Annotated in this window: 54 protein-coding genes (1 of these 54 running past the window's edge); 28 read left to right on the top strand and 26 right to left on the bottom strand. The window is 68.2% G+C overall.

The features are described from left to right. A protein-coding gene (locus tag B9Y64_RS12220) for an efflux RND transporter periplasmic adaptor subunit (protein WP_100440939.1) crosses the window boundary here: on the bottom strand, positions 1-925 show its 5' portion. Its footprint begins 245 nt before the window's first position; the window shows 925 of its 1170 coding nt (coding positions 1-925); the start codon lies at positions 923-925; its stop codon lies off the left edge, out of view. A gap of 262 nt (positions 926-1187) precedes the next feature. Here B9Y64_RS12220 and B9Y64_RS12215 point away from each other — a divergent pair, with 262 nt between their 5' ends. Continuing rightward, complete coding sequence (locus tag B9Y64_RS12215; RefSeq protein ID WP_100440938.1) at positions 1188-1490, top strand: hypothetical protein; 303 nt, start codon at positions 1188-1190, stop codon at positions 1488-1490. Between the two features lie 9 nt (positions 1491-1499). Here B9Y64_RS12215 and B9Y64_RS12210 read toward each other — a convergent pair whose 3' ends face one another. Next, positions 1500-2354 (bottom strand): alpha/beta hydrolase, encoded by an 855-nt coding sequence (locus B9Y64_RS12210; RefSeq protein ID WP_100440937.1) that lies wholly within the window; start codon positions 2352-2354, stop codon positions 1500-1502. A gap of 310 nt (positions 2355-2664) precedes the next feature. Between B9Y64_RS12210 and B9Y64_RS12205 the strand changes: the two genes are divergently transcribed. The 5 genes from B9Y64_RS12205 to B9Y64_RS12185 all read left to right on the top strand — a co-directional run bounded on the left by B9Y64_RS12205 (position 2665) and on the right by B9Y64_RS12185 (position 8448). Beyond that, complete coding sequence (locus tag B9Y64_RS12205; RefSeq protein WP_006447714.1) at positions 2665-2964, top strand: hypothetical protein; 300 nt, start codon at positions 2665-2667, stop codon at positions 2962-2964. Positions 2965-3027: 63 nt separating this feature from the next. Beyond that, the gene (gene mgtA, locus B9Y64_RS12200) at positions 3028-5787 is read left to right on the top strand and encodes a magnesium-translocating P-type ATPase (RefSeq protein WP_100440936.1); all 2760 of its coding nucleotides are present in this window, start codon (positions 3028-3030) and stop codon (positions 5785-5787) included. 31 nt (positions 5788-5818) lie between these two features. Next, entirely contained in the window at positions 5819-6556 is a 738-nt protein-coding gene (locus tag B9Y64_RS12195) for an MgtC/SapB family protein (protein WP_100440935.1), read from the top strand. Between the two features lie 202 nt (positions 6557-6758). Beyond that, positions 6759-7814 carry a sensor histidine kinase gene (locus B9Y64_RS12190; protein WP_100440934.1) on the top strand — a complete coding sequence of 352 codons (1056 nt, stop codon included), beginning with the start codon at positions 6759-6761 and terminating at the stop codon, positions 7812-7814. Next, the gene (locus B9Y64_RS12185; RefSeq protein WP_100440933.1) at positions 7807-8448 is read left to right on the top strand and encodes a response regulator transcription factor; all 642 of its coding nucleotides are present in this window, start codon (positions 7807-7809) and stop codon (positions 8446-8448) included. Before B9Y64_RS12190 ends, B9Y64_RS12185 begins: the two co-directional genes overlap by 8 nt. Before the next feature lie 63 nt (positions 8449-8511). Here the strand turns inward: B9Y64_RS12185 and B9Y64_RS12180 are convergent, their stop codons facing one another. Beyond that, the gene (locus B9Y64_RS12180) at positions 8512-8904 is read right to left on the bottom strand and encodes a DUF3224 domain-containing protein (protein WP_100440932.1); all 393 of its coding nucleotides are present in this window, start codon (positions 8902-8904) and stop codon (positions 8512-8514) included. A gap of 30 nt (positions 8905-8934) precedes the next feature. Further along, a complete protein-coding gene (locus tag B9Y64_RS12175) occupies positions 8935-9369 on the bottom strand; it encodes an EamA family transporter (protein ID WP_100440931.1) in 435 nt (144 codons plus the stop codon). 302 nt (positions 9370-9671) lie between these two features. On the opposite strand from B9Y64_RS12175, the gene B9Y64_RS12170 reads away from it, so the two are divergent. The 3 genes from B9Y64_RS12170 to B9Y64_RS12160 are packed head-to-tail and all read left to right on the top strand — an operon-like array spanning position 9672 to position 13822. After that, entirely contained in the window at positions 9672-10868 is a 1197-nt protein-coding gene (locus B9Y64_RS12170) for a cell surface protein (RefSeq protein WP_100440930.1), read from the top strand. A 1-nt stretch (position 10869) separates the two neighbouring features. Then, positions 10870-12369, top strand: a complete 1500-nt coding sequence (locus B9Y64_RS12165; protein WP_238379892.1) for a DUF6384 family protein — start codon at positions 10870-10872, stop codon at positions 12367-12369. A 16-nt stretch (positions 12370-12385) separates the two neighbouring features. Further along, positions 12386-13822 (top strand): hypothetical protein, encoded by a 1437-nt coding sequence (locus tag B9Y64_RS12160; RefSeq protein ID WP_100440928.1) that lies wholly within the window; start codon positions 12386-12388, stop codon positions 13820-13822. Here the strand turns inward: B9Y64_RS12160 and B9Y64_RS12155 are convergent. Further along, positions 13819-14985, bottom strand: a complete 1167-nt coding sequence (locus B9Y64_RS12155; protein WP_100440927.1) for a low temperature requirement protein A — start codon at positions 14983-14985, stop codon at positions 13819-13821. The genes B9Y64_RS12160 and B9Y64_RS12155 overlap by 4 nt on opposite strands. Before the next feature lie 205 nt (positions 14986-15190). Between B9Y64_RS12155 and B9Y64_RS12150 the strand changes: the two genes are divergently transcribed. From B9Y64_RS12150 to blaL1, 4 genes are all read left to right on the top strand, one after another. Continuing rightward, positions 15191-15715, top strand: coding sequence for an RNA polymerase sigma factor (locus B9Y64_RS12150; RefSeq protein WP_100440926.1), 525 nt, complete (start codon positions 15191-15193; stop codon positions 15713-15715). Continuing rightward, positions 15712-16557, top strand: coding sequence for a FecR family protein (locus B9Y64_RS12145; RefSeq protein ID WP_100440925.1), 846 nt, complete (start codon positions 15712-15714; stop codon positions 16555-16557). The genes B9Y64_RS12150 and B9Y64_RS12145 overlap by 4 nt, the downstream gene beginning before the upstream one ends. 71 nt (positions 16558-16628) lie before the next feature. Continuing rightward, positions 16629-19049 (top strand): TonB-dependent receptor domain-containing protein, encoded by a 2421-nt coding sequence (locus B9Y64_RS12140; protein WP_100440924.1) that lies wholly within the window; start codon positions 16629-16631, stop codon positions 19047-19049. A 95-nt stretch (positions 19050-19144) separates the two neighbouring features. Beyond that, positions 19145-20017: a L1 family subclass B3 metallo-beta-lactamase gene (gene blaL1, locus B9Y64_RS12135; protein WP_100440923.1), complete on the top strand. Its 873-nt coding sequence runs from the start codon at positions 19145-19147 to the stop codon at positions 20015-20017. Positions 20018-20669: 652 nt separating this feature from the next. On the opposite strand, the gene B9Y64_RS12130 is transcribed toward blaL1, so the two are convergent. The 3 genes from B9Y64_RS12130 to B9Y64_RS12120 all read right to left on the bottom strand — a co-directional run bounded on the left by B9Y64_RS12130 (position 20670) and on the right by B9Y64_RS12120 (position 23971). Beyond that, positions 20670-21203, bottom strand: a complete 534-nt coding sequence (locus B9Y64_RS12130; protein WP_100440922.1) for a DUF411 domain-containing protein — start codon at positions 21201-21203, stop codon at positions 20670-20672. 115 nt (positions 21204-21318) lie between these two features. Continuing rightward, the gene (locus B9Y64_RS12125; RefSeq protein ID WP_100440958.1) at positions 21319-21660 is read right to left on the bottom strand and encodes a hypothetical protein; all 342 of its coding nucleotides are present in this window, start codon (positions 21658-21660) and stop codon (positions 21319-21321) included. A 25-nt stretch (positions 21661-21685) separates the two neighbouring features. After that, on the bottom strand, positions 21686-23971 hold the full coding sequence (locus B9Y64_RS12120; RefSeq protein WP_100440921.1) for an FdhF/YdeP family oxidoreductase: 2286 nt from the start codon (positions 23969-23971) through the stop codon (positions 21686-21688). A gap of 244 nt (positions 23972-24215) precedes the next feature. On the opposite strand from B9Y64_RS12120, the gene fdhD reads away from it, so the two are divergent. Further along, positions 24216-25064: a formate dehydrogenase accessory sulfurtransferase FdhD gene (gene fdhD, locus B9Y64_RS12115; protein ID WP_100440920.1), complete on the top strand. Its 849-nt coding sequence runs from the start codon at positions 24216-24218 to the stop codon at positions 25062-25064. A gap of 38 nt (positions 25065-25102) precedes the next feature. Here the strand turns inward: fdhD and B9Y64_RS12110 are convergent, their stop codons facing one another. After that, positions 25103-25639, bottom strand: coding sequence for a carboxymuconolactone decarboxylase family protein (locus B9Y64_RS12110; protein ID WP_100440919.1), 537 nt, complete (start codon positions 25637-25639; stop codon positions 25103-25105). Positions 25640-25745: 106 nt separating this feature from the next. Here B9Y64_RS12110 and B9Y64_RS12105 point away from each other — a divergent pair, with 106 nt between their 5' ends. Beyond that, on the top strand, positions 25746-26618 hold the full coding sequence (locus tag B9Y64_RS12105) for an AraC family transcriptional regulator (RefSeq protein ID WP_100440918.1): 873 nt from the start codon (positions 25746-25748) through the stop codon (positions 26616-26618). A 98-nt stretch (positions 26619-26716) separates the two neighbouring features. Here the strand turns inward: B9Y64_RS12105 and B9Y64_RS12100 are convergent, their stop codons facing one another. The 8 genes from B9Y64_RS12100 to B9Y64_RS12065 form a co-directional block, all read right to left on the bottom strand. After that, the gene (locus tag B9Y64_RS12100; RefSeq protein WP_100440917.1) at positions 26717-27274 is read right to left on the bottom strand and encodes a TetR/AcrR family transcriptional regulator; all 558 of its coding nucleotides are present in this window, start codon (positions 27272-27274) and stop codon (positions 26717-26719) included. 4 nt (positions 27275-27278) lie between these two features. Further along, positions 27279-28811, bottom strand: coding sequence for an MFS transporter (locus tag B9Y64_RS12095; RefSeq protein WP_100440916.1), 1533 nt, complete (start codon positions 28809-28811; stop codon positions 27279-27281). Positions 28812-28955: 144 nt separating this feature from the next. Further along, complete coding sequence (locus tag B9Y64_RS12090; protein ID WP_100440915.1) at positions 28956-29702, bottom strand: hypothetical protein; 747 nt, start codon at positions 29700-29702, stop codon at positions 28956-28958. Beyond that, positions 29702-30319, bottom strand: coding sequence for a DUF3299 domain-containing protein (locus B9Y64_RS12085; protein WP_100440914.1), 618 nt, complete (start codon positions 30317-30319; stop codon positions 29702-29704). The genes B9Y64_RS12090 and B9Y64_RS12085 overlap by 1 nt, the downstream gene beginning before the upstream one ends. Further along, positions 30309-30863 carry a DUF3299 domain-containing protein gene (locus B9Y64_RS12080; protein WP_100440913.1) on the bottom strand — a complete coding sequence of 185 codons (555 nt, stop codon included), beginning with the start codon at positions 30861-30863 and terminating at the stop codon, positions 30309-30311. Before B9Y64_RS12080 ends, B9Y64_RS12085 begins: the two co-directional genes overlap by 11 nt. A gap of 2 nt (positions 30864-30865) precedes the next feature. After that, entirely contained in the window at positions 30866-32119 is a 1254-nt protein-coding gene (locus tag B9Y64_RS12075) for an ABC transporter permease (RefSeq protein ID WP_100440912.1), read from the bottom strand. Then, on the bottom strand, positions 32112-32807 hold the full coding sequence (locus B9Y64_RS12070; protein ID WP_100440911.1) for an ATP-binding cassette domain-containing protein: 696 nt from the start codon (positions 32805-32807) through the stop codon (positions 32112-32114). Before B9Y64_RS12070 ends, B9Y64_RS12075 begins: the two co-directional genes overlap by 8 nt. After that, positions 32804-33337: a ZrgA family zinc uptake protein gene (locus tag B9Y64_RS12065; protein WP_100440910.1), complete on the bottom strand. Its 534-nt coding sequence runs from the start codon at positions 33335-33337 to the stop codon at positions 32804-32806. The genes B9Y64_RS12070 and B9Y64_RS12065 overlap by 4 nt, the downstream gene beginning before the upstream one ends. A gap of 31 nt (positions 33338-33368) precedes the next feature. On the opposite strand from B9Y64_RS12065, the gene B9Y64_RS12060 reads away from it, so the two are divergent. Beyond that, positions 33369-33845, top strand: a complete 477-nt coding sequence (locus B9Y64_RS12060; RefSeq protein ID WP_100440909.1) for a MerC domain-containing protein — start codon at positions 33369-33371, stop codon at positions 33843-33845. A gap of 143 nt (positions 33846-33988) precedes the next feature. Here B9Y64_RS12060 and B9Y64_RS12055 read toward each other — a convergent pair whose 3' ends face one another. After that, positions 33989-34891, bottom strand: a complete 903-nt coding sequence (locus B9Y64_RS12055; RefSeq protein ID WP_100440908.1) for a LysR family transcriptional regulator — start codon at positions 34889-34891, stop codon at positions 33989-33991. 118 nt (positions 34892-35009) lie between these two features. Here B9Y64_RS12055 and dkgB point away from each other — a divergent pair, with 118 nt between their 5' ends. The 8 genes from dkgB to B9Y64_RS12015 all read left to right on the top strand — a co-directional run bounded on the left by dkgB (position 35010) and on the right by B9Y64_RS12015 (position 40798). Next, positions 35010-35813 carry a 2,5-didehydrogluconate reductase DkgB gene (dkgB, locus tag B9Y64_RS12050; RefSeq protein WP_100440907.1) on the top strand — a complete coding sequence of 268 codons (804 nt, stop codon included), beginning with the start codon at positions 35010-35012 and terminating at the stop codon, positions 35811-35813. A gap of 11 nt (positions 35814-35824) precedes the next feature. Next, a complete protein-coding gene (locus B9Y64_RS12045) occupies positions 35825-36799 on the top strand; it encodes a TIGR03571 family LLM class oxidoreductase (RefSeq protein ID WP_100440906.1) in 975 nt (324 codons plus the stop codon). 19 nt (positions 36800-36818) lie between these two features. Further along, positions 36819-36947 (top strand): hypothetical protein, encoded by a 129-nt coding sequence (locus tag B9Y64_RS22410; RefSeq protein WP_265350056.1) that lies wholly within the window; start codon positions 36819-36821, stop codon positions 36945-36947. Next, positions 36944-37267, top strand: coding sequence for a MoaF-related domain-containing protein (locus tag B9Y64_RS12035; RefSeq protein ID WP_100440905.1), 324 nt, complete (start codon positions 36944-36946; stop codon positions 37265-37267). The genes B9Y64_RS22410 and B9Y64_RS12035 overlap by 4 nt, the downstream gene beginning before the upstream one ends. A 126-nt stretch (positions 37268-37393) precedes the next feature. Next, positions 37394-37771, top strand: a complete 378-nt coding sequence (copC, locus tag B9Y64_RS12030) for a copper homeostasis periplasmic binding protein CopC (protein WP_100440904.1) — start codon at positions 37394-37396, stop codon at positions 37769-37771. A gap of 10 nt (positions 37772-37781) precedes the next feature. After that, on the top strand, positions 37782-38666 hold the full coding sequence (gene copD / locus B9Y64_RS12025) for a copper homeostasis membrane protein CopD (RefSeq protein WP_100440903.1): 885 nt from the start codon (positions 37782-37784) through the stop codon (positions 38664-38666). Between the two features lie 45 nt (positions 38667-38711). Then, positions 38712-39410 carry a heavy metal response regulator transcription factor gene (locus B9Y64_RS12020; protein WP_100440902.1) on the top strand — a complete coding sequence of 233 codons (699 nt, stop codon included), beginning with the start codon at positions 38712-38714 and terminating at the stop codon, positions 39408-39410. Further along, positions 39407-40798 (top strand): heavy metal sensor histidine kinase, encoded by a 1392-nt coding sequence (locus B9Y64_RS12015; RefSeq protein WP_100440901.1) that lies wholly within the window; start codon positions 39407-39409, stop codon positions 40796-40798. The genes B9Y64_RS12020 and B9Y64_RS12015 overlap by 4 nt, the downstream gene beginning before the upstream one ends. A gap of 149 nt (positions 40799-40947) precedes the next feature. On the opposite strand, the gene B9Y64_RS12010 is transcribed toward B9Y64_RS12015, so the two are convergent. Genes B9Y64_RS12010 through B9Y64_RS12000 form a run of 3 tightly spaced genes read right to left on the bottom strand, consistent with a single transcriptional unit; the run spans position 40948 to position 46438 of the window. Beyond that, complete coding sequence (locus B9Y64_RS12010) at positions 40948-44025, bottom strand: efflux RND transporter permease subunit (protein ID WP_100440900.1); 3078 nt, start codon at positions 44023-44025, stop codon at positions 40948-40950. Then, positions 44022-45194: an efflux RND transporter periplasmic adaptor subunit gene (locus tag B9Y64_RS12005; RefSeq protein WP_100440899.1), complete on the bottom strand. Its 1173-nt coding sequence runs from the start codon at positions 45192-45194 to the stop codon at positions 44022-44024. Before B9Y64_RS12005 ends, B9Y64_RS12010 begins: the two co-directional genes overlap by 4 nt. Then, positions 45191-46438, bottom strand: a complete 1248-nt coding sequence (locus tag B9Y64_RS12000; RefSeq protein WP_100440898.1) for a TolC family protein — start codon at positions 46436-46438, stop codon at positions 45191-45193. Before B9Y64_RS12000 ends, B9Y64_RS12005 begins: the two co-directional genes overlap by 4 nt. Before the next feature lie 62 nt (positions 46439-46500). On the opposite strand from B9Y64_RS12000, the gene B9Y64_RS11995 reads away from it, so the two are divergent. Both B9Y64_RS11995 and B9Y64_RS11990 read left to right on the top strand, forming a co-directional pair. After that, positions 46501-47175, top strand: a complete 675-nt coding sequence (locus B9Y64_RS11995) for a response regulator (RefSeq protein WP_100440897.1) — start codon at positions 46501-46503, stop codon at positions 47173-47175. Beyond that, complete coding sequence (locus B9Y64_RS11990) at positions 47168-48547, top strand: sensor histidine kinase (protein ID WP_100440896.1); 1380 nt, start codon at positions 47168-47170, stop codon at positions 48545-48547. The genes B9Y64_RS11995 and B9Y64_RS11990 overlap by 8 nt, the downstream gene beginning before the upstream one ends. Before the next feature lie 175 nt (positions 48548-48722). Here B9Y64_RS11990 and B9Y64_RS11985 read toward each other — a convergent pair whose 3' ends face one another. Next, positions 48723-51074 carry a GH92 family glycosyl hydrolase gene (locus tag B9Y64_RS11985; protein ID WP_100440895.1) on the bottom strand — a complete coding sequence of 784 codons (2352 nt, stop codon included), beginning with the start codon at positions 51072-51074 and terminating at the stop codon, positions 48723-48725. Between the two features lie 126 nt (positions 51075-51200). Then, entirely contained in the window at positions 51201-51617 is a 417-nt protein-coding gene (locus B9Y64_RS11980; RefSeq protein WP_014037377.1) for a host attachment family protein, read from the bottom strand. Positions 51618-51807: 190 nt separating this feature from the next. On the opposite strand from B9Y64_RS11980, the gene B9Y64_RS22405 reads away from it, so the two are divergent. Then, entirely contained in the window at positions 51808-51936 is a 129-nt protein-coding gene (locus tag B9Y64_RS22405; RefSeq protein ID WP_265350055.1) for a hypothetical protein, read from the top strand. Between the two features lie 262 nt (positions 51937-52198). Next, positions 52199-53686, top strand: coding sequence for a glycine betaine/L-proline transporter ProP (gene proP, locus B9Y64_RS11975; protein WP_100440894.1), 1488 nt, complete (start codon positions 52199-52201; stop codon positions 53684-53686). Positions 53687-53770: 84 nt separating this feature from the next. On the opposite strand, the gene B9Y64_RS11970 is transcribed toward proP, so the two are convergent. From B9Y64_RS11970 to B9Y64_RS11960, 3 genes are all read right to left on the bottom strand, one after another. Beyond that, positions 53771-54388: a hypothetical protein gene (locus B9Y64_RS11970; protein ID WP_100440893.1), complete on the bottom strand. Its 618-nt coding sequence runs from the start codon at positions 54386-54388 to the stop codon at positions 53771-53773. A gap of 109 nt (positions 54389-54497) precedes the next feature. Beyond that, positions 54498-55124, bottom strand: a complete 627-nt coding sequence (locus tag B9Y64_RS11965; RefSeq protein ID WP_100440892.1) for an AAA family ATPase — start codon at positions 55122-55124, stop codon at positions 54498-54500. 3 nt (positions 55125-55127) lie between these two features. Further along, entirely contained in the window at positions 55128-55469 is a 342-nt protein-coding gene (locus B9Y64_RS11960) for a type II toxin-antitoxin system prevent-host-death family antitoxin (protein WP_100440891.1), read from the bottom strand. Positions 55470-55518: the final 49 nt, after the last annotated feature.

Genomic DNA, 55518 nt, shown 5'->3' with positions numbered 1-55518 from the left:
GTGCACCCGTCGTCTGGCCGATACGTACGCGAACGCTGACCAGCTGCCCGGGCCACAGCCGGTCATCGGCATTGCCGAAGCGGGCACGCAACCGCACCGTGCCGGAGGTCTCGTCGATCTGGTTGTCGATGACCTGCAGGGTGCCTTCAGCCAGGGACTGGCCACCATCACGGTCCAGCGCCTGCACTGCCACGTCGCCGGCCGCCAGCGCCTGCCGTAGTTGCGGCAAGGCATCCTGCGGCAGCGCGAACACCACTGAAATCGGGTCGGTCTGCTGCACCGTCACCAGGCCCTGCGTATCCGTGGCACGCACCAGGTTGCCGGGGTCCACCTGGCGCAGGCCGATGCGACCGTCCATCGGCGCCAGGATACGGGTGTACGACAGCTGCACCTGTGCGGCGTCCACCGCCGACTGGTTTCCACGCCCGGTGGCCTGCAGCTGCTGCACCGTGGCCGCCTGCTGCTCCAGCATCTGCCGCGAGACCAGCTGGCCGGTGGACAGGTGCTGCAGACGCGCCAGGTCCGAGCGCGCGGCATCCAGCGTGGCGCGATCGCGGACCACTGCGGCCTGTGCGCCGCCCAGGTCGGCGCGGATCGCGCGGTCATCGATGCGGGCCAGCAACTGGCCCTTGCGCACCTTCTGGCCTTCCTCGAACAGCACCTCGGTGAGTACCCCATCGACCTGCGGCCGCAGTACGGTGCTCTGCAACGACTGCACCGTGCCCACGCCGCTGCGCCAATGCGCCACATCGCGCTGCTCGACGCGGCCGGTCACCACCGGCACCGGCGCCGGCGCGCTGGCCGGTTGCGCGTCGCCGCGTGACACGCCCTGGAACAGCATCACCAGCGACAACACCACCAGCAGCAGCACGCCCAGGGCCAGGTGGCGGCGACGCGGTCGTGCGGACAGGAAGGGGATTCGCATCTCGGGGGTCCATATCGGTGCCGGCGCGGGGGCTGCGCGGGCCTGACCCCATCCTGGTGGCTGGCCTCCAGCGCCTTGCTGTCGCCTGCCTGACAATTTCGTCAGGTGCCGCTGGCGCACGCATGGGGCGTGCGGGTGAACGGTGGCCCACCGCTGCGCCGCGGCCCGGCCGGTTCTTCGCGGCTCGCTTACAGACCCCGGCCGAAGATCCGGACGTGGCCATCCCCAACCCTGGCCCGCGCCCCCACTCCTGGAGCCTGTCATGACCGGTATTCGCTACCTTCCTGTTGTCCTCGCCATCTCCGCCGGCCTGCTGCTGGGCGCCTGTTCCAGGACCCAGGAGGCAAGCAAGGCCACCGCCGCCGAGGACGTCACCGAAGTGAAGCTGATTCCGCCATATGAGTCGCTGGACAAGGACAAGGACGGCATCGTCACCCTGGCCGAAGTCGATGCGGTCGCGCCGGACTGGGCCGAACGCCTGCATGCCTGCGACACCGACCGTGACAAGACATTGAGCCGTGGCGAATACGACGTGTGCAAGCAGACCACGTCCGCCGCCCATTGATCCGTGGGATCAGCGCGGCGCGGCCGGCGCCTCGCCTGCGTTGGCCGGCAACCAGCCGGCCGCCTGCAGCCAGCTCTCGATCCGCTGCCAGGCATCGGCGGCGGACCGGGCATCGACATCAAAGACCGACTCCTGGCTGGTCAGGTTGCGGCTGAGCAGATGCCCCAGTTGCGGATAGCGCAGCAGCCGGCATTCGGCGTGCGCCACGTCACGTGCAGCACAGAAGCGCTCGGCCACGCGCAGCGGGGTGACGGTGTCCTGCTCTCCCTGGACGATCAGCATCGGCGGCCCGGCGGCACCCGCGTTGGCCACCGGATCCAACCAGCGGCTGTCCTGCCCCTTCATCAGCCGCTTGAACCAGCCGTCGCTGGCGACATCCAGCGCGGGCGACCACAGCACCACCCGTCGCGGACGGGCGCTGTTCTCGCCACAGGCCCCCAGCGCCGCAGCCGCTACCAGCTGGCCGCCGGCGCTCACCCCGTAGCCACCGACACGCGCCGGATCAATGTGTAATCGCCGCGCCTCCGCCGCCGCCCACATGAAAGCAGCGCAGGTATCGCGCTGCGCATCTGCTGGCGTGGATGACGCACCGGACAAGCGGTATTCCACGGCGATGGCGACGATTCCCATCGCCTGCAGCTGGGCCGCCGTGCCTTCCATCCAGGCCGGCTCCCCATGTGCCCAGCCGCCACCATGGAACAGCAGCAGCGCAGCATTGCCGGCAGTCTTCGCTGGACTGTACACATGCACCTTCAGGGCCCGCCCATCGACTTGGCGATAGGTCTCGACGTGTTCGCCCGCATGGGTGATCGCAGCGATGGACAGCAGCAGTACGGCCAACGGCAACGTGTTGCGCAATCGCATGGCACATGCCTCACCGGCAGGGGATGGCGCGAGTATAGGCAACCCTTGGGGCCGGGCTATACCAAGGTATAGCCCGGCTAACCCACGGGCCTCTAGGACTGCCCCATTCAGGGGTGGACAATAGCGCCACTGGCCGGGGCAACCCTGGCCGGCACCCTCCCCTCATGGAGACGCAGATGGACCCCGACCCTGCCGGGCGCACCGCGCGCCCGATGCCCGCAATCCGCCTGTTCCTGGCGCCTGCCCGCCGGTCCCTGCCTGCCTGAGTGACGGGGGATCGCCAGGTGCCGCCTGCCTGGAGATCGCCCCCATGTCCTACAAGATCCTCTACATCACCCTGCGCCGCCTGATCGGCGAGCGCGATGTCGCCGCCCTGCGCAGCCAGCTGCTGCAGCACGGCCCGGTCATGTTTGCCCGTTCGCTGTCGCTCGGTTCGCCACGCGTGGTCGCCGACGCGCTGTCGCTGCTGCCGATCAGCGAGCGCATCAATGTGCTGCGCCATCTGCCCTATCCACTGCGCGATGCGATGAAGCCGCTGTGCATCGGTGGCAGCCAGCGCCTGCACATGCAGCCGTGGTCACCTGCGGTGCTGGCGATGCGCCACGCCTGATCCGTCCCAGCCATTCCGTTCGTGTTCCGGCCCCGGCCGGCTCTGACATTCGAGGAGAGTCCCATGAGCCTGCTCAACGCCTGGTTCAACGCCTTCCTGCGCAGCCGTCGCGCAGGCAACCTGTTCCGCCGCCGTGCAATGCCCGAAGCCGGGTTCGGTACGGGCAGCGCCGAAGCGGCGCCGTTCGCGCTCACCACCGGCCTGGTTACCCTCGCCCAGCAGGAGGAAGCCCAGCTGCTGGCCACGCTGGAGTCGCATGCCGATGGCCTCAGCCCACATGAGGCCGAGGATCGGCTGGCCACGCTCGGTCCCAACGAGGTGGATCACGAAAAGCCGCTGCCGTGGTGGCGTCACCTGTGGCAGTGCTACCGCAATCCGTTCAACCTGCTGCTGACCGTGCTGGCGGCGGTGTCCTGGCTGACCGAGGACCTCAAGGCCACCGTGGTGATCGGTGCAATGGTGCTGCTGTCCACGCTGATCCGTTTCGTGCAGGAAGGCCGCTCCAACCGCGCCGCCGAGCGGCTGAAGGCACTGGTCGGCAATACCGCGCGCGTGCTGCGCAGGAATCCCGGCACCGAGGCCGCCGATGTGGCCGACCAGTATTTCGGTGCGCACCTGCACAGCCGCCGCCCGGCGCGCCTGCTGGACCTGCCGATCCGCGAACTGGTGCCCGGTGACCACATCGTGCTGTCGGCTGGCGACATGATCCCGGCCGATTGCCGCGTGCTGACCGCCAAGGACCTGTTCGTCGCCCAGGCAGCGATGACCGGCGAGTCGCTGCCGGTGGAGAAGTTCGCCCACCCGGGCGACGGCCTGGCCGGCCTGCTGGAACAGCACAACCTGCTGTTCATGGGCACCAATGTGGTCTCCGGCACCGCCACGGCCATCGTGCTGGCCACCGGCAACCGCACCTACTTCGGCACCCTGGCCCAGCGCAGCACCGCCAGCGACCGCACGCCAACCGCGTTCCAGGCCGGCGTCAACAGTGTCAGCTGGCTGCTGATCCGCTTCGCACTGGTGATGGTGCCGTTCGTGCTGCTGATCAATGGCTGGACCAAGGGCGACTGGACCGAGGCGTTCCTGTTCGCGCTGTCGGTGGCGGTGGGCCTGACGCCGGAAATGCTGCCGATGATCGTCACCTCCACCCTGGCCAAGGGTGCGGTGCTGCTGTCGCGGCGCAAGGTGATCGTCAAGCGCCTGGATGCCATCCAGAACTTCGGTGCCATGGAAGTGCTGTGCACCGACAAGACCGGCACGCTCACCCAGGACAAGATCGCGCTGGAACGCCACACCGATGTATTCGGCCACGATTCGGAAGACGTGCTGAAGTTCGCCTACCTCAACAGCCACTTCCAGACCGGGCTGATCAACCTGCTGGACCGCGCGGTGCTGGAGCACGTGGAGCTGCAGAGTTCGCTGCGGCTGTCGCAGGACTACCACAAGGTGGATGAGATCCCGTTCGACTTCGAGCGCCGCCGCATGTCGGTGGTTGTATCCGAGCGCGAGGACCACCACGAGCTGATCTGCAAGGGGGCCGTGGAAGAAATGCTGGCGGTGTGCAGCACCGTGCGCGAGAACGGCCAGGACATGCCGCTGGACGAGCGCCGCCTGGCGCGCGTGCGGCAGACCACCGAGGAACTGAACGAACAGGGCCTGCGTGTCGTGGCGGTGGCGATGAAGGAGACCGCCGCCACCCAGACCACCTATTCGCAGGCCGACGAGTGCGGCTTGACCCTGGTCGGCTACGTGGCCTTCCTCGACCCGCCGAAGGAATCGGCCGCGCAGGCGCTGCAGGCGCTGGCCGCACATGGTGTGGAAGTGAAGGTATTCACCGGTGACAACGAACTGGTGACCGCCCGCGTCTGCGCACAGGTGGGCCTGGACGCCGACACCATCCTGACCGGCCCGCAGATCGAGCGCATGGATGACGGCGCACTGTCGCGGGCGCTGCACCACCACCGCGTGTTCGCCCGCCTGACGCCACTGCACAAGGAGCGGCTGGTGCGGGAGCTGCGCGCGCAGGGCAAGGTGGTCGGCTTCCTCGGCGACGGCATCAATGATGCACCCGCGCTGCGCGCGGCCGATATCGGCATCAGCGTGGACAGTGCGGTGGACATCGCCAAGGAGGCCGCCGACATCATCCTGCTGGAGAAGAACCTGATGGTGCTGGAGGAAGGCGTCATCCAGGGCCGGCGCACGTTCAACAACATGCTGAAGTACATCCGCATGACCGCCAGCTCCAACTTCGGCAACGTGTTCTCGGTGCTGGTGGCCTCGGCCTTCCTGCCGTTCCTGCCGATGCTGCCGCTGCAGCTGCTGGTGCAGAACCTGCTGTACGACATCTCGCAGATCGCCATTCCGTTCGACAACGTGGACGAGGAGCTGGTGCGCAGGCCGCTGAAGTGGAACCCGGCGGACATCGGCCGCTTCATGGTGTTCTTCGGGCCGATCAGCTCGATCTTCGACCTGACCTGTTTCGCGCTGATGTGGTACGTGTTCGACGCACGCACGCCGGCCGACCAGGGCCTGTTCCAGTCCGGCTGGTTCGTGGTCGGCCTGCTGACCCAGACCCTGATCGTGCACATGATCCGCACGCCGAAAGTACCGTTCCTGCAGAGCATCGCCGCGCCGCCACTGCTGGTGATGACCGGCCTGATCATGGCCATCGGCGTGGCCCTGCCGATGAGCCCGCTGGCCGGCTACTTCAAGCTGCAGGCACTGCCGGTTGGCTATTGGCCGTTCCTGGTGGCGATCCTGTTCGGCTATGCGGTGCTGACCACCGCGCTGAAGAAGCTCTACATCCGCCGTTACGGCTGGCAGTAAGCGCCCGCCGCTCTGTCCAGGGAGAAGCACAATGGACATCAACCCGAACCTGCCGGCGTTCAACGCCGGCGCCACGCTCAGCTCGCTGATCAGCCTGTCGGTGGCGTTCGTGCTGGGCACGATCATCGGCCTGGAGCGGCAGCTGCGCCAGCGCACCGCTGGCCTGCGCACCAATACGCTGGTGGCGGTGGGTGCGGCGGTGTTCGTCGATCTGGCAGTGCGCTTCCATGACCTGTATGGCGGCCCACCGTCGCCGCTGCATGTGGTTGCCTATGTGATCTCCGGCGTCGGCTTTCTCGGCGCTGGCGCGATCATGAAGGACGGCGCCCAGGTGTCCGGCCTGAACACCGCCGCCACGCTGTGGGGGTCGGCGGCGGTGGGGGCGTGTGCCGGCATCAAGCTGTTGCCCGAAGCGGTGATGGCTGCGGTGTTCGTGCTGGCCGCCAACACCCTGCTGCGGCCGGTGGTGAACCGCATCCAGCGGCAGCCGCTGCCGGAGGCATTCAGCGAGGCGACCTATGCGATCAACGTGGTCTGCCAGCGCGAGCAGCAGGCCGAGGTGCTGGACCAGTTGTTGCTGCTGCTTGAGCAGGCGCAGTACCCGGTGCGCGCGGTGGACCAGCGCCCGTTTGGCGAGCGTGACGTGGAAATCGAAGCGATGCTGTATGCCACCACCGTCGATGCCGGCGAACTGGATGCCGTACTGGCGACGCTGGCGGCCACGCCCGGGGTACTGCAGGGATTCTGGAACGCCAGCCTGGAGGAGTAGTGCCGGCCGCTGGCCGGCAACCTCATGCCCCCCCGGAAGCACCGTGCATCGCTTTGGTGGGTGCCGACCGTTGGTCGGCACAAACCCTCATCGCCCCCGCCATTCAATTGCTGTGCCGACCAACGGTCGGCACCTACCAGGAATCGGCATCCACCGATGGCGGCTTTGCTATCCTTTCCACCCACGCCAGGGAGCCGTCCCGATGCCATCGCTGTCGCCCCGCCGCCCCCTGGTGCTGCTGGCCCTGATCGTCGTGATGGCGGCGATCTTCCTGATCGATACCGTCACCGATTACGCGGTTGCCGCTGCCTGCTTCTACGCGGCGGTCATTCTCGCGGCCTCGCGCGTGCTGAGCGCGCGCGGACTGATCACCCTGGCCATCGCCTGCATCGCGCTGACCGGGCTGAGCTTCTTCCTGACCCGCTTTGGCACCTACCGCATCGGCCTGGTCAACTCGGTCATCGGCATGCTGGTAATTGGCATCACCACCTACCTCGCGCTGAACATGGAAGCGGCCAAGGCCGCCGTGCAGGAAGCACAGGGCTGCCTGCTGCGGGTGGCGCGCGCCTCCACCGTGGGCGAGCTCACCACCTCCATCGCCCATGAAGTGAACCAGCCGCTGGCGGCCATCGCCAGCAGCGCCGAAGCCTGCCAGCGCTGGCTCGCACAGGACCCTCCGAACGTGGACAAGGCACGGCAGACCGTGGCCCGCATCCTGGCCGATGCGCACCGCGCCGGCGACGTGATCGCGCGCATCCGCGGCCTGACCCAGGGCGCGGCACCGGAACGACACGCCTTCGATCTGAACCAGGCGGTGGAGGAAATGCTGGCGCTGTCGCGCAGCGAGCTGGACCAGCATGGCGTTGCCGTGGCGCTGTTGCTGGACGCCGACCTGCCGCCGGTACAAGCCGATCGCGTGCAGGTGCAGCAGGTGATCGGCAACCTGATCCTCAATGCGGTGGATGCAATGGAAGCCGTGCCCGCAGCCGACCGGCGCCTGTCACTGCTGACCCGGCGTGATGGCCAGCGGGTCAGCCTCAGCGTGCGCGACCGGGGCGTCGGCCTGCCGGCTGATCATCCCGAGCGGGTCTTCGATGCGTTCTGGACCACCAAGTCGCACGGGTTGGGGCTCGGCCTCAGCCTCAGCCGCTCGATGATCGAGGCCAACGACGGCCAGATCCGCGCCGAACGGCCGGCGGGCGGCGGTGCCTGCTTCGTCTTCGACCTGCCCGTTGCCACGGACCCCCGCCATGCGTAAGCCCACTGCCCCGCCCGTCGATCCGGCACCCATCGTCTACGTGGTCGACGATGACCCGTCGGTGCGCGCGGCGCTGGAAGACCTGCTGGCCTCCATGGGCCTGCAGGTGCGGGCCTTCGCCTCGGCGCAGGCCTTCCTCGAGCACGAGCTGGAAGACGCGCCGGCCTGCCTGGTGCTGGATGTGCGCATGCCAGGCCAGAGTGGCCTCGAATTCCATCGTGCAATGGGCAGCCACGGCCTGCAGCTGCCGGTGGTGTTCATCACCGGCCACGGCGACATCGCGATGGGCGTCAACGCGATCAAGGATGGCGCCATCGAGTTCCTGACCAAGCCCTTCCGCGACCAGGAGCTGCTCGATGCCATCCACAAGGGCATCGAGATCGACCGCGAGCGCCGCCGCGAGGGCGACGTGCTGGGTGCTCTGCAGCTGCGCTGGGATTCACTGAGCGCCGGCGAGCGCGAGGTGGTCGACGGTGTGGTACGCGGCCGCCTCAACAAGCAGATTGCCAGTGACCTCGGGGTCAGCGAGATCACGGTGAAGGTGCGCCGCGCACAGGTGATGCGCAAGATGGGCGCACGCACCCTGGTTGACCTGGTACGCATGTACGACCGCCTGCAGGCGGGTACGGCATGAACGTCCACACCGCATTGCTGCGCGCGGTCAACGCCGGCGCGCGTTCATGACAGTGGATCCCCGCTAGGGGCCTTCCGGCAGGCTGTAGACCAGCCGGTAGTCATGGCGCCCCTCGCTGATGGTGATCTCCAGCGTGCCGGCCAGGCCCAGCAGCCCGTCGCTGCCGGAATCGGGCACCACCACCACGCTCAGCTGCGGCGTGCCGCGGGTCATCAGCCCGTTGTGCTGCAGGGTGAACCCGCCCTGGCGCCCGGCCAGTGTGGCCGTCACCCGCTCCATCGCCACGTAACCGGCCGAGCCCTGCACCGGCGTGCGGAAGGCCAGCATCTGGCCGACGCTGCTGCCCTGCAGGTCGCCCGCGAAGGTCTTGTTGATCGACATCACCGCGATCGGGCCGTCATTGCCACCGATCGGTCGCAGATCCACTTCGAACGTACCGTGTGCTTCACCCTGCATCCTGCCCTCCCGTCTGATGGTCGAACGTTGCTACTTTTTCGTGGCCAGCACGATCACCCCGGCCAGCACCAGGCCGATGCCGCTCCACTCCCGCAGGCTGGGCCGCTCGCCCAGCAGAAGATAGGCCAGCACGATCACCAGCACCACGCTGAACTTGTCCACCACCGCCACCTTGGCCAGCTCACCGCTCTGCAGCGCGCGGAAGTAGAACAGCCATGAGGCACCGGTCGCCAGCGCCGACAGCACCAGGAACAGCTGGGTACGCCCCGGCAGCAGCAACGGGTTGGACCATTTGCCGGTGAGCACCACCAGTGGCAGGATCACCGCAGCCACCACCAGGGTGCGGATGGCCATGGCCAGGTCCGAGTCGACGCCCCTGACGCCAACCTTGGCGAACAGCGCGGTCAGCGCCGCGAACACGGCTGACAGTCCGGCCCAGATCAACCACTGCGGTACGTTCTGCACGAAGCCCTCGCTTGCCGGAAGGATGAGCGTGCGCCAACGCTACTCCACCCTGCCATCGGTGGGGCTTCACCTGACCATCACCGCCGTTACAATGGGGAAGGAATCGCCAGGGGGGCGATCTGCAAGGAATGCGCCGTGCGTGAACAGGACACCACCTTCGCCCGTACCGGGCCCGCTGCCCCCGACCGGGCCCGCCTGCCGTGCAGCGCACGGCTGCCGCTCCCCATCCCCTTCGTTACGCAGCAACCTGCCCGTTCCGCGCGGCAGGTTCCTCATCGCTTGCCCTGACCGGAGCCGTCGAAATGTCCGAGAACACCCTCCTTGCCACGCCGGCCGCTACCGCGCCGATCAAGTACCTCGACCGCGCCATGGCCACGCTGCGCAGCCTGGGCCTGGCCGCTCCCCAGGACAACAACGCACCGGCCATCGCGCTGGTTTCGCAGCTGTCCACCCTCGACCAGGGCCGCGTGGTGGCCATTGCCCGCGTGCTGCAGCAGTCCGGCCATTTCAATGCCGTGATGCGTGATGAAATCAGCTCGGCCAAGGTGTCCGACCGCTATACCGAGATCATCCACGCCTTCGACAGCATCCGTGACGACGCCAGCACCATGGTCGAACAGGTGCGCGACGGCAAAATCGATATGGGCGAGCGCCTGCAGAACCTGTGGATGAAGGTCACCCGCGGCGACATCCCGAGCCGGTTCGAGAAGATCCGCCGTACGTTCCTGGAGGTCAGCCGCGATTCGGCCGAGCAGCTGCAGCGCGAATCGCGCGTGCTGGAGATGTACGGCGACTTTCGCCTGTCGATCAAGGATGCCGAGATCCAGGCGCATGAACTGTTGAAACTGCAGGAGCAGGTGCTGGCCGATGCACGCGAGTCGCTGAAGCAGGCGCAGCAGCGCGTGGAGTCGGCCGACCCGGCCGCCGATGCCGCCGACACCGGCCGCCTGGTAATGGCCCGTGATGAGGCCCTGCGCAACAGCCAGGCCGAGGAGTCGCGCTACCAGCTGGCCAAGGACCTGGCCGAGAACCTGCAGGTGAACTACGCCACGTCCGAGGCGATCATGCTGCGCGTGCACCAGTCGCACGAGGTCAAGCGCCGCGTCAACGAGCGCTCGGTGGTGTTCTTCTCCACCAATGAAACCAGCTTCACCGCCTTGAACCTGGCGTTCACCACGCAGATGGGGCTGCACGAATCCACGCAGGCGCTCAATGCGATGACCGAGGGCACTTCCAAGGGCCTGGAAGCGGTGGCCAACATCGGCGACGAAGTGCTGCACGAGGGCCTGAAGGCCGGCTACGGAGCGACCATCGGCGTCGATTCGGTGCGCAAGCTGGTCGATGCGGTGGTGCGCTTCCAGGAAACCTCGCTGCAGGAAATCGAGCAGCTGCGCGGCCAGGCCACCCGCGACTCGGCGGAGATCGCCGAGTATGTCGAACAGGGCAAGCAGCGTTTCGCCGCCCTGCTGCAGGCGCCGCCGAGCCCGGAGCCGCGCTGAAGTGAGTGCGACGATGGCCCCTGGCGAGCTGCAGGATGCGCTGCTGACCATGGATGTGGTCGACCAGCTGCGTTACCGCAATGCAGAAATGAAGGCGCTGGCCGACAGCGGCCATGACAAGGCGACGCTGAAGCAGCGCCTGCTTGAGCTGTACCGCTCGCAGGGCATCGAGGTCTCCGACCAGATCCTCGAGGCCGGCATCCAGGCACAGCGTGAGCAGCGCTACCTCTACACTGCGCCGCGTGGCTGGAAGGCGTGGCTGGCGCGGCGCTGGATCGACCGCAGCCGTCTGCTGAAGTGGGCGCTGGCGGCAGCCCTGGTGCTGCTTGTGCTGGGTGTTGTGCTGGTGATGGCGCGCAGCTTCGGCGCGTTCGTGCACGAGAGCAACGTGCAGAAGAACGTGCAGGTACTGAACGACAAGGTCGCCGCGCAGCAACAGGAGGCTGCAGCAGCGCGCGCGCTTCTGGCCGGGCAGGAACAGGCCCTGCAGGGGCTGCTGCCACGTGCCACCGCCAGCGGCGAACGCCTGCAGGCGCTGACCGGAGGCGCACGGGCCGCGCTGGAAGAAGCGCAGCGGCGCTTCGCCGAGGTTCCCGCCGCGATGGCAGCGCTGCCGACCCTCGTGCGCAAGGACAAGCTCACCCGGCTCAGCAGCGGTGGCAGCGCCACCGGCGAGCAGGCGGCCGCGCAGGTGGAACAGCACCGGCAGGCGGCCGCGCAGCTGCTGGCGAAGGCCAGGGAGGCCCTGCCGCCGCTGACCGAGCGGGTGAACACCCTCGGCCAGGCCATCGAGGCCAGCGAGCTGCTGGATACCACCAACACCGCTGCAAAGGCGGCACGCCTCGCGCCGGATGCCGAGCAGCTGCGCGCACGCGCCTACACCGGCGGTGACGTCGCACTGCGCGCGGGCGACCTGGCCGCAGCCAGCCAGGCGGTAGCGACCCTGAAGGAACTGATCGGCAGCGCCGACAAGCTGGCCGCGCTCAACGAGCGGCTGGCCCAGCTCAAGGCCGATGGCCTCGCCACCGGGGTCGCCGGCGAAGACCGCAAGCGCTTCGAGCGTGCGCTGGAGCAGGCCGCACGCCTGATCCGGGTCGAGACGCTGGCCGAAGCCGGGCCGGCCATGGACGAGGTCGGCCAGCTGGTGGGGATGCTGTCGCAGACCCTGGTCTACCGCATCGTCAACCGCGACGATGAGCGCACCGGCGTCTGGCGCTACAACGAAAAGGCCAACGGTGGCCGCAACTACTACCTGGTGACCGAAGCACTGGACGAGACCGGCAAGCCCGCCCGGATCACCATCCGCAACGAGGAAACCGGCAAGGATGAACAGGTCTCGGTATTTGCCGTACGTGTGCCCGAGGCCACCTACAACCGGGTTGCCGCCGACAAGCAGGACAACGGCATCATCGAGGACGACCAGATCGGCAGCAAACCGCGCGGCAGCCTGTCGCCGCGCTTCCGCATGCCCACCACCGGCGGCTACATCACCGAATGGTGATGGGTAAGGAACTGACATGAGAGAGCTGAACGACGCCATTGCCGATGTCGAAACCGATATCGGCGGGGTGCAGGCACAACTGACCGCGCATGGCGACCGGTGCCGGGAGCTGATCAAGGATCAGGAGGCGCTGCACGGGCAGGTCCGCGAGGACTTCAATGCACTGGCCCGCCTGCAGGCCGAGGCCGCCACCGATTCACCACCGCTGGTGGCCCAGGACCTGCTGCAGCAGTCCAGCGCCGACCTGCAGCGCCGTGATCGCAAAGCGGCGGTGCTGGCCGACGAGCTGCAGGCGCTGCTGGACATCGAGCAGTCGCTGCAGCAGCGGTCGCAGGAGGCCGTTGCCGCACGCGATACCGCCGGCGGACAGTGGCAGGCCCTGCAGAACCAGGTGGACACCACGCTGGAAGCGGAACCCTCCTACAGGGCGCTGCAGGACGACCTGCAGCTGGCCGTGGCGCGCGCCGACACCGTCGAGCGCATGGCCGCCTCCGCGCAGTCGGAGCATGACGCCAAGGCCGGTGCCTATCAGGCCGACCCGATCTTCATGTACCTGCACCGGCGCAGCTTCGGCAGCACGGCCTACCGCGGCTGGCCGCTGGTGCGCACCGTCGATGGCTGGCTGGCCGAGCTGTGCGGCTTCGACCGTGCGCGTCGCGAATACGCCACGCTGGTCGAGCTTCCGCCCTATCTGCAGGAACATGCCGCACGGGCCCGCGACGACGTCGAGGCTGCCCGCCAGCCGCTACAGCAGGCCCGTGACGCCGCCCTCGCCCAGGCCGGTGGCGACCCGCTGCGCCAGCAGCTGCAGGCGGCACAGGGCGCAGTAGCGCAGGCGCTGTTGGCCGAGCAGCTGCATCGGCAGACCGTGGATGCCAAGCAGGCACAGATCGACGGCTTCCGCAGCTGGACCGATGCCGAAGGCGGCGCGCTGCTCACCGCGCTGGCGCGCACGCTGTCGGCCAAGAGCATGGACGACCTGTACCGCCGCGTCGCTGCCACCAGCTCCGGCGAGGACGATGCCGTGCTCGAGCGCATCCATGGCAGTCGCCTGCGCCTGGGCGAGATCGATGGCATGGTGGCTGAGCACACCCGTGAGATGGCCGTACTGAAGAAGCGCCTGGACGACCTGCAGGCTGCGCGCAGGAGCTACCAGGCGGCGGCTGACATCGAACGCCAGGCCTACGAGGCGCCGAGCTACCGGGCCGCCGCCCCGGCTGCGGTGGCCGCGTCCTTCTTCAGTGCCACCAGCAGCAGCCGGCGCACAACGCGCTCTTCCGGCGGCCTGTTCGACTGGGGGTCGTCGAGCAGTTCCAGCAGCTCAGGTTCGCGCTCCAGCCCACGCTCGAGTTCCAGCTCCAGCTCCAGCTCCAGCTCCAGCAGCGGCAGCAGCTTCCACAGCGGCGGCGGCATCAGCGGTGGCGGCGGCTTCAAGACCGGCGGCGGGTTCTAGCCCCGCAACTGCTGGGTGCGCCGCTTCAGGCGCGTATCCAGCAGCCCTACGCCCAGCAGCACCAGGCTGGTCAGCCATCCGGCGGCCAGCAGCTGCATGTGCGGCAGCAGCAGGCCCAGCACCAGCAGTGCCACCGCGCCCAGCAGGTGCGAGCGTGGCGCGCGGCCATAGACCACGCGCTTGTAGAGGGCGCTGCCCAGCAGGTAGATCAGCGGGCCCGCCACCATCACGGTGGCGTACACCCCGGTGACGGCTGCGTCCGGATGATCCATGACCAGATCGTTGCCCACCGCCGTGGCGATGATGCCGGCGATCAGCAGTGCATGTACGTAATGGAAGTTGGCACCCATCCGGCCAGGATCGTCGGAATGGGTGATCGCGGCGGTGGCGTCGCGGCTGGAGATGCCGAAGTACAGCCACCACATCGCCAGCGTGCCGGCGAAGGTGGCCAGCACCGCCGACACCACCTCCAGGCTCCAGTACCCGACTTCGCTGAGCACGCCCCCGGTCGCCAGCAACGTCTCACCCAGTGCGACGATGACGAACAGCTGGCAGCGCTCGGCCAGGTGCCCGCCTTCGATGGTCCAGTCGCGGGTATGCGACCGCCCCATGCCCGGGAACGCGAAGCCGAACATCGGCGAGATGTACTCGCAGGCCACCGCTGTTGCCCACAGCGCCAGACGGAGGTTGCCCTCGGCCGCCGCACCCGCCAGCCAGAAACAGGCCGACACGCAGACCCAGGCCAGCATGCGGCGGAAATTGGCTGCCAGCGGGTGGCTGCGGCCCACTTCCAGCAGCACGAAGGCGGTGCGTCCCACCTGCATTGCCACGTATGCGCCGGCGAAGACCCACGCACGGTCGGCAAATGCCTCGGGAATGGAGGAGGACATCAGCAGCGCCAGCAGCATGGTGGCGAACATCAGGCCACGGATGCGCGGCGCCTCCGGGTCGAACCAGTTGCTGACCCAGCATGCGTACTGCCAACCGAGCCAGACCGCGAACCACAGCACCAGGGCCTGCAGCACGCCGGCCAGGTCAAGGTGATGCAGCAGATGGTGGCTGAGCTGGGTGACCGCGAATACGTAGACCAGATCGAAGAACAGTTCTTCGTAGGTGACACGGGCATGGTGGCCGTCGCGGTGGCGCAGGGCGGGCAGACGCATCGAACGTTTCCTCGGCGGGTGGGTGCAGGCTGGCCGGCGCCGATTCTGCACTCCAGGCGATGAGCGTGGTTTCACCTTCCAGGCGCAGCGAACCATCAGGCCGTGGTGCGCGACATGGCAAACGCGAACAGTTCCCATTAGTATTGCGTCACTCCGCAGCGGCGCTCCTGCGCCGCCACGCCTTCCCGCCCCTGTTGCCCTCCGGATGTCCCAGCAGCCTTCCACCCCACCGCCCGCGTTGCCGCTGGTGTCCTCGCTGGTGCGCCACTACGAAGAGCTGGTGGATTACCTGCATCGCCGCTTCCGCTCGCCGGGACTGGCCCGTGAGGTGGTGCACGACGTCTGCGTGCGCCTGCTGGAACGCCCGGTCGCTCACGATGCACGGCAGCCGGTCGCGCTGCTGCGCCGGATCGCCCACGACGCGGCGGTGGACCGCTGCCGCGCCGAAGACCTGCGCCGGCACTGGGTGGAGCCGCGCACCGAACTGCCCGAGGGCACCTGCCCGCGCCCCGGGCCGGAGCAGCAGGCGCAAGGCGTGCAGGCGCTGCAACGCCTGAGCAGCACCATCGAGCGCATGCCCTGCCGACGCCAGCAGGTCTTCATCCTGCACAAGATCCATGAGCTGCCACAGGCCGAGGTCGCGCAGCGGATGGGCATCGGCCTGAAGGCTGTGGAACGCCACCTGCGCCTGGCAATGGCCGACTGCCGCCTGCCCGCAAGGCTGCCATGAGCCGCGCGCCCTATCCCGCTGGACCGCAGCCGCCACCGACCTCCACCGAGCAGGTGCTGGAGCAGCACCGCGATGCCTTGAAGCAACGCTTCCCGATGCCCGGCCCTGAGCTGCTGCAGCGAAAGCGTGGCGGCCGCCCGGTCAAGGCCCTGCTGCCGGTGTTGCTGGTGGCGGCCGGCGCCCTGCTGCTGATCGACCCGGCCTGGCAGGTGCGCGACTACCAGACCGCCGTCGGCGAACGCCGCACTGTCACCCTGCCCGATGGCAGCCGGATGCTGCTTGATGCCGGCACCCACCTGCAGGTGCGCCGGCACCTGCGCTCGCGGCAGGTGCTGCTGGCACGCGGCCAGGCGCGTTTCCAGGTACAGCACTCGGCGTGGCGCCCCTTCCAGGTCGATGCCGGCCCGGTACATGTGCGCAATTACGGCACCGTATTCGATGTGGACCGCCAGGGCGATCTCAGCGAGGTGACCCTGTGGCGCGGCGAGGTGGGCGTGCGCGTCGACGGCAGCGAGGCCGAGCAACGCCTGAAGCCGGGCCAGCGCCTGCTGGCCCAGGCAGGTTCGCTGTCTCCCCCTGAAGCGGTCAGCCCGGACCGCGCCGACTGGACCACCGGGCGGCTGCAGTTCGATCGGCTGCCGCTGTCGGAAGTGCTGCGCATCCTGCAGCGTTACCACGACCGCCCGATCGTGCTGGATGACCCGGCATTGGGCCCGTTGCTGGTCTCGGGCGTGTTCGATGCCGATCGCGCCGAGACCGCCGTGGCACTGCTGCCGGAGATCCTGCCGGTACAGCTGCAGACCGCCGCCGACGGCAGCCTGCATCTGCGCGCACGCGATTGATCGGCGCCACGAGGGTGGGTTGCGCGCCCTCCCATCCGGCAGGTGCTTGAACCCCTCCGAAGGACCCTCGCATGATCCGCCCTGTTCCGCCTGCCGCGCTGCGCCGGTTGGCCCCTACCCTGCTCGCCACCTGCCTGTGCGCGGCGCTGCCCGTCGCCGCGCAGGCGTCCGCACCGACCGCGGTGGAATTCCACCTGCCGGCGGGCTCCCTGCAGGCCTCGCTCAACGCGCTGGCCCGGCAAAGTGGCATCCAGCTGCTGTTCGCCGCTGACAGCGTCAGCGGGCGCAGCGCGCCGGCACTGGACGGCCGTTACACCCCGCGCGAGGCCTTGCAACACCTGTTGGCCGGCCAAGGCCTGGCACTGCAGGAGCGCTCGCCGGGCGTCTTCGTGCTGAGCGCCGCCGCACCGGCGCAGGCCAAGGTGGCATCGCCTGCGCGCCCCGCGCCGCAGGCCGCAGCCACCTCGCTGGCCCGCGTCACGGTCTCGGCGTCCACCGCGCGCATGGCGCAGGGCGAGACCGCCATGCCCAACACCATCACCGTGCTGACCCGCGAGGACATCGTGCAGCAGCTGGCGCTGGGCTCGGATGTCTCGCGCGTGCTGTCGTCACAGATCCCGGCCTTTGCGCCCGCCCGCGAGAAGATGTCCAACTACGGCGAGAGCATGCGCGGGCGCGGCATCCTGTACATGGTCGATGGCGTGCCGCAGTCCACGCCGCTGCGCGATGGCTCGCGTGACTCGCACACCATCGACCCGGCGATGATCGAACGCATCGAAGTCATCCACGGCGCCAACGCCCTGCAGGGCATTGGCGGTACCGGCGGTATCGTCAACATCATCACCCGCAGCGCGCCCAGCGAACCGGGCGCGTTCCTGTTCGACAGCAACCTCAGCTACAGCAGCGCCCTGCCTCGCCGCCACGACGACAACGGCCAGCGCGCTTCGGCGCTGGTGGGCATGCGTGGCGAGCAGTTCGACCTGGTCGCGGGCCTGGCCTACGAGCGCCAGGGCCTGTTCCATGACGGCGAGGGACGCTCGATCGGTACCAACGCGCAGGGCGAGCTGATGGATTCGACGTCGTCGAACGTGTTCGCCAAGCTTGGCTGGAACCTGGCCGAAGGCCATCGCCTGCAGTTGATGGCCAACCGCTACGAACTGCGCGGGCTGGACAACTACCTGGCGGTGAACGGCGACTTCCGCAGCGGCCGCCCCACCCTTTCGGTGCCCGGCGACACGCCGCTGGAGCCGCCGATGAACCGCTCGCGCTCGCTGACCGTGGACTACAGCGCTGCCGACCTGCTCGGTGGCCGCTTCCAGGCACAGGCATTTGCGGTCGACTTCGAAGGCCGCTATGGCGCCAGCCAGTGGGACCCATGGGGCAACACCGGCGCCAGCGCTGCCTGGGACCAGACCCAGAACGAATCGGACAAGCGCGGCTTCAAGCTGACCCAGAGCTGGAGCCGCATCGCCGGCACCTCGCTGGATGTGACCCTGGGCCTGGACGGCCTGCGTGATCGTACCCACCAGGTACTGCTGGCCAGCGGCATGAACTGGGTGCCGTTGACCACCTATCAGAGCCTGTCGCCGCTGCTGCAGCTGCACTGGTGGCCGACCGACCACCTGATGCTGTCCGGCGGCCTGCGCTACGAAAAGGGCGAGCTGGAGGTAGGCGACTACACCACGCTGCCGCGCTATGGCGCACGCAACGTGGCCGGCGGCAAGCCGACCATGAGCGAAACCCTGCCCAACTTCGGCGCGGTCTGGTACATCAACGATCGCCTCAACGCCTACGCCTCCTACTCGGAGGGTTACACCGTGGCCGATGTCGGCCGCGTACTGCGTGCGATCAACCGCGACGGCCAGCGCGTGGACAGCCTGGTGGACCTGTCGCCGGTGGTGTCGGACAACCGCGAGATCGGCCTGGAGTATGACGATGGCCGCTTCAGCGGCGATATCGCCTACTACACCTCCGAGTCCAAACTCGGCTCGGTGCTGGTCTACGATGCGGGCATCGATGCCTACAACGTGCAGCGCCAGGCCACCCGCGTGGAGGGTTTCGAGGGCAATCTGCGCCTGCAGCTGGGCAACAGCCGGCTGGGCCTGGGCTATGCGCGCGCCAACGGTCGCTACGACGCCAACGTTGATGGCCGCCTGGACAGCGACCTGGCCGGCGTCAACATCGCACCGAACCGGCTGACCGCGTTCTGGGAACAGAACTGGACACCGCAGCTGAGCACCCGGCTGCAGGCCAGCCACGCCTTCGACCGTGACTTCGATCAGCAGGGCACGCGGGTGGCCGAGTTCAAGGGTTACACCACGCTGGATCTGGTCGCGCGTTATACGCTGGACAAGCATGCCTTCACGCTGGGCGTGCAGAACCTGGCCAACAAGCAGTACATCAGCTACTACTCGCAGACCACGCCGTCGAACCCGAGCTACTTCTCCGGCCGCGGCCGGGTGCTGACGCTGGGATGGCAGTACCGGTATTGAGCCATGGCCCCCTTATGGGAGCCATGAAATCTATGCGCAACGTGATGAAGGAGGCCCATGCTAGTTTCTGGGCCTCCTTCAAACGGACGTGAACCATGCGCTTCTCCCTGCTCGCCTTCGCCCTGGCCGCAGCACTCCCGATCACCCACGCCAGCGCGGCCGAAGCGCCGTTGCCACAGCTGCGGGCCTACACCGTGGACAGCGCGTGGCTGCAGCCGATGGCACCGCTGCAGATCGCCGACCACACCTGGCAGATCGGCACCGAGCAGCTGACCGCGCTGCTGGTGCAGACCGCCGACGGCGCGGTGCTGCTGGACGGCGGCATGCCGCAGATGGCCAGCCACCTCATCAACAACATGAAGGTGCGCGGCGTGTCACCGCAGGATCTGCGATTGATCCTGCTCAGCCATGCGCACGCCGACCATGCAGGCCCGGTGGCGGAACTGAAGCGTCGTACCGGTGCGAAGGTGGTGGCCAACGCCGAATCGTCGGTGCTGCTGGCGCGCGGCGGCAGCAACGACCTGCACTTTGGCGACGACATCACCTATCCGCCGGCCAGCGCCGACCGCATCATCATGGATGGCGAAGTGGTCACGCTGGGTGGGATCGCGTTCACCGCGCACTTCATGCCCGGGCACACCCCGGGCAGCACTGCCTGGACCTGGACCGATACCCGCGATGGCAAGCCGGTGCGCATCGCCTACGCCGACAGCCTGAGTGCACCGGGCTACCAGCTGCAGGGCAACGTCCGCTATCCCCGCCTGGTCGAGGACTACCGGCGCAGCTTCACTACGGTGCGCGGCCTGCCCTGCGACCTGTTGCTGACTCCGCATCCGGGTGCCAGCAACTGGAACTATGCCGCTGGCAGCAAGGCCAGCGACAAGGCCCTGACCTGCAAGGCCTATGCGGATGCAGCCGAGAAGAAATTCGATGCGCAGCTGGCCAGGGAAGCCACCGGAGGGCGCTGATCCTGTAGCGCCGGGCCGATGCTCGGCTTGTCGGCCAAAAGCAGCCGAGCGTGGGCTCGACTCTACAGCCCGTGCTGGGCGAAGGGTTCGGTACGGCCAGGTGCCGCTGATCCTGTAGAGCCGAGCCGATGCTCGGCGTGTCGGCCAAGAGCAGCCGAGCGTGGGCTCGGCTCTACAGTAAAAGCACTACGGCCAGGTGCCGCTGATCCTGTAGAGCCGAGCCGATGCTCGGCTTGTCGGCCAAATACAGCCGAGCGTGGGCTCGGCTCTACAGTAAAAGCACTACGGCCAGGTGCCGCTGATCCTGTAGAGCCGAGCCGATGCTCGGCGTGTCGGCCAAAAGCAGCCGAGCGTGGGCTCGGCTCTACAGTAAAAGCACTACGGCCAGGTGCCGCTGATCCTGTAGCGCCGAGCCGATGCTCGGTGTGTCGGCCAAAAGCAGCCGAGCGTGGGCTCGGCTCTACAGTAAAAGCACTACGGCCAGGTGCCGCTGATCCTGTAGAGCCGAGCCGATGCTCGGCGTGTCGCCCAAAAGCAGCCGAGCGTGGGCTCGGCTCTACAGTAAAAGCACTACGGCCAGGTGCCGCTGACCCTGTAGAGCCGAGCCGATGCTCGGCTTGTCGGCCAAGAGCAGCCGAGCGTGGGCTCGGCTCTACTGCCCGTGCTGGGCGAAGGGTTCGGTGCTGCCGTCGGTCCGCACCAGCTCGACGGTGTACGGCTGCACATGGCCGTCCGGCATTTCCATGCCCGGCGAACCGGCCGGCATGCCGGGCAGCACCAGGCCGCGCGCGGCCGGGCGTTCGGCCAGCAGTCGCTTGATGTCCGCGGCCGGGATGTGGCCCTCGACCACATAGCCACCGATCTCGGCGGTGTGGCAGGAGGCCTTGCCGACCGGCACGCCCAGGCGAACCTTGATCGGATGCATGTCATCGGTATCGCGCACGTCCACCTGGAAGCCGGCGGCCTTCAGGTGGTCGACCCAGACGCCGCAGCAGCCACAGCTGGCGGTCTTGTGCACGATGGCGACCGGCAAGGCCGGATCGACCGTGGCCGGGCTGGCCTTGGCCGGCGTCGTCGGCGTTTCGCCGGCCACCGGCGTGGCAGTCGATTCTTCAGCAGCACGTGCGCAGGCGGCAGTCGCCAGCACGGTGGCCAGCAGCAGGGCTAGAGAGAGAGGACGGTTCATGGCGTGATTCCTTTGCAGATGCGGGCAACGCGGCCCGCCGCCCGCGCATTGAGCGCGCAGGCACAGTCGAAAATGAGTCGAGCAGTCGTGGCAGGCGCTTGAGGCCTGCAGGACATCACACGATGGGCGGACGCAGCGGGTCCGGCATCGGCGGCGGTGCGCGTTGCCGGGAACTGGCGGCTACCGGCGCCTCGCGCCACGGCGAGGCCGGCGTTCCAGTCGACGTTGCCAGCATGCCGAGGCAGGCCGGCGGGCATTCACACTCACCGCTCTGGCAGGCCGCCGGGGACGCATCATCGCAGCAGCCCGCCGCAGCCATCGCGGCCGAATGCGGTGCAGCGCAATGGTCCGGGTTGGCCGGTCCGCTGAACGAAGGCGCGGCACGTGCCAGCGCCGGTGCATTCAGCACCAGGGCGACAAGCACCATCCATCGCAGCAGCAGGCCAGGCAGGTTCACCCGCCGATGATAGCCGATGCGCGCGTCACGCAATCTCCGCCACCATCGCACTCATCCGCACCGGGATCGACTTGGCGGCTGGCGTACCGCTGATCCTGTCGTAGTAGTCCAGCGGCAACAGCGGGTTCAATTCGGGGTAGTAACCCGCCAGCGCGCCGCGCGGCATCGGGTAATCCAGTACGGTCAGGCCCTCGATGCGCCGCTGCACGCCATCGCCGCTGATCGTCTCCAGGCTGACCCGCGCCTCCTTCTCCAGCCCGCGCGCCAGCCGGTCCTCGATGTTCATGAACAGCACCATGCGATCGTTGTACACGCCGCGATAGCGGTCGTTGTAGCTGTAGATGGTGGTGTTGTACTGATCGTGCGAACGCACCGTGGCCAACCGCAACATGTCCGGGTCGTGCACCGGGTCGTCCACGTCCAGCCCGGGCATCACCAGGATGTTGGCCTTGCCATTGGGCGTGGGCCACACCCGGCGGCGTGGCGGGATATCAAGATGGAAACCGTGAGGCTGCTGGATGCGCTCGTTGAATCCAGTGTAGATCTCCGGGTACACGGCGGCGATCAGCTCGCGGATGGGCGCATAGTCGCGCATGCAGCGCGCCCAGTCGACCCTGCTGTGCGGCAGCGCAGCCATCGCCATGCGGCAGACGATCTCGACCTCGGGCAACACCTCCGTGCTGACCGGTTCGAGCACGCCGCGCGAGGCGGTCACGTTCGACATCGCGTCTTCGATGGTGACGAACTGCTCGCCAGCCGGCGTGACGATGCGCTCCGAGCGCGCCACCACCGGCAGGATCAGCGCATCGCGGCCATGAACCAGATGGCCGCGGTTGAGCTTGGTGGCGATGCCAACCGTCAGCTCCAGGCCACGCATGGCCTCGTACGCGCGCGGAGTGTCCGGCACCGCATGGATGAAATTCCCGCCCAGGCCGATGAACACCCTGGCGCTGCCATCCAGCATCGCCTCGATCGACTCGACCACATGGTGGCCGTGCTCACGTGGCGGATCGAAGCCGAACACCTGCTGCACACGGTCCAGGTAGGCCGGCTTGGGCTTTTCGTCGATGCCGACGGTGCGGTCGCCCTGCACATTGGAATGCCCGCGGATCGGCCCGATGCCGGCACCGGGCTTGCCGAAGTTGCCGCGCAGCATCAGCAGGTTGGCCACCTGCTGCAGCAGGCGCGAGCCATACTGGTGCTGGGTCAGCCCCATGCCGTAACAGATCACGGTGGCGTTGGAGCGGATGTAGATCTCCGCGCAGCGGCGGATCTGTGCCTGCGGGATGCCGGACACCTGCACGATCTGGTCCCAGTCCTGTGCCAGCACATCCTCGCGCAGCGCCTCCAGGCCCACCGTGTGTTCGGCCAGGAACGCGTGGTCGAGCACGCGTTCGCCCTGCGCTTCGCGCTCGAACATCACTTTCATCATGCCCTTGATCAGGGCCAGGTCACCGCCGATGCGGATGTGCACGAATTCGCTGGTGATCTCGGTCGAACCGAACGTGGCCATCTGCACCACGTCCTGCGGTTCTGCGAAGCGGATCAGCGCGCGCTCGGGCATCGGATTGACCGCCACGATCGGGATGCCGCGTTTGCGCGCCTCGACCAGGTTGCTCATCATCCGCGGCGAGTTGGTGCCGGTATTCTGGCCGATCACGAAGATCGCCTCGGCGTGCTCGAAGTCCTGCAGCACGATGGTGCCCTTGCCCACCCCGATGGCCGGCGGCAGGCCACGGCTGGTCGGCTCGTGGCACATGTTGGAGCAGTCCGGGAAGTTGTTGGTGCCGAACTCGCGCACGAAGATCGAGTACAGGAACGCGGCTTCATTGGGCGTGCGCCCGGAGGTGTAGAACTCGGCCTGGTGGGGGCTGTCCAGCGCCTGCAGGTGGCGGCCGATCAGCGCGAACGCCTCGTCCCAGCTGCACGGCACATAGTGGTCGGTGGCCGCGTCGTAGCGCATCGGCTCGGTCAGGCGGCCCTGCATTTCCAGCCAGTAGTCGGTCTGCGCCATCAACTCGGTGACGGTGTGCCGGGCGAACAGCTCACGACCGGCGCGGAACTGGGTGGCCTCCCAGGCCAGCGCCTTCGCACCGTTCTCGCAGAACTCCAGCTTCCTGCGTTCGTCGGCATCGGGGAACGCGCAGCTGGGGCACTTGAAGCCGCCCGGCTGGTTCATCGCCAACAGCGCCTTCGACCCCTTGCCGATCACGCTCTGCTGCAACAGCACCCTGGCGGTGGCGCCGGCGGCACCCCAGCCCCCGGCGGGCTGGTTGTAGGGCTTGTAACGCGGCGGCTTCTGCTCGGACATGTTCGGGAACCTGGCGGGAGGAACGCAACAACGAACAGCACAACGCCGGCCGGCAATCGTTTCGGCTGCATGGCCAGCCCCACAGTCAAGCACGGCCCACGCCGCTTCGCCAGTGGGTGCAGGCTGTTTTCCACACAACCTGCCATGGCAACGGTTACAGCCGCGTCTGCGCGCGACCACTGCGCTATCCTCGAAACCGCAGGCGGTGGCCCGCCCGCGTTTCTCCCTTGTCCGGACGCGTTGCATGCCTGATTCGATTCCGCCGCACACCCCGCCTGCCGGCACCGCGCACCGCCCGTTGCAGCGCTGGCGCAACGAGGGCCGACAGCAGCAGGTCGATGTGGTGGCCGAGGAAGTACCGGTGGCGCTGCGCTACAACGGCGCCGCCTTCGCGGTGATGATGGCCACGCCGTGCGACCTGGAAGACTTCGCCCTCGGGTTCTCGCTCAGCGAAGGCCTGATCGATACCCCGTCGCAGCTGCTGTCGATCGACATCCGCCCGCAGCTGGAAGGCATCGAACTACAGATGACCGTGGCCGAAGAGGCGCCCGGCGCCGACCTGGACCCAGCCAACGGGCGCCTGCTGCCGGGCCGCGGAGGCTGTGGCCTGTGTGGCACGCGCCAGCTGGAAGAAGTGCTGCGCCCGCTGCCGCAGATTCGCGAGCGACGCACCTACCCGCCGGCCTCTCTGCAGCGGGCGCTGGCCACGCTGGCACAGCACCAGCCGATGAATGCGGCAAGCGGCTCCACCCACGCCGCCGCCTGGGCCGATGCCAGCGGGCGCATCGGCTGGGTGCGCGAGGACGTCGGTCGCCACAACGCGCTGGACAAGCTGATCGGCGCCCTGCACCACAACGAACACGCCATTGAAGGCGGCCTGCTGGTGATTTCCAGCCGGGCCAGCTACGAGATGGTCAGCAAGGCGGTGCGCGCCGGTGCCAGCGTGCTGGCTGCGGTATCGGCGCCGACCGCGCTGGCGATCGATCTGGCCCGCAGCGCCGGCCTGTGCCTGGTCGGGTTCGCTCGGGAGAGCGGGTTCAACGTGTATACCCATCCGGAGCGGTTGCAGCCCGGCAACAGCCAAGGCAGCTGAGGGCGGCCGGGAGCAGGGTGCCCCCGGCCTGATACAGCTCAGCGCAACGCCACCTTCGGGAAGTCCACCGGCACGTCGAACGCCACGTTGACGTAGTTGGTGAACAGGTTGAGCGCCACATGGGCGAGGATCTCCACGATCTGCTCATCGTCGAAGCCGGCGGCACGCAGCGCCTGCACATCACCGTCGGCAAGCTGCGCACGCTGCTCGACCACTTTCAGCGCGAAATCCAGGGCAGCGGCAGTGGCCGGATCGCTGGACTGGCCGATCTGCGCGGCCGCCATCTGCTCGCCGCTGGCGCCGGCCTTGCGGCCCAGCGCGGTGTGTGCGGCCAGGCAGTACTCACACGCGTTGCGGTTGGCGATGGCCACGGCGATCTGCTCGCCCAGCAGCGGCGACAGGCGACCGCCACCCAGTGCACCGAACGAACCCCACATGCTCTGCAGGGCGGCCGGCGAGTTGGCCACGGCGCGGAACATGGCCGGGGTGGCACCGAAGGCAGCGTGCACCTGGCCCAGCAGGGCCTGGCGGTCGGTGGTGGTATTGGTGGCATCGATCAGGGGGACACGGGACATGGTGAATCTCCTTGGGAAAGCGCCCGGGATTGGACGACCCGCTCATCCTAGGTAGACTCGCTGGACGCATTATTCGCAATACGCCGAACATATTGTCCATACGTCCATGAGCATGCCCTCCGCGCCCGATCGCCTCTCCTCGCTGCTGGAACGCTTCCGGGTGCAGGCCGCGCTGTTCCACAGCGGCCCGCTGTGCGGGCGGCAGGTGTTCGAGCCACAGCCGGGGCGTGCCTTCCTGCATATCCTGCGCCAGGGTGAAATGGAGGTCCGTCACCCCGATGGCGACACCGCGCTGCCGCGGTTGAAGATCGACACGCCCAGCCTGCTGCTGTATCCGCAGCCGCTACGCCATGTGTTCTTCAATGCGCCGCTGGATGGCCCGGATTTCACCTGCGCCACGCTGGATTTCGATGGCGGCGCACGCAATCCGATCGTGCAGTCGCTGCCCCCGGTGATGGTGGTGCCGCTGGCCGCGATCGGCGAACTGGATGACACCCTGCACCTGCTGTTCGCAGAGGCCGATCGCCAGCGCTGCGGCTCACGACTGCTGACCAACCGCCTGTTCGAGGTGGCATTGATCCAGATCCTGCGCTGGGTGGTCGACCATCCGGATGCGGCCGGGGTCAGCCACGGGCTGATGCGCGGGCTGTCCGATGCGCGGCTGGCACGCACGCTGGTGGCGATGCACCAGGCGCCGCAGGACGCATGGACGCTGCCGCGGATGGCCGCGACCGCCGGCATGTCGCGCAGCGCGTTCGCGGCAGTGTTCAAGGACGTGATGCAGGCGACGCCGGCCAGCTATCTGCTGGACTGGCGGCTGAGCCTGGCTTGCGCGCAGCTGCGCGCAGGCGTGGCGGTCAAGCAGGTGGCGATCGAGGTGGGGTTTGCCGATACCGCGTCGCTGTCGAAGGCGTTCCGCAAGCGGCTGGGGGCCTCGCCGCGAGCGTGGCTGGCCGGTCTTGTAGCGGGGGCCGGGTAGGGTCGACCGTTGGTCGACCATCGCGCGAAGCGCGGGGTTTTCGTTGTCTGATCGAAGGGCAGCCGACCAGCGGTCGGCTCTACCAGGGTGATGCCCGCCTAGCTGGACGTTCCGTCAGCCTTCGCCAGCAACCCGGCGATGCGTTCGGCAACCTGGGCACGTACGCCTTCATCCAGCTGCCCTTCGTACATCGCCTCGTAGATCCACAGGCCGTCGGCGGCCAACCGCGCCACGAAATTGTCGAGTGCAGCCGGATTGTCCACACCCGCCGCTGGCGGCAGCGGTGCCCAGCGTCGCACCGCCGGCCCCCACGGACGCTCATCGGCGTCCGGGTCGGCCGATTCGAGCATGAACATCAGTTCGGCACGGGTGGCGCTCTGCGCCGAGACGCGCACGAAGGTCTGGTAGCGCTCCAGCGCCGACGCTTCATCCGCACGCTTGCCCAGCAGCGTTTCCATCGACGCCTCCCAGGCCTGCACCAGATGCTCGTCGATGCCGCGCAGCAGCGCCTCGCGCGAGGGGAAGTGGTACAGCAGGCCGCCACGGGTCAGCTGGGCCTCGGCCGCCACCGACTCGAAGGTCACCGCGCGCACGCCGTCACGATTGATCACGTTGACGGCGGCGTCGAGGATGCGGTCGCGCTTGCTGGTTCTCATCGCATCATTTTACGCGATCGGCCGCGCCCTCGCGGCTGCCGACGCGGCCGCGCAGCAGGCGCGCGATGATCGCCGCACCCAGCGCCAGCACGGCAGTGATCACCAGCAGCACGATCTGGTAGCCGCGGTCATACGCGGCCGTAGCCAGCGCGAACCACTCGCCCTGCCCGCTTTCGCGTGCGGCATGCAGTGCCTGGGTGATGCCTTCACGGGCAAGCGCCGGCATGTCGGCCGAAACCGGCAGGAACGCGCCGTACATCGCCGCGCTCAGGCTGCCCAGCATCGCCACCGCCAGCAGGCCACCGAACTCGTAGGACACCTCTTCCACCGACGAGGCCATGCCCGCGCGATGTGCCGGCACATTGTTGAGGATGGCGGTGGACGCCACCGAGATGGCCGAGCCCATGCCGAAGCCGGTGATCGCCATGCCTGCGACCACCCAGCCGAGACCGTGCGGGAAGCCGAACGCCACCACACCCACGCCCAGCGCACCTGCGGCCAGGCCACCGCAGATCAGCGGGCGCAGGCCCACCCGGTGCAGGATGCTGCCCCCCAGCAGCGCGCTGGGCAGGCTGCCCAGCGCCGCCACCGACACCAGCAGGCCAGCCTGCAGCGGCGAGAAGCCCGCCACCAGCTGGAAGCGCTGGGTGGTGACCAGCTGCAGGCCGGCCATCGCAAACAGGGTGAACACCGCCGACAGCGTGCCGGCCAGGAACGCCGGGTTGCGGAAGATCGCGAAGTCCAGCAGCGGATACGGCAGCTGCTGCTGGCGGCGTGCAAACGCCGCACCTGCCATGACCGCCAACAGCAGCGCACCAGCGCCCAGTGCATACGACGGCGGCGTAGCGATCAGCGACTTGATCGCCAGCACCAGGCCGGACAGCGCGGCCAGCGCCAGCAGCGACGAAACCAGGTCCCACGGCCGCGAGGTATCGCGCTGGCCTTCCGGCGCCAGCAGCAGCGTGGCCACGAAGGCGACCACCACCACCGGTACATTGATCAGGAACACCGAGCCCCACCAGAAGTGCTGCAGCAGCCAGCCACCGATGATCGGGCCAAGCGCCGCACCGACAATGGCGACCGAGCCCCAGATCGCGATGGCGATATTGCGTTCGCGCTCTTCGTGGAAACTCAGGCCGATCAGCGCCAGCGTGGCCGGCATCATCGCGGCCGCACCCACCGCCAGGAACGCGCGCGCGGCAATCAGCTGTGCAGCACTTGCTGCGAACGCCGCCGCCAGCGAAGCCACGCCGAACACCACCAGGCCGATCAGGAACATGCGGCGGTGGCCGATGCGGTCGCCCAGCGTGCCGGCGCCCAGCAGCAGGCCGGCCATCACCAGCGGATAGGCGTTGATGATCCACAGCGCCTGGCCGGCACTGGCCGAGAGTTCCTCGGTCAGTGTGGGCAATGCGGTGTAGAGCACGGAGTTGTCGAGCGTGACCAGCAGCAGGCCGGCGGCGACGGTGAACAGCAGTGCCCAGCGACGGGCACGCGACAGGGCCGGAGCACCGGCCAAGGGCTGGGACAAAGCCATGGGAGAACCTGGTGAAAGGGTGGAATACAGGCATAACTATACAGGATGTCCTGTATAGTTATGCCCGCCATCGGGCCGGTTCAGGTTCCACCCCGGGCAATGTTCATGTTGCCCATGCTCGGGTAACGCCGATCCACGCCGGCGCTAGCGACAGCCCTCCGGCAGCGCTGCAATCGCCGATACCACCGCTTCCTGCATGCCCTGCCCCACGGCCATGTCCAGCTCCCCGCCCGTTCGCCCATGCTGGCGCCGCAGCTCGTCCTCGCACAGTTCGCGCACCCGCGCACGGGCATTCGCGCGCAGGCTGCTGCACCGCCAATCGGTACCGCCCAATGGCAACACCGAATACACCACGCTGTTGCAGGCATTGCCGGCGCGCTGCTGCAGCGACAGCCCACCGAAATCACGCGGTTCGCTGCTGCGCTGCGGGTCGAAGTAGCTGTCCGGGAACGTGCGCGCGTACTGCTCGATGTCCACGGCCATGCTGCGACCCGCCGCGAGCGGCATCTGCAGCGGCTGGTCGCACGGCGTCGCATCGGCCCGATGCTGGATGTACTGGTAGATCGGCCGGTCCAGCGCCGGGTCCTGCTGGGTCACTGCACTCACCGCCGCCAGCACCGGCAGCGAGGCACGATTGGCCATGCGTGCCAGCAGCCCGGCCTGCGCCGGCTGGCAGCGGTCGCGCAGCGTTGCGGCGAGCAGGAACAGCACGTCGTTGCGAAAGGCGTGATCGTCGCCCAGGCGCTGTTCGATGCGCTGGGCGGCACCGGAAGAAGGCGCTGGAAATGCGACCGCCGGCGGCGCGGTGGGTGCGGCCCGCCGCTGCCACCACACCAACAGCGCTACCGTCGCCAGCAGCACGCCCGCAACCGTGATCCAGCGCCGACGCATCAGTTGTGGATCGCCGTCAGCGTTGCCGCCGCCGCATCGTAGGAGGCGCTGGCGATATCCGCGTCGAAGCGCTGCACCCGCAGGCGGCCGGCAAGCCGGTAAGGATCCCACAGGTCGCCCAGCGCGATCGGCGTTGCCAGGGTCACGTGGATGATCTGGTTCGGTGGCGGTGGCGGCACATGGATGCACGCGCCATAGAACGGCACGAACAGCAGCTCATCGACCAGGCCGGCATCGTTGGTACCCAGCGGTACCACGTAGCCATCCAGATCCACAGCACGGCCATCCACGGCATCGACCACCCGCGAAGAACCGAACTGCCGGGCGCGGTCCGGGCTGGAATGGTCGATCTCCTGCCCCGGCGGAGTACCGGAACCGGTGTCGTCGATCAGACCACCGACCCCATCCATTCCATTGCGTGACACGCCGATCTGCGGCGGTGGCCGCTGATAGGTGACTTCGTCGGGCCGCAACGCATCCCAGCGGTCGATGGGGGCATCGTCCGTGATGACGGGCGGCAGGGTGTCCCTTGGCGCGGCCACCACGGCGTCGCCGCCCGGCGACGTACAGCCCGCCAGCCACAGGCATCCCAGCAGCAACAGGGGGCTACGGTTCATAGGGCCTCAGCTGTGCATCGCGCATGGTGTAGGCGGAACCGGCCAGATCATCATCCAGCCGCTCGGCGCGCAGTGTCCCGGCCAGGGAGAACGGCGAGTACATGTCCGGCATCTCGATCGGACGCGGCAGGATCACATGCACGATCTGGTTCGGTGGCGGTGGCGGCACGTGGATGCAGGCACCGTAGTACGGCACGAACAGGAATTCGGTCAGCCGCCCGTCCTGTGCGTTGGCCAGTGGTACCACGTAGCCCGGCAGTCGCACCGGCCGCTGCAGCACCGCATCTACCGTACGGAACGTGCCGAACTGTGGCATGCGCCGGTTGCCGTTGTGCTCGACCTCCGGGCCCTCGCCCCGCTCCAGCGCGGCCAGCTCGTCCTTCGGCATCATCTGCAGCCAGTCCAGTTCCTGTTCTGAGGCGCCTGCGGGGTCATCGCGGTCGAGCACCGGCGTTGGCGGCAACGCCTGCACACCGCTATCCACCGGCCGCTCGCAGGCCACCACCAGGGCCAGCACCATCGGCAGCAACAGCATCCAGCGCATGCTCAGCCTCCCGGCGACAGGCCATCGGCCAGCGTGCGCCGGTAGGCCAGCAGTGCCGGCACCAGCCCGGCCACCGCACTGACTACCAGCACGCCCGCAACCCATCCCAGTTCGCGGCCATCCGGCCAGACATGGGTGATCGACAGGCCAAAGTTGGCCAGGGCCCAGCCGCGCCCGGCAATGCTGCTGGCCACCAGCAGCAGCAACGCCAGCACGCAGGCCGCGGCACTGGTCGCCACCGCTTCCACCACCAGCAGGCCGGCGATGTAACCCGGCCGCGCACCGGTGGCACGCAGGATCGCCATCTCGCGCCGCCGCTCCTGCAGGGTCGAGACCAGCAGCGCCACCAGCGAGACCATGCCGAGCGCCACCACCATCGCGCTGATCAGCTGCAGGGCCCGTTCGGCGGTACCCAGCGACTGCCACAGCTGCTGCAGCGTGACGCCGGGCAGGATCGCCAGCATCGCCTCGTCCGGATACTCGTTGATCCTGCGCTGCACTGAAAACGTGGCGATGCGCGAGTTCAGGCCGAGCATGAAAGCGGTGATGCTGGTCGGGGTCAGATCGAGATGGCGCGCCTGCTCGGCGCTGACGCCCTGGCTGCGCAGCTGCACGCCCGAGCGCCAGTCGACGTGGATCGCTTCGATGGCCGCCAGCGAGACCAGCAGGGACGAATCAACCGGTGTGCCGGTGCGCTGCAGGATGCCGGACACACGGAACGGCTTGTCGGCATGCGTGGCCAGGGTGACCGCGCCGGTACCGTGCGCCAGCACGATCTGGTCACCGAGACCGACCTTCTGTGCCTGCGCCACCTCGGCACCGATCACCACGTCATACAGATCGTCGAAGGGGCGGCCCCGTGCGAAGGCGAGCGCATGCCCGGCGCCGTAGCGATAGTGCTCGAAGTAGCCACCACTGGTACCGACCACGCGGTAGCCGCGCCAGGAATCGCCCAGCGACAGGGGCACCGCCCACTTCACCTGCGGCAGCGCGGAGAGTTCCTGGAAGGACTGCCAGGACACGTTGTTGGTCGGATCGCCGATATGGAACACCGAGTACAGCAGCAGGTTCACCGGCCCCGAGCGCGCACCGACAATCAGGTCGGTACCGGACACGGTACTGGCGAAGCCTTCGTGCGCCTGCGTGCGTACGCGCTCGACGCCCAGCAGCAGCACCACGCTGAGGGTGATGACCAGCACGGTCAGGCCCACGCTCAACGCACGGCTGCGCAGGCTGGCCCAGGCAAGCTCAAGCATGGCCGGCACCTGCCTGGTTGATCTGCGACAGGGCAATCGTGCGATCGAACAATGGCTGCAGGCTGTCGTCATGGCTGACCACCAGCACCGTGGTGCCGGCTGCCTGGCACTGCGCGGACATCAGCTGCAGGAACGCGGTGGCCGCGTCGCGGTCGAGGGCCGAGGTCGGCTCATCGGCCAGCAGCAATGCCGGACGGCCGATCAGGGCGCGTGCCGCCGCCACACGCTGCTGCTGGCCGACACTGAGCGTGCCCGCTCGCCGCTGCATCAGCTGCGGGTCCAGCTGCAGGGCCTGCAGCAGGCGGGCGATCTCGGCATCCAGCGGTCCGCTGATGCGCGCGCTGCGCAGGCGCGAGAAACGCAGGCCCAGCGCGATGTTGTCGCGCACGCTGAGAAACGGCAGCAGGTTGAACTGCTGGAAGATCACGCCCAGGTGGTCGGCGCGGAAACGATCCCGCGCGGCACCGCGCATCGCCTGCAGCGCGTGGCCGGCGACCTCGATGCGGCCCCTGCCGGGCAGCAACACACCCGCCAGCAGACCCAGCAGCGTGCTCTTGCCACCACCACTGACCCCGCGCAGCAACACGCTGCTGCCCTGCTCGATCCACAGCCGCGGCACGTCCAGCACCAGGCGCCGGCCATAGCCAAACTGCACATCCTCCAGGGTGATCACCGGCCGCATGCTCACGGTGCCAGCACCACGCGCAGGTTGTCTGCAGTCAGCACGCTGCGGTTCTGGCCATGGGCGGTGGCGCTGTTGACGATCACCTCGTGCAGGCCCGGGAACAGTGCGGGCAGGCGCACGACGATGGCACGCAGCTCGGCAGGCCTGGCGCAGTGGTACTGCAGCGTTGCGCTGAAACCCGCATGCCGGTGCTGCCCTGGCGGCGGCGCGGCAGCCGTCGCATCGAAGCCCTCGGCCTTCGCGTCGTTGCCGGAAAGGCGGCAGCCCGCGGCGGTGGGCAGAGTGACCCATCCGCCGCCCTTCAGCAGCGCGATCGCACGCGCCAGCGCGGCCTGCTCGACTGCACTGGCCGGTGGCCGCTCGAAATCAAGGATGCCGATGCCGGGGGCCTGCAGGGCGAATTCCAGCGTCTGCTGGTCAAGCGCAAGATCGACGGTGGCCTGGCCGTGCACGTGCGCACCCGACTGGCGGACGTCATGGGCCTGCGCGGCGCTGGCAGCCAGCAGCAGGAAAAGAGCAGCAGAACGCTTCATGGGGAGGCTCCAATTGTTACTATGTAACATTATGAACCACATCCCCAAGACGCCCGCAAGGGCCCTGGCCCAGCCGCCAACTTCGGCACGCTGGCACCCCCACATCGATCTTGCCGGGGCCTGGTTGTCCCTGGCCTGCGCCGCCCACTGCATCGCCCTGCCCCTGCTGCTGGCCTTCGTGCCGGCGGCGATGATGGCGCTGCGTTCCTTCCAGCACCCCGGCCATGGCGCGATGACGCTGCTGCTGCTGATGTCGCGCTGGGAATGGCTGTTCGCGCTGCTGGCCTCGTCGCTGGCGGTGGCCAGTACCAGCGCAGGACTGCACCGGCACGGCCGCTGGCGGCCTGTACGGCTGGCGTGCGTCGGCGCCATCCTGCTGCTGTCGGGCTCGCTGTACCTGCCGCTGAAGGAGTCGCTGCTCTGGCATGGTGTGGCGACGGCCAGTGGTGGTGTGCTGCTGGCGTGCGCTCACATCGGCAACCGGCGCGCGCTGCGCAACCGCCGGTAGCGCCGGCCGTTGTCCGGCCGGAAAACGCCATCCACGCATGGCGTGGATCTACTGGAACATTCAACGCAGCCAATGGTAGAGCCAGCCGCTGGCCGGCAGCTGCGAGGATCCGGCAGCCGGCCAGCGGCCGGCTCTACCCATCTCTATTCGTCGAACGGGCGCTGCCCCAGCGTCTGCGTCACGTGGTCGACGAAACAGGTGATGCGCGCGGCCAGCGCGGTGTTGCGGTAGTACACCGCGTTGATCGGCTGCCGCATTTCCTGGGTCTGCCTGGCGAACAGCTGCACCAGGCGGCCATCACGCCGGTCCTGGCGGGTCAGGAAGTCGGACAGGCAGGCGATGCCCAGCCCGGCAACCGCCATCTGCCGCAGCGTCTCGCCACTGGACGAAGCGATCGCCGGCGTGATCACGAAAGGCCCACCATCGGCATCGTGCAGCGGCCATTCGTTCAACGAACTGGGCTGCGTGAAACCCAGCAGGTCATGCTCGCGCAGCTGCTCCACGCGCGTGGGCGTGCCGTGCCGGCGCAGGTACTCGGGACTGGCCACCACGCGGATGCGACTGTGGCCGATCGGTCGCGCATGCAGGGTGGAATCGCGCAGCACGCCGATGCGGAACGCCACGTCGGTGCGCTTCTCGATCAGGTCGGTGATGCCCTCGTTGGAGTTCAGCTCCAGCTCCACCTGCGGGTAACGCTCGCGGAAACCCTCCAGCAACGGCACGATCACGTGCAGCATGAACGGCGTGGCAGCGTCCACGCGCAGCCGCCCGACCGGTTGCAGCCTGCGGGCTGCCATCTGTTCCTCGGCCTCGTCGACGGTGGCCAGGATCGTGCGCGCGTACTCCAGGAACGCAGCGCCTTCCTCGGTCAGCTCCAGACGTCGCGTCGTGCGGCGCAGAAGGGTGGTCTGCAGCTTGTCTTCCAGCCGCGCCAGGGTACGGCTGGTGGCCGAGATGGTCAGCTCCAGCTCTTCGGCCGCTGCGGTGATCGAGCCGCTGTCGACCACCGCCACGAAGGCTTTCAGCTCATCCAGGGTGGTTTTCATTTTTTACCTCGGCGCAAAAGCATTTCCCGTATACACGGCTTAATCGGCAAATGTAAAGCATCCACACTTCGCCCTGTCCCGAGCCCACCGGCTCCCCACGAAGTCCCTGGAGTCCCCCATGAGCGTTCCTTCCTTTGGCGTCGGCACCTTCCGCCTGACCGGCCAGACCGTCATCGACTCGGTGCGCAACGCCCTCGAGCTCGGCTACCGTGCGATCGATACCGCGCAGATCTACGGCAACGAAGCCGAGGTCGGCCAGGCCATCGCCGAATCCGGCGTACCGCGCGACCAACTGTTCCTGACCACCAAGATCTGGGTGGACAACTACGCCGCCGACAAGCTGGTCCCAAGCCTGCGCGACAGCCTGGCCAAGCTGCGCACCGACTACGTGGACCTGCTGCTGATCCACTGGCCGGCGCCGGGCAATGGCGTTGAGCTGCGCGAGTACATGACCGCGCTGGCCGAGGCCAAGCGGCTGGGCCTGACCCGCCAGATCGGTGTATCCAACTTCAACATCGAGCTGACCCGGCAGGCCATCGAGGTGGTCGGCGCCGGCGAGATCGCCACCAACCAGATCGAACTGAGCCCGTACCTGCAGAACCCGGCGCTGACCGCCTTCCTGCACGACCAGGGCATCACCGTAACTTCCTACATGACCCTGGCCTACGGCAAGGTACTGAAGGATCCGGTGCTGGTCGCCATTGCCGGCAAGCACCAGGCCACCGTGGCCCAGGTCGCGCTGGCGTGGGCGCTGCAGCGGGGCTACTCGGTCATCCCGTCTTCGACCAAGCGCGAGAACCTGGCCAGCAACCTGCTCGCCCAGGACCTGCACCTGGATGCCGATGACATGGCCGCGATCGCCGCGCTTGACCGCAACGGCCGCGAAGTCGATCCGCCGGGCCTGGCTCCGGCCTGGGACTGAGGAGCCTCGCCATGGGCAGTGCGTTGACGCGGCTGCAGGCCGGTGGTTTCAGCATCGGCATCGAAGCTCCGCTGGACAATGACTGGACGCCGCTGGGCGAACAGGCGCGCCGCGCAGCGCAACGCCTGCCCGGCGAACCGGACCTGCTGCGCCATGCGGAGCTGGCACGGCTGGCCGACCGCCTCGGCTTCCGTGCGCTGTGGGTACGCGACGTGCCGGTGTACGACCCGGCCTTCGGCGATGCGGCGCAGGTGTTCGAAGTCTTCAGTTACCTCGGCTACCTGGCCGGCATCACCGCGGACATCCTGCTGGGTACCGCTGCGGTGGTGCTGCCGATCCGCGAGCCGTTGCTGACCCTGAAGTCGGCGCGCAGCGTGCAGCGGCTGAGCGGCGACCGCCTGCTGCTGGGCGTGGCCAGTGGCGACCGCCCGGTGGAATACCCGCTATTCGGCCGCGACTTCGACAACCGTGGCAGCCGTTTCCGCGAGCAGATCGCACTGCTGCGCGAAGGCGCCGCCGCACACCTGCCGCAGGGGCTGGATGTGCTGCCCACCGATGGCCGGGCCCTGCCGCTGTTCGTGGCCGGACTGGCCCAGCAGCAGCCGGCGTGGATCGGCCAGCACATGGACGGTTGCCTGGCCTACCCGGGCACGCCGCAGGACCATGCGCGACGGGTAGCGGCCTGGCGCGCCGTGGCCGGCAACAAGCCGTATGCCAGCTTCATCCACCTGGACCTGGTCACCGATGCCGATGCCCCGCTGCAGCGCTGGCGCTTCGGCCTGCGCGGCGGCCGCAACGCCCTGCTGGCCGAGCTCCACGCCCTGCAGGTGGCTGGTGTCGACCACATCGGCCTGCAGTTCCGCCGCAACGAACGGCCGTTGGCCGAGACCTTCCACGAAATCGCCGAGTACGTGCTGCCGCACTTCCCGGCCCATGCCGGCGCCGCCGCGTCGCATGCCGCGCTTGCCGCCCCCGCGACGGCCTGACAGTTACCGGAGCCTTGCCATGAAGATGAAGATCCTGGCCGCGCCTGCGCTGGCCACCCCGCCGCTGTCCTTCCAGGCCACCGCCGCGGACGGGTATCCCTCCGCCTACGGTGCCAACGACGAGATCGGCGCGGTGGCGATCCGATGACCACGGCCACGGGCATTCCCGTATTCGCCGGCCGCCGCTTCCGCGTCAGTTATGACGGCCTGGCCGCAGACAATGTCTACAGCGCCGATGGCCGCCACGTGCGGTACGCCATCGTCTCCGGCGCCTATGCCGGTGCGCAGGGCGAAGCCGCCTGTGAGTGGCAGCAGATCAGCGAAGGGGTCTATGCCATTTCGTGGCAGGAAGCCGATGGCGCAACGGTCGTGCATGTCGATGACTTCGTGGGCGGGCGTTCGCTGGCCTGGTTCACGGCGACCGATGGCAGTTTCCATCGCATGCAGGGACCACTGGCAGCGCTGTGATGCCAGCCAGCGGCCGGCACTACCGGTTGGCAGGTGAAACATTACAGATCGGTAATGTAGAGGTCAGGGCAGCGAAAGGCGCTGCCCTCCACCCTGTGGGCCACGTCTTCCACAGGTGTCCCACCCATGGCCCGCTCCCTGCTCCGCGCCACCTCCCTTGTTCTGCTCCTGCCCGCCCTCGCGGTTGCGCCGCTGGCGCTGGCGCACCCCAGCCTGGTGCGCTCGACGCCGGCCGCCGACGCCACCGTGGCCCCGGCCAGCCAGGTCGAACTGCAGTTCAGTGAGAAGGTGATGCCGCGTGCCACCCGCATCGAGCTGAGCATGGACCATGGCCGCATGAAGATGGCCATGCCCACCACCGCACAGGATATTTCCGAAGATGGCCACACGTTGCGCGCGCGTTTCGCCAAGCCGCTGCCGGCGGGCAGCTACGCACTGCAGTGGCGGGCGGTCGGCCAGGACAGCCACCCGATCACCGGCACCTACCGGTTCACCGTGAAGTAAGGCTGTCGTCGTGGCCGAGCTCTCGCCGTATGCGCAGCGGCTGGCGTTGTACCTGGTGCTGATGCTGCTGTTCGGGAGGGTGCTGTTCGCCCGCCCACGGCTGCCGCGCGGCGCCTGGCTGGCGCTCGCCCTGATCGGGCTGCTGCTGGTGGTCACCGACGCCGTCACCCGCCTGTCTGGCGTGCTCGGCATCGCGCCGGCCGACATCGACGCTGCGACGGCACGCTGGTTCCTCACTGGCACGCCGGTGGGTGAAGCGGGCCTGCTGCGCATCCTGGCGGTGCTGGCGATGCTGCCCCTGCTGGCATTCGCCGCGCCGCTGCGGGGCCTGCGCCGTGTGGCCCTGCTCGCGTTGTCCGCCACGGCGTTGGCCAGCCTGTCCTGGAACGGACATGCGGCTGCAGGCGATGGGTTCGGTGGCACGCTGCGGCTGGCGGCCGGCATCGCGCATCTGCTGGCCGCCGGCGCCTGGGTCGGAGCGATTGCCGCCATCGTGCAGCTGGCGCTGCGTCCACAAGGCCTGCGCCTGCGCGAACGCACCCATGCGCTTTGGCAGGCCGCCCACAGCTTCGCCTTGCCCGGCACGATCATCGTTGCCACGCTGGCGATGACCGGCACCTATACCTATGTCGATCTCGGGGGTTCCGTGCAGACCCTGACCGGTACCGCGCATGGACGTTGGCTGCTGCTCAAGCTGACCCTGGTGGGTGGCATGCTGGGGCTGGCAGCGCTGCACCGCTGGCGGCTGGTGCCGGCGTTGGCGGCCTCCATCCGCGGCGGCTGGCAACCGCGCCCGCTGCGCTCCCTGCGCCACAGCCTGGCCTGCGAATCGGTGCTGGCGCTGCTGGTGCTGGCCTGCGTGGCGGTGCTTGGCACACTGGACCCATTGGCATGACTCATCCGTTCCAGCACGGGCCCAAGCTGCGATGATGGGCACACCATGAAACTGCTGATCGTCGAAGACGAACCCAAGACCGGCAACTACCTGCGCCAGGGACTGATCGAGGCCGGCTACGTGGTCGATCTCGCCTGCAACGGCGTCGACGGGCTGCACCTGGCCGGCAGTGGCGAGTACCAGCTGGTCATCCTCGATGTGATGCTGCCCGGCATGGATGGCTGGAACGTCCTGTCGCGGCTGCGCGCAGCCGGATGGCCGGTACCGGTACTGTTCCTCACCGCGCGCAGCAGCATCGCCGACCGCGTGCAGGGCCTGGAGCTGGGCGCCGACGATTACCTGGCCAAGCCGTTCGCCTTCGCCGAGCTGCTGGCGCGCGTACGCACCCTGCTGCGCCGTGGCCAGGTACAGCCGCAGGCCGAGCGCATCGTCATCGCCGACCTGGTGGTGGACACGCTGCGCCGCCGGGTTGAACGCGGCGGCCAGCGCATCACCCTCAGCCAGAAGGAATACACCCTGCTGGAGCTGCTGGCGCGTCGCCGCGGTGAAGTGCTGCCGCGCTCGCTGATCGCCTCGCAGGTCTGGGACATGAACTTCGACAGCGACACCAACGTGATCGACGTGGCGATCCGTCGCCTGCGCGCGAAGGTCGACGATGACTTCGACGCCAAGCTGATCGTCACCGTGCGCGGCATGGGCTATGTGCTGGAGGCGCCGGACGGCGGCGCAGTGCACGGCGGATGAGCCTGCGCCGTTCCATCGCGGTACGGCTGACGCTGCTGTTCGCCACCGTGGCCACGCTGGTGCTGGCCGCGTTGGGCGTGGCGATCTATGTCAGCGCCCGCCACGACCTGGTGGCCCAGGATTTCATCGAACTGGAGAACAAGGTCGCCTTGATCCGTGACCTGGCCGACAGCGGACCGGCGTCCGCACGCGGTCTGCGGTTGGCAGAGGCGCTTGGCCATCATCCCGATATTGCCTTCCACATCGTCGATGGCCACGGAACCGTGTTGTTCTCCACCGCATCGGCACTACTGCGCGCGCATGCACGCAGCCAGCCCATCGACGCCGCACCACGGCGGCACGACTGGATCCTCGCCGATGGCCGCTGCATGCATGCCCTGCACCTGCGCCAGACACTGGCCGACGGCAGCCAGCTGGTCACCCTGCTGGCCATCGATGACAACCGCCATGCCGACTTCCTGCAACGCTTCCGCCACCTGCTGGCGATCGCCATCATCGGCGCTGCCGTGGCCAGCAGCCTGCTCGGTGGGTATGTGGTGCGGCGCACGCTGCGGCCGCTGCGCACGCTGGCCGATGAGGCACGGCAGATCACCGCCGGCCGGCTGCAGCGCCGACTGAGTGCACGCAGTGCACCGGCCGAACTGGAGCAGCTGGCGCAGACCCTGAACGGAATGCTGGCACGCCTGCAGCAGGACTTCGCACGGCTGACCGAATTCTCCGGCGATCTCGCCCATGAACTGCGTACGCCGATCACCAACATGCTGACCCAGGTGCAGGTGGTGCTGGCGCATCCGCGCAGCAACGAGGCCTACCGCGAGACGCTGGCGTCCTGTGCCGAGGAACTGCAGCAGTTGGCGCAGACCGTGGGCGACCTGCTGTACCTGGCACAGGCCGAGGCACCGGGCGCGCTGCCCTCACGCGAGCCGGTGGCGCTGGATGCGGTGGTGGATTCGCTGCTGGAGTTCTACGGCCTGCTGGCCGACGACCGGCAGTTGACCCTGCGCCGCGAGGGCACCGCACGCGTCGAGGGCAACCGCCTGATGCTGCACCGGGCGATCGCCAATCTGCTGTCCAACGCGTTGAAGCACGCAACCGCCGGCAGCGAGGTGCGGGTGCGGCTGGCCGAGGCCGATGGCGTGTGCAGGGCCAGCGTGCACAACCTCGGCACGCCGATTGCCACCGAAGTACTGCCGCGCCTGTTCGATCGCTTCTACCGCGGCGAGCGTGGCCGCCACGAAGGTGCGGGGCTGGGTCTGGCGATCACCCGCGCCATTGCACAGGCGCACGGCGGCAGCGTGAGCGTTGCGTCGGATGACACCGGCACCGTGTTCGAGCTGGTGTTGCCACAGCGGCAGGATGGTGTAGACGCGGTCATGTCACGCCGGTAGTCGCCCACCTGGGTGGGCGCTTGGTTGCCTGCCAACCAAGGTTGGCGCCTACCGGGCCATGGCCGGCGGTGGTGGGCCGCGCCCATGCCCGGCTGCTCTTCGCGCAGATGCCAGAAGCAGCCGAGCACGGGCTCGGCTCTACATTATCGTCAGCCAGCGCGGGCCTCGCGGCGGCGATGCACCCAGTAGTACAGCGTAGGCAGCACCAACAGCGTCAGCAGCATCGCCGACAGCAGGCCGCCGATCACCACCACCGCCAGCGGCTTCTGGGTCTCGGCACCGATCGCATGCGAGGTTGCCATCGGCAGCAGGCCGAACATCGCCAGCAGTGCGGTCATCAGCACCGTGCGCAGGCGCTGCAGCGAGCCCTGCACTACCGACTGCAGCAGATCCATGCCCTGTTCGCGCAGCTGGGCGAAGCGGCTGAGCATCACCACCCCGTTGAGCACCGCTTGCCCGAACAACGCAATGAATCCGATCGCCGCCGACACTGACAGTGGAATGCCGGTCAACCACAGCGCCAGGATGCCGCCGATCATCGCCAACGGCACGTTGGCCAGGATCAGTGCGGCGCTGCTGATGTCCTTGAAGGCATCGAACAGCAGCACGAAGATGACCAGCACCGACAGCGGAATCACCCAGCCCAGCCGCTTCATCGCACGCTGCTGGTTCTCGAACTCGCCGGACCATTCCAGCCGGTAGCCTTCCGGCAGCTGCACACTGGCGTCCACGCGCTTGCGCATGTCGGCCACCACGCTGCCCATGTCACGCCCGGCAATGAAGATGCTCACCGCCTTCACCCGCTGTGCGTTCTCGCGCGAGATGTTGATCGCGCCGCTGGCCATGCGGAAATCGGCCACATCGGACAGCGTCACGGTGTGGCCATCACCGATGCCCACCGGCACCGTGCGCAGCCGCTGCAGGTCGCGGTCGGCGTCGTCCAGGCGCAGCGTGATCGGGAACTTGCGGTCGCCTTCCCATAGCTCGCCAACCTGGCGCCCGCCCAGTGCGGTCTCGATCACCTCGTCGATGTCGCGCACGTTCAGTCCGTAGCGCGCGGCACGATCCCGGTCGATCTCGATCTGCAGCTGTGGCAACGCGCCATCACGGTCGATGAAGGCGCTCTCCACGCCCTCCACCCCGCGCACCTGGCCCAGGATGGCCTGCGCCTGCTGGTTGAGCACGTCCAGGTCCGAGCCGCTCACCTTGATCACCACCTGGCCCTTGATCTGCGAGATGCTCTCCAGGATGTTGTCGCGCACCGGCTGCGAGATCGAGAACTCCGGCCCCGGAATGCGCTGCTCCAGCGTGCGCTGCAGGTCGCTCACCAGCTGCCGCTTGTCCACGCCCTTCGGCCATTCCTTCTCGGGCTTCAACGCCACCAGCGCCTCGATCTGGTTGGCGCCCTTGGCATCGGAGCCGTCTTCCGGGCGCCCCAGCTTGGCCACCACCGTCGACACCTGCGGGAAGGTGCCGACCAGCTCACGGATACGCCGCGACTGCTGCTGCGCTTCGGCCAGGCTGGTGCTGGGATCGAGCGTGGCGGTCAGCCAGATCGAGCCCTCATCCAGCTCGGGCAGGAACTCCGAACCCAGCCGGGTGCCCAGCGCCAGCGTGCCGACCAGCAGCGCAACCGCGGTCAGTACCACCGCACGCGGGCGCGCAAGGGCGCGTTCCAGGATCGGCCGGTACCAGCCGGTCAGGCGGTCCATCAGCGGATTGCCATCGCGCATGCGGTCGCGCCGCAGCCACCAGTAACAGAACAGCGGCACCACGGTCAGCGCCAGGATCAATGCACCGATCAATGCCGAGGTCACCGAGTACGCCATCGGCGCGAACATGCGGCCTTCCTGGCGCTGCAGGGTGAAGATCGGGATGTGCGCGGCGATGATGATCAGCATCGAGAAGAAGGTCGGCCGCCCCACTTCCGAAGCCGCCGAAAGAATGGTCGAGAACCGCGTCCTGCGATCGGCCGTGGCTGGCAGCTTCGACAATCGCGAGACGATGTGCTCGGTGACGATCACCGCACCGTCGATGATGATGCCGAAGTCCATCGCGCCCAGCGACAGCAGATTGGCCGGTACCCCCCACAGGTGCAGGCCGAGGAAGGTCGACAGCAGGGCCAGCGGCATCATCGCCGCCACGATCAGCGCGGCGCGGGCGTTGTACAGGAACAGCCACAGCACCAGGAACACCAGCACCGCGCCTTCCAGCAGGTTGCTGAAGACGGTTTTCAGCGTGGTCGAGACCAGCCACGAGCGGTCGTAGAACGGCTCGATGCTGACCCCGGCCGGCAGCTGGTTCGCCTCGATCTCGGCGATGCGCGCATGCAGGGCATCAAGCACATCGGACGGATTCTCGCCCTTGCGCATCAGCACCATGCCGAACACGGCATCGTCGTTGTCGTCCTGGCCGACCAGGCCCTGCCGGGGCAGGCCGGTGTCGGCGATGCTGGCGAGGTCGCGCACCAGGATCGGCGTACCGCCGCGCTGCCCCACCACCACGTTGCCGATGTCGGTGGGCGAGCGCATCAGGCCCACGCCGCGGATCAGGAACTGCTGCTGCCCGCGTTCAACGTAGCCACCGCCCGCATTCGAGCTGCCCTTTTCCAGCGCCTCGGCAAACTCACCCAGGCTGATGCCGCGGTCGCGCAGCTTGTCCAGATCCGGCTTGACCTGGAAGGTTCGCGCGAAGCCGCCGAAGCTGATCACATCGGCCACGCCCGGCACGGTGCGCAGGCTGCGCTCCATTGTCCATTCCTGCACGGTGCGCAGCTGGGTCGGTGTCAGGTGCGGGCCTTTCAGCACATAGCGGTAGATCTCGCCCACCGCCGAGCTCATCGCCTCCAGTTCCGGCGTCACCCCTTCCGGCAGCTCCACGCCCTGCAGGCGCTCCAGCACCTGCTGGCGCGCGAAGTAGTCATCGGCCTTGTCGTCGAAGGTCAGGATGATCATCGACAGGCCGAACTGCGTATGCGAGAACACCCGCACCGAATGCGGGATACCGGACAGCGCCACTTCCAGCGGCATCGTCACCTCGCGCTCCACCTCTTCGGCGGCACGCCCCGGGTGCAGCGATACCACCGTCACCTGGGTATCGGACACATCCGGGAAGGCTTCCACCGGCAGCACGCGGAACGCCGCGATACCGCCGCCGATGAACAGCAGCAGCGCCAGCATCACCATCAGCGGCTGGCGCAGGCAATAGGCAATCAGGCGATCGATCATGGGGCGGCGTGCCCCGTGCCGGTGCTGGCGGCTGCCGGCGCGCTGTCCACCAGCTGCTGCAGCAGCAGGCCACCCTCGACCACCACCCTGCTGCCCGCAGCCAGGCCTTCACGCACCCACAGGTGGCCATCGCCCAGTTCCTCGGCATGCACGGCGCGACGCACGAAGCGGCCTTTGCCCTCCTCCACGAACACCACCTGCTTGCCGTCGATCAGCAGCACGGCGGCATCGGGCAGCGAGACACCGCCCTCGGCCGGCAAGGCCACCTGCGCGCGCACATACTGGCCCGCCTTGAAACCCCGTGCACGGTTGTCCAGCTCGGCGCGCGCCTGCACCACGCGGCGCTCGCTGTCGACGAAGTCATCCACATGCTGCAGGGTCGCCTGCAGCGGCTGTCCATCGGCACCGGGCACGCTGACCTGCATGCCCGCCTTCAAGCGTCCGGCCAGGCCCTCGGGTACGTCCAGCAGCAGCCACAGGCGGTCCGGATCGCCAATCACCGCCAGCGGCTGCTCGCTGTCGGGGCTGACGGCCATGCCCGGGCTCATCCGCCGTTCCACCAGCACGCCGTCGATGGGCGCGCGCAGCGGCAGGCGCTGGTCGACGTGCTGGCCATTGCCATACGCCCTGGCGAAGGCGGTCGCACGCGCGTGATCGGCCTGGCTGCCGGCGAAGTTGGCCTCGGCCTCATCCAGCTCGCGACCCGACGCCACACCCGCCGCATGCAGCTCGCGGGTGCGGTCCAGTTCCCTGCGTGCCTGCTGCAGCTCGGCGCGGCCACGCACACCGTCGGCCTGGGCTTGGCCGAACTCGGGCGAGGTGATCCAGGCGATCACCTGGCCCGCCTTCACCTTCTGCCCCGGCTGCGCCTCGATGCGCGCCACCTGCCCCGCCAGCGGCGTGCGCAGCGCACTGGAGCGGGTCTCGTCCCAGACTATCCGGCCCGGCAGCTGCAGGCTGGCGCTGGCTCCGGCGGTCACCGGCTCGCTGCGCAGCACATCCAGCTGGCGGCTGCCGGCGGGAAACTGGATCTGCCCGGCACTGACCTGGGGCGCATCCTCGGTATACGACGCCGGCTCACGGCCGCAGCCGCCCAGCAGGACCAGTGCCAGCAGGACCGGCAGCACGGCATGTCGCGCCCGCGGGCGATGGGCGACGGTGAACTTCATCGGGACTCTCCTTCAGCAACGGATGTGGCCGCTTCCCAGCGCGCCAGGGCAATGGCATGGTCGGCGCGCGCCTCGATCAGCGCGGCCTCGAAGTCGCGCCAGCTGCGGCGCGCATCCAGCAGATCGGTCAGGCTGGCGGCGCCGCGGCGATAGGCCAGTTCGATGCCCTGCACTGCCTTGCGTGCGGCGTCGGCGTGCAGCCCTTCGTAGTCGCTGCGGCGCTGCGCAGCGGACTGCGCGCTGGCCTGCAACTGGTCCAGCTCGGCGCGCGCTTCACGCTGCAGCACCTGCAGCTCCAGCGCGGCACTGTCACGGTCGGCCTCGGCACGCTGGATCGCGCCGCGTGCGCGGGATGGGCCGCCGAGCGGGATGGTCAGCGAGACCCCCCAGGTGACACCACTGATGTCGGTCGGCTCACGCTCGGCTTCCACGCCCAGCTGGATGTCGCGGTGGCGCTCGCTGCGTGCCAGCGCCACACCGGTATCGGCAGCGGCCAGGCGCGAGCGTGCCGCGCGCAAATCGGCGCGCTGCTGCGGATCGAACGCACGCGTATCGGCAAGGCCGGCGGGATCCGGCCAGGGGTCATCGGCACTGAGGTCACGGCTGTCGTCGCGGCCGAGCAGGAGTGCCAGCGCATTCCGGGCGTCGCGCAGATCCAGCGCCGCCTCGCGCGCCGCGTCGGCCACCGCAAGGTCGTCCACCGCCAGCCGCGCGCGGTCGACCGGCGCCATCGCCCCGGTGGCAACCTGCTTGTCCGCCGCCGCCATCTGCTCGGCCGAACTCTGGCGGTTGGCATCGGCAATCTGCACCCGTTCCTGCGCGCTCTTCAGGCCGAAGTAGGCCTCATGCAGGGCCACCTGCTGGCGGCGCCGGGTATCGAGCATCTCCAGCCCGGCCACTTCCAGCAGTGCGTCGGCCTGGCGGATGCGCAATGCGCGCTTGCCACCGCGTTCCCAGGTCCAGCCCAGCCCCAGCGTGCTGTCCACCCGTTTGTCCTGCCAGCGACCCGGACCGATGCCGTGCTTGGAGCTGATCTTGCTGGTGCCGATCGACAGCTCGGTGGCCGGGCGCAATGCCGCTGTCTGCGCGTCACCCTGCACCCCGCGCAGCTCCAGTGCCGCGGCGCGCAGGTCCGGGTTGTGTGCTTCCATTGCGCGCTGCGCTTCCTGCAGGGACAGCGCCGATGCGGCAGGTGCGCACAGAAGGGCGGCCAGCACGGCCGCAATGCGAGGGGAGAAATTCATGCGCGTCACGGTAAGGTGACGCACTTGCGCCAAACTTGCCCCAACCTTGCACGAAGCTTGCAATGCGAATCCTGCTCATCGAAGACGACGCGGCCCTGGCCGATGGACTGATCCGCGCCCTGCAGGGCGCCGGCCATCTGTGCGACCACCTCTCGCGTGGGCTGCACGCGCCCGCCGCACTGGCCAGCGCGCCGTATGACGTGATGGTGCTCGACCTCTCATTGCCCGACGTCGATGGCCTCGACCTGTTGTCGCGCCTGCGCAATGACGGCGTCACCCTGCCGGTGCTGATCCTGACCGCGCGCGATGGCGTGGAGGACCGCATCCTCGGCCTCGACCGTGGTGGCGACGACTATCTCGCCAAGCCGTTCGCGCTGGGTGAACTGGAAGCCCGGCTGCGTGCGCTGTCGCGCCGCCGCAGCGATGCACCGGCGCAGAAGCGACTGGGCCGCCTGTGCTTCGACAGCATCCGCAACGAAGTGCAGGTGGACGGCCAGCGCATCGAACTGACCGCGCGCGAGTTGTCGCTGGTCGAGGCACTGATGCAGCACCCCGGCCGCACCGTCACCAAGCAGCGCCTGTTCGACGCGCTGTACAGCTGGGACCATGAGGCCAACCTGTCGGTGATCGAAGTGCATGTCAGCCGCCTTCGCCGCAAGCTGGAACAGGCGCGTGCAGGCGTCGGCATCCGCATGCTGCGTGGCCTCGGCTACCGCCTGGAGGCCAGTGGTGACTGAGCGCGTGCACAGCCTGCGAGGCCTGCTGCTGCGCCGCCTGTGGCTGCCGCTGCTGGTGCTGCTGCTGTGCAGCGCGGTCGGTTCGTTCGCACTGGCCCGCTTCTACGCCGGCCAGGTCTACGACCGCTGGCTGCTGGACTCGGCGATGTCGTTGTCCGAGCTGGTGAAGGTGCAGGACGGGCGTGCATCGATCGAGATCACGCCAGCGGTGTCGCGCATGTTCACCTGGGATACTGCCGACGAAGTGCATGGCGAGGTGGTCGATGCCGATGGCGGCCGCCTGTATGGCGACCTGCCCGAAGCCCTGCCACGCCCCGCGGTCGCCGCCGGCAGCGATGACGCCGTCTACTACGACGCACGTCTGCGCGGGCAGCCGGTGCGCATGGTCGAAGTGGTCGTCAGCGCCGGCCCGGGCCACGACATCCGGCTGCGCGTGGCCGAGACGCTGCGCAAGCGCCACCGGCTGGAGCGCAAGCTGCTGCTGACCAGCATCCCGTTCCAGGCAGCGATCCTGGCGCTGGCCGCCTGGCTGGCGTGGTCTGGTACCGGTGCTGCCGCGCGGCATGCCAACCAGGTGGCACGCCGGCTGGCCAGCCCGCGCCCGGACCCGCTGGCGCCACTGGAGCCCGCGCAGGAGGCGCCGCGCGAGCTGTGGCCGGCGGTGGAGGCGTACAACGCACTCCTGCAGCGGCTGGACGCCATGCAGGCCGCGCAGCGGCGCTTCGTCAGCAACGCCGCACACCAGCTGCGCACCCCCTTGGCGGCGATGCAGGTAGAGCTGGAGAGTTCATTGCGCCAGCAGGATCCGCAGGCCCAGCAGCTGGCGCTGTCCGGCACGCTGGCCGGGCTGGCGCGGTTGCAGCACCTGGTCAATCAGCTGCTGATGCTCAGCCGCTCCGAGGATCCGCACGGCAGCTCACTGTCGCTGCAACCGCTGGAGCTGGCCGCGCTGGCGCGTGGCGTGGTCGAGCGCTACGCCGATCGTGCGTTGGCGGCCGGCGTGGACCTGGGCTACGAAGGACCCGACGACGGCGTGCAGGTACAGGGCGATCCGCAGCTGCTGCGCGAGGCACTGGGCAACCTGCTGGACAATGCGCTGCGCTACGGTGCTGCGCGCGGGGTGATCACCCTGGGCGTGCAGCAGGATGCCGACGGCGTGCAGGTGTGGGTGGACGATGACGGTGCCGGCATCGCCGAGGGCGAGCGCAGCCGCGTCACGGAACGTTTCTACCGGGCCAGCAGCGAGGGCGATGGCTGTGGGCTGGGGCTGGCGATCGTGGCCGAGATCGCACAGCGGCATGGCGCGATGCTGATGATCGATACCGCGCCGATCGGCGGCGCGCGGGTGGCATTGCGGTTCCGCCCCCGGTAGTCGCCCACCCTGGTGGGCGCCATTGATTTCCCGCGTGCCAACCAAGGTTGGCATCTACCAGGTGCGGGGTCCCGCGCGCCAACCGGGGGTGGCAACTACCCGATCACCTCTTCCTGTAGTCGCCCACCTTGGTGGGCGCCATTGATCGCGCGCGTGAGGACCACGCCGCCCAGCATCACCGGCTCATCGAATACGGTGCCTGCGCGCCCTGCCCCGGCCAGTCCTTGTTCGGCTCGGCCTGCATGTTGAAGCGCAACTCGCCACCGGCCAGGATCTCGTCATGGCGCAGGAAGGTGCGCTGCAGCGGCTTGCCGTTGAGGCTCACACTGCCGACATAGGTGTGCCTGTCATCCAGCCCATCGGCAACGATGGTGAAGCGCTTGCCGTTGGGCAGGCGCATCGCGGTCTTCGGCAGGAACGGGCGGCCGAGAATGTACTCGCCCGAACCCGGCGCCACCGGGTAGAAGCCCAGCGCGGTGAACACATACCACGCCGACATCTGGCCGACGTCATCATTGCCGGCCAGGCCATCGGGGCGATCGGCGTACTGGGTATCCATGATCTGCTTCAGGCGCGCCTGCGTGCGCCACGGCTGGCCGGCGTACGAATACAGGTAGGCCACATGGTGGCTGGGTTCGTTGCCATGCGCATACCAGCCGATCAGGCCGGTGATGTCTTCCATGTGCGCGAAGATCGACGGGTCGACCTTGGCATTGAACACGTCGTCCAGTCGCGCGAGCAGCTTGTCACTGCCACCATGCACGGCGGCCAGGCCAGCCACATCCTGCGGCACGTACCACGAGTACTGCCAGGCATTGCCCTCGGTGTAGTCGGTGCCATAGCCGCTGGCGCTGGGGTCGAACGGCGTACGGAAGCTGCCATCGCGCTTGCGCGCGCGCATGAAACCGGTGTCCTTGTCGAAGGCGTTGCGCCAGTTGCCGGCACGCGTGTCGAAGGTCGCCGCGATATCGGCCTTGCCCATCGCCTGCGCCATGCGCGCAATGGTCCAGTCATCGAAGGCGTATTCCAGCGTCTTGCTGGCCGCCTCGCCTTCCTCGTCGATCGGCACATAGCCCAGCTCGCGGTACTGCGCGATGCCGTCGTACGGACCGTAGTTGGCGGTCTCGACCATTGCCTTCAACGCCTTGTCGGCGTCGAAGCCACGAATGCCTTTCACGTAGGCATCGGCGATCACCGGCACGGCGTGGTAGCCGATCATGCACCAGTCTTCCAGGCCATGGAACGACCACACCGGCAGCATGCCGTAGGGGCTGTGCTCATGGTGGGCCAGCATCGAATTGACGAAGTCGCTGTTGCGCTTCTCCGGCTGCACCAGCGTCAGCAACGGGTGCAGCGCGCGGTAGGTGTCCCACAGCGAGAACGTGGAATAGTTCGTGAATCCTTCTGCCTTGTGCACGGCATTGTCCGAGCCGCGGTACTGGCCATCGGCATCCATGAACAGCGTCGGCCCCAGCATGGTGTGGTACAGCGCGGTGTAAGCGCTGCGCCGCGCGTGCTCAGGCGCATCGATGTCGAGCACCGACAGCGCCTGCGTCCATTCCTGCTTCGCCTGCGCACGCACGCGGTCGAAATCGAAGTCGGCCACTTCGGCGTCCAGGTTGGCGATGGCACCGGCTTCGCTGACCGGCGAGATGGCCACCTTGACCACCAGCGGTGCATCCAGCTTGCCGAATGCGAAGGTACCGACCAGCTGCCGGCCCTCGATCTGTGCACGCTGTGCCGGGTCCTTCTCACCCGGCGGCGGGAAGCCCTTGTAGACGATGTCCTGCTCGGTGTTGTGCAGCGCATGCCCCGACAGCGGGCGCGAGAAACGCATCGCGAAGTACAGCTGGCGGCCCGGCGCCCAGCCGCGGGTCTCGCGGAAGCCGGTCACCGTGCCGTCGGCGCGCACCCGCACCCGCGACCACAGCACCTTGCCCGGGTAGTCATACATGCTGGTGCGCATGTCCAGCAGCACCTTGGCATCGGCGCCCTTGGGGAAGGCGTAGCGATGCACGCCCACGCGCGCACTGGTGGTCAGCTCGGCACGCACCTTGTAGTCGTCCAGGGTGACCGCGTAGTAGCCCGGCTCGGCCTTCTCATCGTCGTGGCGGAAACGCGAGGCGTAACCGCTGCGCGGCTTCTCCGGGTCGCCGCGCTCCAGCCCGGGATCGCCGGTGAACGGCATCAGCAGGATGTCGCCCAGGTCCGAATGGCCGGTGCCGGAAAAATGCGTGTGCGAGAAGCCGACGATGCTGCTGTCGTCGTAACGGTAGCCGGCCGCCCATCCATACGCCTTTTCGCGGGGCTGGATGCGCGTATCCGGGCTGAGCTGGACCATGCCGAACGGCACCGTCGCGCCAGGGTAGGTGTGACCCTCGCCGCCGGTACCAATGAACGGATCAACGGCGGCGTAGGCGCGTTCCGCAGCGGATTTCGTTGGGGCTGCCGACGCCGCACCGGAGGCAAGCATGGCGGTGGCGGCGAAGACGATCAGGAGACGACGGTCCAGCGTGGGCATCGGCATTTGGATCGATTCAGGTGGTGGTCAGATCCTAGCACCGGGTTTGCCGTGCCGCATGCTGCAGTGCGGCCGCCGGCACCGGGACCAGCACGATCGCCACCCTCATTGCAGCGCAGTACCGCGCCGAGCCTACGCAGCCAACGCCTTCTGGATATCCGCCAACGGTGCGTTGGTCAGGTCCTTGGCAATATCGCCCAGCAGGCGTGCCTGGACCTCCTTGTGCAGCAGCGGGCGGATGCGCCCCAGCGTGGTCGGGTCCGCCACCAGCACCAGGTGCGCGTAGCGGTTGTTCAGTGCATCCTCGTTGAGCTGCTCGGCCACCTGCTTGGCGAACGTCGCTTCGTTGAGCTGGGAAATAGACATGTCCTTCGGTACCGCACCGGCCGGCCCCTGCCCGGAAACACCCTGCTCGCTGATGTCCTGCAGGCGCAGTTCGCCTTCCTGCTTCAGGGCCAGCTGATGCTCGCTGCCGACGTTGGTGAACACACGCGCAGAACCACCATCGGCGACGATGATCAGCGTACCTTCGGGAATGCGACGGGTCATGCGGTGCTCCTTCTCGATTGCGTCATTGCGTTCACCGCCACCGTAGACAGCACTGTGTGAGCGTTGCGGCCAGAGTTCGTTCAACGCATGTCATCGCATTGCGCTGGCGGATGAACAGGCGCGATGGAACACAGCGTGCAGCTCAGCCCGCTTCGCTGCATGCTCACGCCGATGCCGTTATGATGAACGGATGATCGACACGACCCACTACGTGACGGGCGCACCTGTTACGTGGGAAGCACTGCCGACCGGCGCTTCGCTTGCCACGATTGTTCCCGCCCTGCAGTTCCATCGCCTCGCGCTGGATCCCGGCGGATGACGCCCGCAGGCCCTCGGCCTGCACTCCCTACGCTGCTGTGACCTCCGGCCGCTGACTGCGCGCCCGCAGTGATCCTGTTGCCGCGTTTCCGCCATCACGGCGGTGCGTTGCCGTGCGCGTGGCGTCGTGCCTGCACACGTTCCCCCGGCCCCCACGCCATCCACCGATGCCCCTGCGCCAGCTGCGCCTGCATCGCCGTTTCCGATTTCCGGGACACGCCCCATCGCCCATTCCCCTATTCCATATCCACAAGGGAGCCCCCATGCAGGACACCCCCGATGCACATGCCCACTTCGGCTGGTTCAAACGCCGCCGCCACCTGAAGGTCGATGAGATCACCGTCGTCGACAAGCCCATGCTCAAGCGCGCCGTTGGCGCCGCCGCGCTCGGCAATGCCATGGAGTGGTTCGATTTCGGTGTCTACGGCTATCTCGCCGTCACCATCGGCCAGGTGTTTTTCCCCTCCAGCAATCCCACCGCACAGGTGATCGCCGCGTTCGCCACCTTCACCGTGGCGTTCCTGGTGCGCCCGCTGGGCGGCCTGGTGTTCGGCCCGCTGGGTGATCGCTACGGCCGCCAGAAAGTGCTGGCGTTCACCATGATCCTGATGGCGCTGGGCACTTTTTCCATCGGCCTGATTCCCGCCTACGAGCGCATCGGCATCTGGGCACCGGTGCTGTTGCTGCTGGCGCGCGTGGTGCAGGGCTTCTCCACCGGTGGCGAATATGGGGGCGCAGCCACCTTCATCGCCGAGTATTCCACCGACCGCAACCGCGGCCTGATGGGCAGCTGGCTGGAGTTCGGCACGCTGGGCGGCTACATCGCCGGCGCCGGTACGGTAACCGCGCTGCACATGCTGCTGAGCAGTGAACAGATGCTGGACTGGGGCTGGCGCGTGCCGTTCCTGGTGGCTGGCCCGCTGGGCCTGCTCGGGCTGTACATGCGCATGAAGCTGGAGGAAACCCCGGCGTTCCGCGCCTTCGCCGAAGAAGCCGAGAAGCGCGAGCACGACCGGCCCGGGCTGGGCGCGCTGTTCCAGGTGCATGGCCGCCAGCTGCTGGTGTGCATGGGCCTGGTGCTGGTCTTCAACGTGACCGATTACATGCTGCTGACCTACATGCCCAGCTACCTCAGCGTCACCATGAACTACGCCGAGAGCAAGGGCCTGCTGCTGATCATCATCGTGATGCTGGTGATGATGCCGTTGAACATTGTCGGCGGACTGTTCAGTGACAGGCTGGGCCGCCGCCCGATGATCATCGGTGCGTGCATCGCGTTGCTGGTGCTGGCCATTCCGTGCCTGCTGCTGATCGGCAGCGGCAACGACGGGCTGATCTTCCTCGGCCTGATGCTGCTGGGGCTTGCGCTGGTGTGCTTCACCAGCTCGATGCCGTCCACGCTGCCGGCGCTGTTCTACACCCCGGTGCGCTACAGCGCGCTGTCGATCGCCTTCAACGTGTCGGTGTCGTTGTTCGGTGGCACCACGCCGCTGGTGACCGCATGGCTGGTCGAGCGTACCGGCGACCCGCTGGTACCGGCCTACTACCTGATGGGCGCAGCGGTGATCGGCCTGGTGACCATGCTGTTCGTGAAGGAGACCGCCGGCCTGCCGCTGCGCGGTTCACCGCCGGCCGTTGGTAGCGACAAGGAAGCCGCCGCACTGTTGAAGAGCGATGTGCCAGTGACGGTGGACCCGACCCTGCCACCGCTGCCGGACGTTGCAGAGCCCGAGCAGGTGAAGCCGGCCTGAGGCTGGGCGCAGAACGCGACCCATGCATGGCGCGGATGCACTGGGCAGATGGCGCCGGGCAGGCACGCCCGGCGCTACCTGGCGCTACCTGCTGATGCGGGTCAGCTTCCCCGGCGTCCAGCGCAGCGTCCAGGTGTAGTCGCCCTCGGGTGGACACACGTGGCGGTTCGGGCTCTTCCATTCGCAGACCGTCGCCCCGGCAGTCACCGTGAAATCGACAATGATGCGGTCGCCCTGGATGCGGATGGCGTGGATGGCGCCTGGGATCTGTTCGACCGCATCGTCACCATAGCCATATTGGCGGATGGCGGCATAGTCCTCCGCTTCCACCGGCGACAGGCTGTTCCTGTTTTCCTGGCCCCGCGGGTCGTTCGCGGCCAGCGCGGTCATCACCGCAACGACATTGCGTTGGGCGAAGCTGCCGCCGGTGTAGGTGGACGTGTAGAAATACACGACCTCGGCACGGCCATCGCCATCAAGATCAGCAACAGCCGTCCACACCGGACGGAAATCCGATTCGATGTCGTCGCCGGGAATCAACCGCAGGTTGGCTTCGGCGGCCCGATAGGCCTGTACCAGGCTGGGCGGCGCCACTGTCTGCCTGGAAGCGGGCGGCGCGGCCATCACCGGCAGGCAGGACAGCGCCAGCGCAGCAAGCACCAGGCGGGTCGAAGTGGAGCGGAGCGTCGCAGGTCCGTGCATGGCATCCTCCTTGAATGTGCGGCCAGTCTAACCGCAGCTCCGGTGGCGCCCAGTCGTGCACGGTGCAGTTTCGCGCGATGCGCGGAAGGCATCCACGCATGGCGAGGATCTACCGGGGCGTGTTCAACTCCATCGCGCGCATCACGATGGGCTTGGCCCAGCCGGGCGTGTGCAGCAGGTCGGCCACGGCAACCGGGTAATGCAGTTGGCCCTGCGCCATCGCCAGTACCGGCAGCGGCACCACGCAACCCTGCGCGTCGGCCGGTGCGCTGTTGTCGTAGACATGCAGCTCGGCCAGGTGCGGCAGCAGTTCCAGCAGGTTCGCGCGCGCCGAATCGAAACGCGCGTGGATCTTCTCCACCGGGATATCGTGGCCACCGGCTGCCACCCGTGCGGCAACACGGGCGATGTGCAGCTCGACATCGGCCAGCCCGCAGAACCAGATCGCCACCTGCTGCCGTTCGCAGGCCTCGCGCAGCAGGCGCGGGATGGTGTTGCCACCCAGTGTGGTCTCGAAGGCGAAGTTGGTGCCATCGGCCATGGCCTGGCGCAGGCGGCGGGTGCCTTCCTGCCAGGCTTCGGCGTTGGCCTCCGGCAATGGCCAGCCGGCGTCGACCAGGCGGCGGGTGAAGGCGTCGGGGTTGAACCAGCCCAGCCCTTGGGCATCCAGCCAGGTGCCCAGCAGCGAACTCTTGCCGGCGCCATTGACACCGGCCAGCGCCAGGATGCGTCCCATCGATCAGAGCGGACGGCCGAGGGTGACCTTGCGGCCGCGCCGGATCGGCTGGCCCAGCACCTTGCCCAGCCCTTCCCCGCGCTGCAGGCCGGCCAGGGCCTGGTCGAACTCGCTGCGCAGGCGCTGCAGTTCCTCGTTGCGCTCACCGGCATCACCGCCGGCGGCCTTGGCCAGCAGCTCCTGATAGGTGCGGATGTCCACGATCACCGCTTCCGGATGATTGTGGTTGGTGATGACCAGCGCCTGCTTTTCGCGCACCGTGCGCATCAGGCTCGGCCAGCCCCGGGTCTTCACCGACGAGGCCGGGGCCTTCTCGAGGCCAGGCAGATCCAGCGGCAGGGTCATGGCACGGCTCCGGGCAGGGTGGATGAGGCCACTATACCCAATTTGGCCC

The organism is Stenotrophomonas maltophilia (assembly GCF_002799245.1).
Lineage (GTDB): Bacteria > Pseudomonadota > Gammaproteobacteria > Xanthomonadales > Xanthomonadaceae > Stenotrophomonas > Stenotrophomonas maltophilia_S.
Note: the sequence above shows the minus strand (reverse complement) of the source record. Positions and strands in the feature narration are given on the sequence as shown.

What these genes read in the sequence shown, in the direction of transcription:
- B9Y64_RS12215 (WP_100440938.1), top strand. Translation starts at nt 1,188, where the DNA reads ATGACCGGTATTCGCTACCTTCCTGTTGTCCTCGCCATCTCCGCCGGC.
- B9Y64_RS12210 (WP_100440937.1), bottom strand. Translation starts at nt 2,354, where the DNA reads ATGCGATTGCGCAACACGTTGCCGTTGGCCGTACTGCTGCTGTCCATC.
- B9Y64_RS12205 (WP_006447714.1), top strand. Translation starts at nt 2,665, where the DNA reads ATGTCCTACAAGATCCTCTACATCACCCTGCGCCGCCTGATCGGCGAG.
- mgtA (WP_100440936.1), top strand. Translation starts at nt 3,028, where the DNA reads ATGAGCCTGCTCAACGCCTGGTTCAACGCCTTCCTGCGCAGCCGTCGC.
- B9Y64_RS12195 (WP_100440935.1), top strand. Translation starts at nt 5,819, where the DNA reads ATGGACATCAACCCGAACCTGCCGGCGTTCAACGCCGGCGCCACGCTC.
- B9Y64_RS12190 (WP_100440934.1), top strand. Translation starts at nt 6,759, where the DNA reads ATGCCATCGCTGTCGCCCCGCCGCCCCCTGGTGCTGCTGGCCCTGATC.
- B9Y64_RS12185 (WP_100440933.1), top strand. Translation starts at nt 7,807, where the DNA reads ATGCGTAAGCCCACTGCCCCGCCCGTCGATCCGGCACCCATCGTCTAC.
- B9Y64_RS12180 (WP_100440932.1), bottom strand. Translation starts at nt 8,904, where the DNA reads ATGCAGGGTGAAGCACACGGTACGTTCGAAGTGGATCTGCGACCGATC.
- B9Y64_RS12170 (WP_100440930.1), top strand. Translation starts at nt 9,672, where the DNA reads ATGTCCGAGAACACCCTCCTTGCCACGCCGGCCGCTACCGCGCCGATC.
- B9Y64_RS12160 (WP_100440928.1), top strand. Translation starts at nt 12,386, where the DNA reads ATGAGAGAGCTGAACGACGCCATTGCCGATGTCGAAACCGATATCGGC.
- B9Y64_RS12155 (WP_100440927.1), bottom strand. Translation starts at nt 14,985, where the DNA reads ATGCGTCTGCCCGCCCTGCGCCACCGCGACGGCCACCATGCCCGTGTC.
- B9Y64_RS12150 (WP_100440926.1), top strand. Translation starts at nt 15,191, where the DNA reads ATGTCCCAGCAGCCTTCCACCCCACCGCCCGCGTTGCCGCTGGTGTCC.
- B9Y64_RS12145 (WP_100440925.1), top strand. Translation starts at nt 15,712, where the DNA reads ATGAGCCGCGCGCCCTATCCCGCTGGACCGCAGCCGCCACCGACCTCC.
- B9Y64_RS12140 (WP_100440924.1), top strand. Translation starts at nt 16,629, where the DNA reads ATGATCCGCCCTGTTCCGCCTGCCGCGCTGCGCCGGTTGGCCCCTACC.
- blaL1 (WP_100440923.1), top strand. Translation starts at nt 19,145, where the DNA reads ATGCGCTTCTCCCTGCTCGCCTTCGCCCTGGCCGCAGCACTCCCGATC.
- B9Y64_RS12130 (WP_100440922.1), bottom strand. Translation starts at nt 21,203, where the DNA reads ATGAACCGTCCTCTCTCTCTAGCCCTGCTGCTGGCCACCGTGCTGGCG.
- B9Y64_RS12120 (WP_100440921.1), bottom strand. Translation starts at nt 23,971, where the DNA reads ATGTCCGAGCAGAAGCCGCCGCGTTACAAGCCCTACAACCAGCCCGCC.
- fdhD (WP_100440920.1), top strand. Translation starts at nt 24,216, where the DNA reads ATGCCTGATTCGATTCCGCCGCACACCCCGCCTGCCGGCACCGCGCAC.
- B9Y64_RS12110 (WP_100440919.1), bottom strand. Translation starts at nt 25,639, where the DNA reads ATGTCCCGTGTCCCCCTGATCGATGCCACCAATACCACCACCGACCGC.
- B9Y64_RS12105 (WP_100440918.1), top strand. Translation starts at nt 25,746, where the DNA reads ATGAGCATGCCCTCCGCGCCCGATCGCCTCTCCTCGCTGCTGGAACGC.
- B9Y64_RS12100 (WP_100440917.1), bottom strand. Translation starts at nt 27,274, where the DNA reads ATGAGAACCAGCAAGCGCGACCGCATCCTCGACGCCGCCGTCAACGTG.
- B9Y64_RS12095 (WP_100440916.1), bottom strand. Translation starts at nt 28,811, where the DNA reads ATGGCTTTGTCCCAGCCCTTGGCCGGTGCTCCGGCCCTGTCGCGTGCC.
- B9Y64_RS12090 (WP_100440915.1), bottom strand. Translation starts at nt 29,702, where the DNA reads ATGCGTCGGCGCTGGATCACGGTTGCGGGCGTGCTGCTGGCGACGGTA.
- B9Y64_RS12085 (WP_100440914.1), bottom strand. Translation starts at nt 30,319, where the DNA reads ATGAACCGTAGCCCCCTGTTGCTGCTGGGATGCCTGTGGCTGGCGGGC.
- B9Y64_RS12080 (WP_100440913.1), bottom strand. Translation starts at nt 30,863, where the DNA reads ATGCGCTGGATGCTGTTGCTGCCGATGGTGCTGGCCCTGGTGGTGGCC.
- B9Y64_RS12075 (WP_100440912.1), bottom strand. Translation starts at nt 32,119, where the DNA reads ATGCTTGAGCTTGCCTGGGCCAGCCTGCGCAGCCGTGCGTTGAGCGTG.
- B9Y64_RS12065 (WP_100440910.1), bottom strand. Translation starts at nt 33,337, where the DNA reads ATGAAGCGTTCTGCTGCTCTTTTCCTGCTGCTGGCTGCCAGCGCCGCG.
- B9Y64_RS12060 (WP_100440909.1), top strand. Translation starts at nt 33,369, where the DNA reads ATGAACCACATCCCCAAGACGCCCGCAAGGGCCCTGGCCCAGCCGCCA.
- B9Y64_RS12055 (WP_100440908.1), bottom strand. Translation starts at nt 34,891, where the DNA reads ATGAAAACCACCCTGGATGAGCTGAAAGCCTTCGTGGCGGTGGTCGAC.
- dkgB (WP_100440907.1), top strand. Translation starts at nt 35,010, where the DNA reads ATGAGCGTTCCTTCCTTTGGCGTCGGCACCTTCCGCCTGACCGGCCAG.
- B9Y64_RS12045 (WP_100440906.1), top strand. Translation starts at nt 35,825, where the DNA reads ATGGGCAGTGCGTTGACGCGGCTGCAGGCCGGTGGTTTCAGCATCGGC.
- B9Y64_RS22410 (WP_265350056.1), top strand. Translation starts at nt 36,819, where the DNA reads ATGAAGATGAAGATCCTGGCCGCGCCTGCGCTGGCCACCCCGCCGCTG.
- B9Y64_RS12035 (WP_100440905.1), top strand. Translation starts at nt 36,944, where the DNA reads ATGACCACGGCCACGGGCATTCCCGTATTCGCCGGCCGCCGCTTCCGC.
- copC (WP_100440904.1), top strand. Translation starts at nt 37,394, where the DNA reads ATGGCCCGCTCCCTGCTCCGCGCCACCTCCCTTGTTCTGCTCCTGCCC.
- B9Y64_RS12020 (WP_100440902.1), top strand. Translation starts at nt 38,712, where the DNA reads ATGAAACTGCTGATCGTCGAAGACGAACCCAAGACCGGCAACTACCTG.
- B9Y64_RS12015 (WP_100440901.1), top strand. Translation starts at nt 39,407, where the DNA reads ATGAGCCTGCGCCGTTCCATCGCGGTACGGCTGACGCTGCTGTTCGCC.
- B9Y64_RS12010 (WP_100440900.1), bottom strand. Translation starts at nt 44,025, where the DNA reads ATGATCGATCGCCTGATTGCCTATTGCCTGCGCCAGCCGCTGATGGTG.
- B9Y64_RS12005 (WP_100440899.1), bottom strand. Translation starts at nt 45,194, where the DNA reads ATGAAGTTCACCGTCGCCCATCGCCCGCGGGCGCGACATGCCGTGCTG.
- B9Y64_RS12000 (WP_100440898.1), bottom strand. Translation starts at nt 46,438, where the DNA reads ATGAATTTCTCCCCTCGCATTGCGGCCGTGCTGGCCGCCCTTCTGTGC.
- B9Y64_RS11995 (WP_100440897.1), top strand. Translation starts at nt 46,501, where the DNA reads ATGCGAATCCTGCTCATCGAAGACGACGCGGCCCTGGCCGATGGACTG.
- B9Y64_RS11985 (WP_100440895.1), bottom strand. Translation starts at nt 51,074, where the DNA reads ATGCCGATGCCCACGCTGGACCGTCGTCTCCTGATCGTCTTCGCCGCC.
- B9Y64_RS11980 (WP_014037377.1), bottom strand. Translation starts at nt 51,617, where the DNA reads ATGACCCGTCGCATTCCCGAAGGTACGCTGATCATCGTCGCCGATGGT.
- B9Y64_RS22405 (WP_265350055.1), top strand. Translation starts at nt 51,808, where the DNA reads ATGATCGACACGACCCACTACGTGACGGGCGCACCTGTTACGTGGGAA.
- proP (WP_100440894.1), top strand. Translation starts at nt 52,199, where the DNA reads ATGCAGGACACCCCCGATGCACATGCCCACTTCGGCTGGTTCAAACGC.
- B9Y64_RS11970 (WP_100440893.1), bottom strand. Translation starts at nt 54,388, where the DNA reads ATGCACGGACCTGCGACGCTCCGCTCCACTTCGACCCGCCTGGTGCTT.
- B9Y64_RS11965 (WP_100440892.1), bottom strand. Translation starts at nt 55,124, where the DNA reads ATGGGACGCATCCTGGCGCTGGCCGGTGTCAATGGCGCCGGCAAGAGT.
- B9Y64_RS11960 (WP_100440891.1), bottom strand. Translation starts at nt 55,469, where the DNA reads ATGACCCTGCCGCTGGATCTGCCTGGCCTCGAGAAGGCCCCGGCCTCG.